Source organism: Actinospongiicola halichondriae (genome assembly GCF_049103745.1).
GTDB lineage: Bacteria > Actinomycetota > Acidimicrobiia > Acidimicrobiales > Salinilacustritrichaceae > Salinilacustrithrix > Salinilacustrithrix halichondriae.
Window position 1 is genome coordinate 446,600 of sequence record NZ_CP171622.1, and the last position, 54,754, is coordinate 501,353.

General features: G+C 68.5%; 61 protein-coding genes, 1 tRNA gene and 1 pseudogene (2 of these 63 cut by a window edge). 43 read left to right on the forward strand and 20 right to left on the reverse strand.

Going from position 1 to position 54,754, the window contains the following annotated elements; genetic code table 11:
* The 4 genes from AB8619_RS02320 to AB8619_RS02335 all read right to left on the reverse strand — a co-directional run.
* On the reverse strand, window positions 1–70 hold the 5' end (the start) of the coding sequence (locus AB8619_RS02320; protein ID WP_436794847.1) for a patatin-like phospholipase family protein. 2,834 nt of this gene lie to the left of the window's left edge; 70 of the gene's 2,904 nt are visible here — the first part of the coding sequence; its start codon is at window positions 68–70; its stop codon lies beyond the left edge, outside the window.
* Window positions 71–178: 108 nt separating this feature from the next.
* Window positions 179–538, reverse strand: a complete 360-nt coding sequence (locus AB8619_RS02325) for a universal stress protein (RefSeq protein ID WP_436794848.1) — start codon at window positions 536–538, stop codon at window positions 179–181.
* A gap of 59 nt (window positions 539–597) precedes the next feature.
* The gene (locus AB8619_RS02330; protein ID WP_436794849.1) at window positions 598–2,781 is read right to left on the reverse strand and encodes a cation:proton antiporter domain-containing protein; all 2,184 of its coding nucleotides are present in this window, start codon (window positions 2,779–2,781) and stop codon (window positions 598–600) included.
* Window positions 2,778–3,425, reverse strand: a complete 648-nt coding sequence (locus AB8619_RS02335; RefSeq protein ID WP_436794850.1) for a hypothetical protein — start codon at window positions 3,423–3,425, stop codon at window positions 2,778–2,780. The genes AB8619_RS02330 and AB8619_RS02335 overlap by 4 nt, the downstream gene beginning before the upstream one ends.
* 199 nt (window positions 3,426–3,624) lie before the next feature.
* Here AB8619_RS02335 and AB8619_RS02340 point away from each other — a divergent pair, with 199 nt between their 5' ends.
* The 11 genes from AB8619_RS02340 to mnhG all read left to right on the forward strand — a co-directional run bounded on the left by AB8619_RS02340 (window position 3,625) and on the right by mnhG (window position 12,872).
* Window positions 3,625–4,341 (forward strand): response regulator, encoded by a 717-nt coding sequence (locus AB8619_RS02340; RefSeq protein WP_436794851.1) that lies wholly within the window; start codon window positions 3,625–3,627, stop codon window positions 4,339–4,341.
* A gap of 76 nt (window positions 4,342–4,417) precedes the next feature.
* Complete coding sequence (locus tag AB8619_RS02345; protein ID WP_436794852.1) at window positions 4,418–5,746, forward strand: ATP-binding protein; 1,329 nt, start codon at window positions 4,418–4,420, stop codon at window positions 5,744–5,746.
* A complete protein-coding gene (locus tag AB8619_RS02350) occupies window positions 5,743–6,333 on the forward strand; it encodes a GerMN domain-containing protein (RefSeq protein ID WP_436794853.1) in 591 nt (196 codons plus the stop codon). The genes AB8619_RS02345 and AB8619_RS02350 overlap by 4 nt, the downstream gene beginning before the upstream one ends.
* Before the next feature lie 115 nt (window positions 6,334–6,448).
* Entirely contained in the window at window positions 6,449–7,147 is a 699-nt protein-coding gene (locus AB8619_RS02355) for a hypothetical protein (protein WP_436794854.1), read from the forward strand.
* Entirely contained in the window at window positions 7,147–9,471 is a 2,325-nt protein-coding gene (mbhE, locus tag AB8619_RS02360) for a hydrogen gas-evolving membrane-bound hydrogenase subunit E (RefSeq protein WP_436794855.1), read from the forward strand. The genes AB8619_RS02355 and mbhE overlap by 1 nt, the downstream gene beginning before the upstream one ends.
* Complete coding sequence (locus AB8619_RS02365) at window positions 9,468–9,917, forward strand: MnhB domain-containing protein (RefSeq protein WP_436794856.1); 450 nt, start codon at window positions 9,468–9,470, stop codon at window positions 9,915–9,917. The genes mbhE and AB8619_RS02365 overlap by 4 nt, the downstream gene beginning before the upstream one ends.
* Window positions 9,914–10,324, forward strand: a complete 411-nt coding sequence (locus AB8619_RS02370) for a sodium:proton antiporter (RefSeq protein WP_436794857.1) — start codon at window positions 9,914–9,916, stop codon at window positions 10,322–10,324. Before AB8619_RS02365 ends, AB8619_RS02370 begins: the two co-directional genes overlap by 4 nt.
* Window positions 10,321–11,799, forward strand: a complete 1,479-nt coding sequence (locus tag AB8619_RS02375) for a Na+/H+ antiporter subunit D (RefSeq protein ID WP_436794858.1) — start codon at window positions 10,321–10,323, stop codon at window positions 11,797–11,799. The genes AB8619_RS02370 and AB8619_RS02375 overlap by 4 nt, the downstream gene beginning before the upstream one ends.
* Complete coding sequence (locus AB8619_RS02380; protein WP_436794859.1) at window positions 11,796–12,293, forward strand: Na+/H+ antiporter subunit E; 498 nt, start codon at window positions 11,796–11,798, stop codon at window positions 12,291–12,293. The genes AB8619_RS02375 and AB8619_RS02380 overlap by 4 nt, the downstream gene beginning before the upstream one ends.
* A complete protein-coding gene (locus AB8619_RS02385) occupies window positions 12,290–12,541 on the forward strand; it encodes a monovalent cation/H+ antiporter complex subunit F (protein WP_436794860.1) in 252 nt (83 codons plus the stop codon). The genes AB8619_RS02380 and AB8619_RS02385 overlap by 4 nt, the downstream gene beginning before the upstream one ends.
* A gap of 1 nt (window position 12,542) precedes the next feature.
* A complete protein-coding gene (mnhG, locus tag AB8619_RS02390; RefSeq protein ID WP_436794861.1) occupies window positions 12,543–12,872 on the forward strand; it encodes a monovalent cation/H(+) antiporter subunit G in 330 nt (109 codons plus the stop codon).
* A gap of 42 nt (window positions 12,873–12,914) precedes the next feature.
* On the opposite strand, the gene AB8619_RS02395 is transcribed toward mnhG, so the two are convergent.
* Entirely contained in the window at window positions 12,915–13,130 is a 216-nt protein-coding gene (locus AB8619_RS02395; RefSeq protein WP_436794862.1) for a type II toxin-antitoxin system PemK/MazF family toxin, read from the reverse strand.
* Between the two features lie 262 nt (window positions 13,131–13,392).
* Between AB8619_RS02395 and AB8619_RS02400 the strand changes: the two genes are divergently transcribed.
* Entirely contained in the window at window positions 13,393–13,713 is a 321-nt protein-coding gene (locus tag AB8619_RS02400) for a DMT family transporter (protein ID WP_436794863.1), read from the forward strand.
* Window positions 13,714–13,797: 84 nt separating this feature from the next.
* Here the strand turns inward: AB8619_RS02400 and AB8619_RS02405 are convergent.
* Together AB8619_RS02405 and AB8619_RS02410 are read right to left on the reverse strand one after the other, a co-directional pair.
* Window positions 13,798–13,874, reverse strand: a tRNA-Thr gene (locus AB8619_RS02405).
* A gap of 31 nt (window positions 13,875–13,905) precedes the next feature.
* Window positions 13,906–15,510, reverse strand: coding sequence for an FAD-dependent oxidoreductase (locus AB8619_RS02410; protein WP_436794864.1), 1,605 nt, complete (start codon window positions 15,508–15,510; stop codon window positions 13,906–13,908).
* Between the two features lie 66 nt (window positions 15,511–15,576).
* Between AB8619_RS02410 and AB8619_RS02415 the strand changes: the two genes are divergently transcribed.
* From AB8619_RS02415 to AB8619_RS02425, 3 genes are read left to right on the forward strand one after another with little or no spacing between them, the layout of a single operon-like run.
* Window positions 15,577–16,164, forward strand: coding sequence for a helix-turn-helix domain-containing protein (locus AB8619_RS02415; protein WP_436794865.1), 588 nt, complete (start codon window positions 15,577–15,579; stop codon window positions 16,162–16,164).
* Window positions 16,165–16,206: 42 nt separating this feature from the next.
* A complete protein-coding gene (locus AB8619_RS02420) occupies window positions 16,207–16,704 on the forward strand; it encodes a 2,4'-dihydroxyacetophenone dioxygenase family protein (protein WP_436794866.1) in 498 nt (165 codons plus the stop codon).
* Between the two features lie 4 nt (window positions 16,705–16,708).
* Entirely contained in the window at window positions 16,709–17,542 is an 834-nt protein-coding gene (locus tag AB8619_RS02425) for a phytanoyl-CoA dioxygenase family protein (protein WP_436794867.1), read from the forward strand.
* 3 nt (window positions 17,543–17,545) lie between these two features.
* On the opposite strand, the gene AB8619_RS02430 is transcribed toward AB8619_RS02425, so the two are convergent.
* Genes AB8619_RS02430 through AB8619_RS02445 form a run of 4 tightly spaced genes read right to left on the reverse strand, consistent with a single transcriptional unit; the run spans window position 17,546 to window position 21,101 of the window.
* Window positions 17,546–18,811 (reverse strand): lactate racemase domain-containing protein, encoded by a 1,266-nt coding sequence (locus AB8619_RS02430; protein WP_436794868.1) that lies wholly within the window; start codon window positions 18,809–18,811, stop codon window positions 17,546–17,548.
* 39 nt (window positions 18,812–18,850) lie between these two features.
* On the reverse strand, window positions 18,851–19,423 hold the full coding sequence (locus AB8619_RS02435) for a hypothetical protein (RefSeq protein ID WP_436794869.1): 573 nt from the start codon (window positions 19,421–19,423) through the stop codon (window positions 18,851–18,853).
* A gap of 29 nt (window positions 19,424–19,452) precedes the next feature.
* Window positions 19,453–20,604 (reverse strand): glycine-rich protein, encoded by a 1,152-nt coding sequence (locus tag AB8619_RS02440; RefSeq protein ID WP_436794870.1) that lies wholly within the window; start codon window positions 20,602–20,604, stop codon window positions 19,453–19,455.
* Window positions 20,605–20,615: 11 nt separating this feature from the next.
* A complete protein-coding gene (locus AB8619_RS02445; RefSeq protein ID WP_436794871.1) occupies window positions 20,616–21,101 on the reverse strand; it encodes a quercetin 2,3-dioxygenase in 486 nt (161 codons plus the stop codon).
* 133 nt (window positions 21,102–21,234) lie between these two features.
* On the opposite strand from AB8619_RS02445, the gene AB8619_RS02450 reads away from it, so the two are divergent.
* Genes AB8619_RS02450 through AB8619_RS02460 form a run of 3 tightly spaced genes read left to right on the forward strand, consistent with a single transcriptional unit; the run spans window position 21,235 to window position 23,147 of the window.
* Window positions 21,235–22,299, forward strand: coding sequence for a helix-turn-helix transcriptional regulator (locus tag AB8619_RS02450; protein WP_436794872.1), 1,065 nt, complete (start codon window positions 21,235–21,237; stop codon window positions 22,297–22,299).
* A gap of 48 nt (window positions 22,300–22,347) precedes the next feature.
* A complete protein-coding gene (locus AB8619_RS02455) occupies window positions 22,348–22,605 on the forward strand; it encodes a DUF3263 domain-containing protein (RefSeq protein ID WP_436794873.1) in 258 nt (85 codons plus the stop codon).
* Window positions 22,602–23,147 carry a LytR C-terminal domain-containing protein gene (locus tag AB8619_RS02460; protein WP_436794874.1) on the forward strand — a complete coding sequence of 182 codons (546 nt, stop codon included), beginning with the start codon at window positions 22,602–22,604 and terminating at the stop codon, window positions 23,145–23,147. Before AB8619_RS02455 ends, AB8619_RS02460 begins: the two co-directional genes overlap by 4 nt.
* A 6-nt stretch (window positions 23,148–23,153) precedes the next feature.
* Here AB8619_RS02460 and AB8619_RS02465 read toward each other — a convergent pair whose 3' ends face one another.
* Complete coding sequence (locus AB8619_RS02465) at window positions 23,154–23,951, reverse strand: hypothetical protein (protein ID WP_436794875.1); 798 nt, start codon at window positions 23,949–23,951, stop codon at window positions 23,154–23,156.
* Window positions 23,952–24,033: 82 nt separating this feature from the next.
* On the opposite strand from AB8619_RS02465, the gene otsB reads away from it, so the two are divergent.
* Window positions 24,034–24,783, forward strand: coding sequence for a trehalose-phosphatase (gene otsB, locus AB8619_RS02470; protein ID WP_436794876.1), 750 nt, complete (start codon window positions 24,034–24,036; stop codon window positions 24,781–24,783).
* Window positions 24,784–24,824: 41 nt separating this feature from the next.
* The gene (locus AB8619_RS02475; RefSeq protein ID WP_436794877.1) at window positions 24,825–25,847 is read left to right on the forward strand and encodes a glycerate kinase family protein; all 1,023 of its coding nucleotides are present in this window, start codon (window positions 24,825–24,827) and stop codon (window positions 25,845–25,847) included.
* Here AB8619_RS02475 and AB8619_RS02480 read toward each other — a convergent pair.
* Complete coding sequence (locus AB8619_RS02480) at window positions 25,830–26,015, reverse strand: hypothetical protein (RefSeq protein WP_436794878.1); 186 nt, start codon at window positions 26,013–26,015, stop codon at window positions 25,830–25,832. The genes AB8619_RS02475 and AB8619_RS02480 overlap by 18 nt on opposite strands.
* 56 nt (window positions 26,016–26,071) lie before the next feature.
* On the opposite strand from AB8619_RS02480, the gene AB8619_RS02485 reads away from it, so the two are divergent.
* The gene (locus tag AB8619_RS02485; protein ID WP_436794879.1) at window positions 26,072–27,433 is read left to right on the forward strand and encodes an AI-2E family transporter; all 1,362 of its coding nucleotides are present in this window, start codon (window positions 26,072–26,074) and stop codon (window positions 27,431–27,433) included.
* A 6-nt stretch (window positions 27,434–27,439) separates the two neighbouring features.
* Here the strand turns inward: AB8619_RS02485 and AB8619_RS02490 are convergent, their stop codons facing one another.
* Entirely contained in the window at window positions 27,440–28,330 is an 891-nt protein-coding gene (locus AB8619_RS02490; RefSeq protein WP_436794880.1) for a glucosyl-3-phosphoglycerate synthase, read from the reverse strand.
* 131 nt (window positions 28,331–28,461) lie between these two features.
* Here AB8619_RS02490 and AB8619_RS02495 point away from each other — a divergent pair, with 131 nt between their 5' ends.
* The 3 genes from AB8619_RS02495 (at window position 28,462) to AB8619_RS02505 (ending at window position 31,363) form a co-directional block, all read left to right on the forward strand.
* On the forward strand, window positions 28,462–28,737 hold the full coding sequence (locus AB8619_RS02495) for a ubiquitin-like small modifier protein 1 (protein ID WP_436794881.1): 276 nt from the start codon (window positions 28,462–28,464) through the stop codon (window positions 28,735–28,737).
* A gap of 269 nt (window positions 28,738–29,006) precedes the next feature.
* On the forward strand, window positions 29,007–30,626 hold the full coding sequence (gene groL, locus AB8619_RS02500; protein WP_436794882.1) for a chaperonin GroEL: 1,620 nt from the start codon (window positions 29,007–29,009) through the stop codon (window positions 30,624–30,626).
* 80 nt (window positions 30,627–30,706) lie between these two features.
* Complete coding sequence (locus AB8619_RS02505) at window positions 30,707–31,363, forward strand: histidine phosphatase family protein (protein ID WP_436794883.1); 657 nt, start codon at window positions 30,707–30,709, stop codon at window positions 31,361–31,363.
* Window positions 31,364–31,389: 26 nt separating this feature from the next.
* Here the strand turns inward: AB8619_RS02505 and AB8619_RS02510 are convergent, their stop codons facing one another.
* Both AB8619_RS02510 and AB8619_RS02515 read right to left on the reverse strand, forming a co-directional pair.
* On the reverse strand, window positions 31,390–31,731 hold the full coding sequence (locus tag AB8619_RS02510; RefSeq protein ID WP_436794884.1) for a DUF983 domain-containing protein: 342 nt from the start codon (window positions 31,729–31,731) through the stop codon (window positions 31,390–31,392).
* Window positions 31,732–31,793: 62 nt separating this feature from the next.
* A pseudogene (locus tag AB8619_RS02515) lies at window positions 31,794–32,727 on the reverse strand (SpoIID/LytB domain-containing protein).
* A 27-nt stretch (window positions 32,728–32,754) separates the two neighbouring features.
* Here AB8619_RS02515 and AB8619_RS02520 point away from each other — a divergent pair.
* The 10 genes from AB8619_RS02520 (at window position 32,755) to AB8619_RS02565 (ending at window position 43,050) form a co-directional block, all read left to right on the forward strand.
* A complete protein-coding gene (locus AB8619_RS02520; protein ID WP_436796426.1) occupies window positions 32,755–33,480 on the forward strand; it encodes a hypothetical protein in 726 nt (241 codons plus the stop codon).
* Between the two features lie 161 nt (window positions 33,481–33,641).
* Window positions 33,642–34,448: a formate dehydrogenase accessory sulfurtransferase FdhD gene (locus AB8619_RS02525; protein ID WP_436794885.1), complete on the forward strand. Its 807-nt coding sequence runs from the start codon at window positions 33,642–33,644 to the stop codon at window positions 34,446–34,448.
* Complete coding sequence (locus tag AB8619_RS02530; RefSeq protein WP_436794886.1) at window positions 34,445–36,676, forward strand: molybdopterin-dependent oxidoreductase; 2,232 nt, start codon at window positions 34,445–34,447, stop codon at window positions 36,674–36,676. Before AB8619_RS02525 ends, AB8619_RS02530 begins: the two co-directional genes overlap by 4 nt.
* Window positions 36,677–36,717: 41 nt before the next feature.
* On the forward strand, window positions 36,718–37,710 hold the full coding sequence (locus AB8619_RS02535; protein ID WP_436794887.1) for an LLM class F420-dependent oxidoreductase: 993 nt from the start codon (window positions 36,718–36,720) through the stop codon (window positions 37,708–37,710).
* Complete coding sequence (locus AB8619_RS02540) at window positions 37,707–38,186, forward strand: thiol-disulfide oxidoreductase DCC family protein (protein WP_436794888.1); 480 nt, start codon at window positions 37,707–37,709, stop codon at window positions 38,184–38,186. The genes AB8619_RS02535 and AB8619_RS02540 overlap by 4 nt, the downstream gene beginning before the upstream one ends.
* Window positions 38,187–38,220: 34 nt before the next feature.
* A complete protein-coding gene (locus AB8619_RS02545; protein ID WP_436794889.1) occupies window positions 38,221–38,907 on the forward strand; it encodes a chlorite dismutase family protein in 687 nt (228 codons plus the stop codon).
* A gap of 116 nt (window positions 38,908–39,023) precedes the next feature.
* On the forward strand, window positions 39,024–40,367 hold the full coding sequence (locus AB8619_RS02550; RefSeq protein WP_436794890.1) for an ABC transporter permease subunit: 1,344 nt from the start codon (window positions 39,024–39,026) through the stop codon (window positions 40,365–40,367).
* 19 nt (window positions 40,368–40,386) lie between these two features.
* Entirely contained in the window at window positions 40,387–41,379 is a 993-nt protein-coding gene (locus AB8619_RS02555; RefSeq protein WP_436794891.1) for a branched-chain amino acid ABC transporter permease, read from the forward strand.
* On the forward strand, window positions 41,369–42,331 hold the full coding sequence (locus AB8619_RS02560) for an ABC transporter ATP-binding protein (RefSeq protein ID WP_436794892.1): 963 nt from the start codon (window positions 41,369–41,371) through the stop codon (window positions 42,329–42,331). The genes AB8619_RS02555 and AB8619_RS02560 overlap by 11 nt, the downstream gene beginning before the upstream one ends.
* A complete protein-coding gene (locus AB8619_RS02565; protein ID WP_436794893.1) occupies window positions 42,328–43,050 on the forward strand; it encodes an ABC transporter ATP-binding protein in 723 nt (240 codons plus the stop codon). Before AB8619_RS02560 ends, AB8619_RS02565 begins: the two co-directional genes overlap by 4 nt.
* A gap of 169 nt (window positions 43,051–43,219) precedes the next feature.
* Here the strand turns inward: AB8619_RS02565 and AB8619_RS02570 are convergent, their stop codons facing one another.
* On the reverse strand, window positions 43,220–44,563 hold the full coding sequence (locus AB8619_RS02570; RefSeq protein WP_436794894.1) for an ABC transporter substrate-binding protein: 1,344 nt from the start codon (window positions 44,561–44,563) through the stop codon (window positions 43,220–43,222).
* 162 nt (window positions 44,564–44,725) lie between these two features.
* On the opposite strand from AB8619_RS02570, the gene larE reads away from it, so the two are divergent.
* On the forward strand, window positions 44,726–45,505 hold the full coding sequence (larE, locus tag AB8619_RS02575; protein ID WP_436794895.1) for an ATP-dependent sacrificial sulfur transferase LarE: 780 nt from the start codon (window positions 44,726–44,728) through the stop codon (window positions 45,503–45,505).
* Between the two features lie 54 nt (window positions 45,506–45,559).
* A complete protein-coding gene (locus AB8619_RS02580) occupies window positions 45,560–47,119 on the forward strand; it encodes an AMP-binding protein (RefSeq protein ID WP_436794896.1) in 1,560 nt (519 codons plus the stop codon).
* Between the two features lie 9 nt (window positions 47,120–47,128).
* Here AB8619_RS02580 and AB8619_RS02585 read toward each other — a convergent pair whose 3' ends face one another.
* Together AB8619_RS02585 and AB8619_RS02590 are read right to left on the reverse strand one after the other, a co-directional pair.
* Entirely contained in the window at window positions 47,129–47,419 is a 291-nt protein-coding gene (locus AB8619_RS02585; RefSeq protein WP_436794897.1) for a hypothetical protein, read from the reverse strand.
* Complete coding sequence (locus tag AB8619_RS02590; RefSeq protein WP_436794898.1) at window positions 47,416–47,910, reverse strand: DUF427 domain-containing protein; 495 nt, start codon at window positions 47,908–47,910, stop codon at window positions 47,416–47,418. The genes AB8619_RS02585 and AB8619_RS02590 overlap by 4 nt, the downstream gene beginning before the upstream one ends.
* An 18-nt stretch (window positions 47,911–47,928) precedes the next feature.
* On the opposite strand from AB8619_RS02590, the gene AB8619_RS02595 reads away from it, so the two are divergent.
* A complete protein-coding gene (locus AB8619_RS02595; protein WP_436794899.1) occupies window positions 47,929–48,444 on the forward strand; it encodes a hypothetical protein in 516 nt (171 codons plus the stop codon).
* Entirely contained in the window at window positions 48,441–48,743 is a 303-nt protein-coding gene (locus AB8619_RS02600; RefSeq protein ID WP_436794900.1) for a hypothetical protein, read from the forward strand. Before AB8619_RS02595 ends, AB8619_RS02600 begins: the two co-directional genes overlap by 4 nt.
* A 1-nt stretch (window position 48,744) precedes the next feature.
* On the opposite strand, the gene AB8619_RS02605 is transcribed toward AB8619_RS02600, so the two are convergent.
* Entirely contained in the window at window positions 48,745–48,930 is a 186-nt protein-coding gene (locus AB8619_RS02605; protein WP_436794901.1) for a hypothetical protein, read from the reverse strand.
* 55 nt (window positions 48,931–48,985) lie between these two features.
* On the opposite strand from AB8619_RS02605, the gene AB8619_RS02610 reads away from it, so the two are divergent.
* The 5 genes from AB8619_RS02610 to AB8619_RS02630 all read left to right on the forward strand — a co-directional run.
* Complete coding sequence (locus tag AB8619_RS02610) at window positions 48,986–50,341, forward strand: FAD-dependent oxidoreductase (protein WP_436794902.1); 1,356 nt, start codon at window positions 48,986–48,988, stop codon at window positions 50,339–50,341.
* The gene (locus tag AB8619_RS02615) at window positions 50,338–50,676 is read left to right on the forward strand and encodes a P-II family nitrogen regulator (RefSeq protein WP_436794903.1); all 339 of its coding nucleotides are present in this window, start codon (window positions 50,338–50,340) and stop codon (window positions 50,674–50,676) included. Before AB8619_RS02610 ends, AB8619_RS02615 begins: the two co-directional genes overlap by 4 nt.
* Before the next feature lie 62 nt (window positions 50,677–50,738).
* On the forward strand, window positions 50,739–51,662 hold the full coding sequence (locus AB8619_RS02620) for an acyl-ACP desaturase (protein WP_436794904.1): 924 nt from the start codon (window positions 50,739–50,741) through the stop codon (window positions 51,660–51,662).
* 122 nt (window positions 51,663–51,784) lie between these two features.
* Complete coding sequence (locus tag AB8619_RS02625) at window positions 51,785–53,038, forward strand: ammonium transporter (protein WP_436794905.1); 1,254 nt, start codon at window positions 51,785–51,787, stop codon at window positions 53,036–53,038.
* 18 nt (window positions 53,039–53,056) lie between these two features.
* Window positions 53,057–54,754: the 5' portion of a [protein-PII] uridylyltransferase gene (locus tag AB8619_RS02630; protein WP_436794906.1), read on the forward strand. It continues 570 nt past the right edge of the window; the window shows 1,698 of its 2,268 coding nt (coding positions 1–1,698); its start codon is at window positions 53,057–53,059; its stop codon lies off the right edge, out of view.

The following is a 54,754-nucleotide window of genomic DNA, read 5'->3' on the forward strand; positions in this document are numbered from 1 at the left end:
GGTCCGAGTCGACGGGAGCCGCGACGAGCGGTTCGCGCCGCCGACCGAGCGTCCCCGATCCAGATCCCATCGCGTGCGCCCGCCTTCCGCCAACACTGTCCGAATAGCGGCAATGTACGCGATGCGCCTGATTCGTGCCCGCGGCACGCGTGGGCCCGTCGCGCCGGAGCGAGGATGGTCAGGTCGCCTCGGTGGCGACCATCACGACGGGGCATGGGGCACCCCGCAGCACTCGGAACGCCGGTGAGGGAGCGGTCCTGTCGCCGGAGCCGACGTCGACACCGACGACGACCGCTGCGGCGGCGTATCGACGGGCTGTCTCACAGACGGCCCGTGCGGCGTCCCCGGAGACGACGAGTGACTCGGTGAGGTCGGGTGCGGACCGAGCGATGGAGCGCACGAGTCTCTCGGCGGCGGAGCGTTCGTCTCGGTGTCGGTGGACGCCGATGACGACGTAGCGGTGATCCGGCCCGAACAGGTTGACGGCATGGTCGAGTGCGTGAGTGCCGCAGCGTTCGTTGTCTGCGGTGATCAACACGACCGGACGGGATTGCTCGATCGGAGGATCTGGCGTGGAGTGGTGCGGTGTCGGACGTCTCATGATCGACGCGGGGTGTCGGGGGTGACGACCACGATGGTGGTGGCGTCACAGTTGCCGAGGACTCGTTCGACGGTCCGACCGAGGTAGAGGTGGCCTTCGACGGCTCGGCGTGTGGCGCCGACGACGACGAGGTCGGTCTCGTGGTGTTCAGCGAGTGCGAGGATCCCGTCGCCGGTGCTGGCGGCGCGGATGACGGCCATGGTCGATCGAGCACCGAGTTCTCGAGCCCGCTCAGCGGCACTGTCGAGGATCTGTTGTTCGGCTTCGAGCGCGCCGGTCTCCCGCCGCGCAACGCCGACGGCGGAGCGTCGGATCCGGTTGCCGAGGGGCTCGGCGTCTGCGTCGTCGCCTGACTCGTCGGCATCGAGGACGTGGGCGAGCACCGCTCGGGTTCCGATGCTCGCGCTGATGTTGAGTCCGAGTTCCTGTGCCGCCCTCGATGATTGCGTCCCGGCGACCGGGAGGAGCACCCGACCGTAGGCCGGGGGCTGTCGTCCGTTGACGGACAGCCCGCGCCGAACGATCACGACGGGGACCGGGCTGCGCTTGGCCAGGTCTGCGACGAAGTCGGGCAGGATCTGGGCGGGATCCGCCGGCGCGCTGCATCCCACGACGACAGCACCGAACCCGAGCCGGAGCTCGGTGATGATGGCGTCGACGTCGTAGCGGGCAGGGAGTGTCCGATCCTCGACCGGATGCTCATGGAGCACCGAGTGCAGGACGCCGAGGTCCACGCGGCGGCCGTTCTCCGTGACGGTCGCGAGCGTGACCGGTACCTCTTCCGGCCATGCCATGGCGACGATCTGGGCGGCCATCACCGAGTTGCTGGCCCCGCGTGTCGGTACGAGAACCGGGTCGGCGCGGACGAGGAGATTCGATCGCAGTGCCTCCTCGCGATCGAGACGCTTCCGCTCCTCGGGTGTGCCGTCCCAGCCGGCGAGCACTCTGCGCAGCAACGGCGGGGCGGCCATGGACGTGGCGATCGCCATGAGCACGATCACGGTGTACGAGGCCTGGTTCAGCACCCCGAGGGAGATCCCGACGGTCGCGATGACGATCTCGAGTGCGCCGCGGGCGTTGAGCCCGACGCCGAGGGCGGCGCCTTCCCGTACCGAGAGACCGGTGAGTCGTGCACCGATCATCGACCCGCCGAACTTGGCGATGCTCGCGACGGCGAGGACGACGACCGCCCACACCAGGACCTCGGGATCGCCGAGGAGCCCGAGGTCGACTCGGAGTCCGGCGGTCGCGAAGAACACCGGCGCGAACAGGTTGGTGGTGGCGACTTCGATCGGCTCGATCATGCGGTGGTCGCGGAGGCGGCTGCGGCCGACGAGTACGCCGGCGACGAACGCGCCGAGCACAGCTTCGACACCGAGCCACTGCGTGACTGCTCCGGCAGTCAGCGCGGTGAGGATGAGGACGCCGGTCGCTGCACCGGGCGAGGAGTCGCGGAGACGGAGCCGGGTGAGCGCCCAGTCGAGCACTCGTTGGCCAACGGTGAAGGCGAGCAGGAAGAACACTCCGAGACCGAACACCGTCGACGCGATGGCTCCCACGTCGATGGCCCCGGCCTGGGCGAGACCGGCGACCACACCGAGGATCACCCATCCGATGACGTCGTTGGCCATGCCGGCGGCAAGGGTGAGCTGTCCGAAGTCTCGGCGCATGAAGCCCATGTCGCCGAGGATCTTGGCGATGACCGGCAGCGAGGAGATCGACAACGCGGCGGCCAGGAACAAGGCGAACACGGTGCGGTCGCCGCCTTCGCCGATGAAGACCGTGGGCATCGCCAGGCCGACGCCGAACCCGAGGACGAGTGGAACGACGAGACTGCCCGTCGAGACGATTCCCGCGGCTCGTCCGAGGCGTCGGATGAGGCCGAGATCGGTCTCGTCGCCGGTGACGACGAGCAGGAACACGACGCCGATCCAGCCGACGGTGAAGATCATCGCGGTCTGCACGTCATCCGGGGGGAACAGCCACTCGAACACGTCGGGGGCGACTCGTCCGAGGATCGACGGTCCGAGGACCACACCTGCGGCCAACTCGCCCACGACGGCTGGTTGACCGAGACGCTTGGCAACGGACCCGAGACCGCGGGCGACGACGACGATCGTCAACAGGGCGACCCAGAAGACCAACAACTGGTGTTCTTCGGGTGGATGGAGATCGGTCATGGACTCAGACTCAGCTCTCGTGTCGCGGCGGGGGTCGGGGAGCGGTTCCAGGGTGTGATGAGCACGGGGACGTCGTGCGCTGCGCTCAACTCGAGGCTCCGTTCGAACGCGCGACGCGTCGGGATGCGACCGGGCCGAGTTCCGAGGACGACGATGTCGGGTACTCCGACCTCGTCGAAGACCGCGGCCAACTGTCGCGGACCCTCGGTCGTGACGATGCGGTTGTCCGTGATCGAACACGGGCGGATGAGTGACCTCATGGAAGCAGCGGCGTGCGCTCGTTCGCCCGTCTCGACGGCGTGGCTGAACGCCTCGTACCCCACGGTCCCGACGACGGTCACCAGATCCGTGCGCCGACCGACCGGCGTCGGGATGGCATCGACCGCGCCCTCCAGCCGATCGATCGGAGCGACGGCGACGACGTGCATGACGCTGGATGGCGATGGGGAACGCTCGACGAGGTCCAACGCGACGGGCACCCGATGTGCCCAGATCGTGGCGATCACCGCAGGCAAGGTGACCATGGCCCCGAGGAGCGCGGCGGCGACCCACCACATCATCGGACTGTGACCGTGGTCGATCAGCGCACGTGCCACGAGGAACCCGGTCACGTACCAACCGATGACGACGAAGATCGAACTCATTGCCCCTCCTCGGAAGTGCAGTCCGATGGAACAACTCCCACAGTCCCGTGTGTCTGTGACGATCGGACGCGTGATCTGCGCGAATTCGCTGCGCGTCCTGTGTCCTCGGGACGATGCGGGTCGAGTCCCACGTCGTCGACAGATCTGCGACACTTCGTCATCAGTGCGCCACGCTCCGAGATGACAGGACCGAACCCGGATGAGCAGTGCTCCAACGCCCGTCAACGCGAAACTCCTGATCGTCGAGGACGACGATCGGATCCGTGCGTCGCTGCGGCTCGCGTTGCGAGAAGAGGGCTATGCAGTCGAGGTCGCCGCCGACGCGGCGGAGGCGCTGTCTCGTTTCAGCGCAGAGGAGCCGGACCTGGTCCTTCTCGACGTGTTGCTCCCGGGCATGGACGGCCTGGAGTTCTGCCGGACCATCCGTCGGACCAGTGCGGTGCCGGTCGTGATGCTGACGGCCCGCGACGACTCGCATGATGTCGTCGCTGGTCTCGAAGCGGGCGCTGACGACTACGTGACCAAGCCCTACAACGTCAAGGAGGTCGCGGCTCGGATCCGCGCACTGCTCCGGAGGACGCAGGGTCTGTTGCCAGCCGCGGGCGCGGCTCGGCGGTTCGGCCGGCTCGAGGTCCGTGTCGATGAAGGAGCCGTGGCTGTCGACGGCGAGCCCGTCGAGTTGACGCGAACGGAGTTCCGTCTGCTCAGCGAGCTGATCCAGCACGAACGGAAGGTGCTCTCACGCGATCAGCTTCTCGAGCTCGTCTGGGGCTATGACTACTACGGCGACGTTCGGGTGGTCGACGCCCATGTCCGGAGGCTGCGGGCGAAGATCGAGCGAGATCCTTCCGAACCCGAGTTCGTGACCACGGTGCGCGGCCTGGGCTACAAGTTCGACCCGCAACCCGCCGGCTGATCCGATCGAACAGGAGGCCGGACCGATGGCCATGAGGTCACGCCGAACCCGTCTACGCAATCGCATCGTGGTGCGTGTGGGGGGCCTGGTCGCCATGGTGTCGCTGCTGGTTGGCGTTTCCACCTACTACGTGGTCCGAGACGTGCTCATCGAGGAGCGAGACCAGAGCACTGTCGACCAGTTCACCATCAACGCCGCGCTCGTGGCTGCGGCCCTCCGAACCGAGGACATCGACGAAGTCGCGCTGCTCTCCTCGCTTCGCCCTGAGGTACGCGCCCGCGAGTTGCTGTTCGCAGACGGCCAGTGGTTCACGTCGTCGCTCCAGGTCCAGCCCGATGATCTACCCCGGACGCTCGTCCGGACGATCGACACCGGAAGCGCCGCACGCCAACGGTTCCGGCTCGACGATCGGTTGTTCATCGCCATCGGAGCCCCGCTGGACGGCGGCGACCAGTACTTCGAGGTGTTCTCGCTCAGTGATGTGCAATCGACGTTGGCCACGCTGCGGAACACCCTGATCGGGGTCGGGGGGCTCGCCACCGTTGCGGGCATGGCGATCGCCGGCCTGATCGGTCGGCGGATCGCCGAGCCGCTCGAGTCGGTGAGCCGCGCCGCGGAGGGCATCGCAGACGGCGACCTGAGCACGCGACTCGACGACCATGCCGACGAGGAGGTCGCTCGAATCGCTGCGTCGTTCAACCGCATGGCTGACGCACTGGAGGAACGCATCGATCGAGAGTCCCGCTTCGCCGCCGACGTGAGTCACGAGCTCCGGTCGCCGCTCACCACGCTGGTGAACACGGTCTCGGTGCTCGAGAATCGTCGAGGCGAACTCTCCGACGAAGCGAACGAGGCGCTCACGTTGCTCGCCGGAGACGTGAAACGGTTCGAGCGGATGGTCGCCGACCTCATCGAGATCTCCAAGCACGACGCAGGCTCGGCGCGCGTCGATCTCGAGGAGGTGGTCCCCGCCCAGATCGTGACGAACACCTTGCGTCGCCTCCGACACGAATCGGTCCCGATCGAGGTCGCCGACCCTGCCGTCGACGCACTCGTCCGTGTCGACGTCCAGCGCTTCACCGTCGTGCTCCGGAACGTGCTCGAGAATGCTGTCGCCTACGGCCTGGGGCCGACCATGGTGACGATCGACGCGACCGAATCCGAAGTGCGCGTCATGATCGACGACAACGGCCCAGGCGTCGACCGCCACGAACGTGATCGCGTGTTCGAACGATTCGCTCGTGGTGCCCACGGCGAACGGCGAAGCACGGCGGACGGATCCGGGCTCGGCCTGTCACTCGCCCGAGAGAACATGACAGGGATGCACGGGTCGATCCACGTCGAAAACGTTCCCGACGGACGGGGTGCCCGGTTCGTGCTGACGCTCCCGAGGACTGCGCGATGACCTGGCTCCGACGAGCCCCCCTCGCGGTGGTCGCTGTGATGATCGTGACCGCGTGCAGCCTCGGGCCGCAGGAAGAGCCCCGCTTGGTGGACCTGCCCGCACGTGAGCGTGAACTCCCGGTCGGCACCGAGGCCGGGCCGGAAGCCGTCGACACCGTCGAGTTCACGGCCACCCTCTATCTGATCGCAGACAACGACCGCCTCGTACCCGTCGCCCGCGAGGTCACCAGCGACGGCAGCCGCGATGGGCAGATCACCGCGATCTTCCGTGCGCTGGTCGACGGTCCCAGCGACGAGGAGGCCGACATCGGTCTGCGTTCCGCGGTCCCGCCGGCAACCGTGGTGCTCGAATCGTCCGCCACCGGCACCTCGGTGACCCTCGATCTGTCTGCAGCGTTCGCGTCGATCGGCGGGAAGGCAGAGCTGCTCGCCGTCGGACAGTTGGTGGTGACCGCCACCACGTTTCCCGGGGTGCAGTCGTTGAACCTGCGTCTCGACGGGACGCCGATCGACGTGCCGCTGCCCACCGGCGCGCTGACCGACCAAGCGGTCACGCTGCGACAGTTCAGCGCGCTGCTCGACCCGTAGGAATCGCAGCGCCGTCACGGAGTGCGCGCCGTCTGCGCATCCGTTCGTCAAGAAGTGCCGCCAGGGTGCCCTGGGTGGCCACCGAAACCTCGCTGATCGCGCCTGCCAGGTCGCAGTGACTGCGTTGGTTCTGCGCGACCCGGTGCCGGGCGACCGTCCGATCCTGGCCGAGGTGGGCTTGGCGGGTCAGCCGGCCTGGATCGCGGTCATCACGTGTGCATGGGTAGGGATCGGCGTGCTCATCGCAGTCGGTCAGTCACGTCGGGGCCATGCGCTGCGTCCGCTCGTGGTGCTGGGAGTCGCCATGGGCCCCTTCCTCTACGGGTATGCCCGAACCGCAATGCGGGACTACGAGGACGAGACCTCGCCTGTCGTCGTCCGCAAGGCGACGGACCATGGAGGCAGCCTCCGCCTCCTGGTCACCGTCACCGGCGAGCCCAGCGGGATCGTCGACGCGCTCCCGGTCATTCGACTGTTCGCGCCGGACACCGCGAAGGTCGAGATCGCTCGCCTGGTCACCTTCGATGTCGCCCGAACGTCCGCCGACCCCGATCTCGACGTCGACGTCGCCGTGCGTGACCTCGAGTCGTCAGGGGTGTTTCTCCACGATCTCGAACCGGGCCTCGTGCTCGTCCCCGGTCGCGGTCTCGATGTGCTGCACCGCTACGCGGTCTCGCGGTCCGTCGATGTGGTCATCGTGGTCGGTGACGAGGCCGCTCCGCGCGATCTCGACGACCGAGCGGGCGGGCGCACAGCACCCGTGGCCCTCGTGATGATGGGCGGCAAGCCCCACGAGTTCGGCTTCCCGATCTGATGCTGCTGCTTCTCTTGGCCGCGCACTGGGCGGTCGGTGTCGCCGTTCTGGCGGCAGCGAGTCGGCTCCGGACGTGGGCGTTCGCGGTCGCCGCACTGCCGATGGTCGCCACCGTCGCCGTCGTCGGTTCCCGATGGTCCACGATCCGGGACGGCCGAGCGGTCCAGGAGTCGGTGACCTGGATCGGTGGTCTCGATCTCGTTGCCGATGTCCGACTCGACGGCTTCGCCCTCTTGATGGTGTTGTTGGTCTCGGGCATGGGCATCGTGGTGCTCGGGTTCGCCGCGTCGTACTTCGATCGCAGCGCGACCTCCGCTCGAATCGCTGGATTGCTGGTGCTGTTCGCCGGGTCGATGCTCGGCCTCGTTCTCGCCGATCACCTCATCTGGTTGTACGTGTCGTGGGAACTGACGTCGGTGACCTCCTACCTGTTGATCGGACGCGAGCAGAAGACGGCGGGGCAACGGTCCGCCGCGCTCCAGGCACTGCTGGTCACGGGCGCCGGTGGACTCGCCATGCTCGCCGGGTTCGTGGTCCTCGCACAGGCCGCAGGCACCTGGTCCATGGCCGAACTGTTGGCGGACCCTCCCGCCGGAGGGGCGGTCGGTGTCGGCCTCGGTCTCGTGCTGCTCGGCGTGTTCACGAAGTCGGCTCAGTACCCGTTCCACTTCTGGCTGCCCGGCGCGATGGTCGCTCCCACACCGATCAGTGCGTATCTGCACTCGGCCACCATGGTGAAGGCCGGGATCTACCTGGTCGCCCGTTTCTCGCCCGCATTCGCGGAGGTCGGGATCTGGCGGCCGGTCGTGATCGGCGTCGGGATCACCACGATGATCGCCGGGGCGTTGCGGGCGTTGCGGCAAGACGACCTCAAACTGCTCCTTGCGTTCGGCACGGTGAGCCAACTCGGGTTCATGTTGGTCCTCGCGGGAAGCGGGCAACCGGAAGCGACCAAGGCCGTGTGCGTCCTGCTCGTTGCGCATGCCCTGTTCAAAGGAGCGCTGTTCCTCGTCGTCGGCATCGTCGACCACCAGACCGGGACCCGCGACCGACGCGAACTCGCCATCCTCGACCGAGGATGGACTGCAGTTCGTGTCGTGGCGATCCTGTCGGCGGCGTCGATGGCGGGACTCCCGCCGCTCGCAGGATTCATCGCCAAGGAGTCGGCGTATGAGGCGTTCCTGCACGATGGCCGCTTCGGGGCGATGGCCACGCTCGCCGGTCTCTTCGTCGGTTCGATCTTGACGTTCGCGTACAGCGCCCGGTTCGTCGCCCCGTTCCTGGTCGGCCAGAAGCCGTCGTCGGACCGCATCTCGCCGGCGCCGACCCGCCGCTTCGTGGGTCCGGCGGTGGTCCTCGCGGTCGGATCGGTCGTCGCTGGAGCTGCGGTCTCACCGGTGCTGGGGCCCTTGGTCGACTCGGCCGCGAACTCGCTCGACGGCAGCGTCGGGGACCCGAAGCTGGCGTTGTGGCATGGCGTCAACGCGGCACTGGGGTTGTCGGTGTTGACGTATGTGTTGGGTGGGGTCGTGGTCGGTGGCGGCATGTGGGTCGCGCGGGCCCAGGCCCGGTTGGCGCCGCCGATCCGGGGCGACGAAGTGTTCGGTGAGTTGGTGCGGCTGATGAACGTGTTCGCTCGCCGTGTCACGGCCATCGTGCAGCCGGGATCGTTGCCGCTGTCGATCGGCGTGATCATGGTCGTGGTCATCGGTACACCGGTCGTTGCGTTGGCTGCCGCCGGGAACCGGCCGGAATGGGGCCCGTTCTCCGAACTCGCGGCTCACCCGGTACTCGCTGCGGCGCTGGTGTTGCCTGCTGGCGCGGTCGCGATCGTCCGCCGTCGATTCGCTGCGGTGTTGTTGCTGGGTGCGGTCGGCTACACGATGGCGTTGATCTTCGCCCTGCAGGGCGCACCGGACCTGGCGTTGACCCAGTTCGCGGTCGAGACCCTGTCGATCGTGGTGTTCATGCTCGTGATCCGGCACCTGCCGGAACGGTTCCGGCCGGACCAGTTCCGGGCAGCGACGGCGCTGCGGATCGGCGTCGCCACCTTCGTCGCCGTCGGCGTGTTCTCGCTCGCGATGATGACCGCGTCGGGCACCGGCGATCGGGCGGTGTCCGACGAGATCGTCGCTCGAGCCGAACCCGACGGCGGCGGCAAGAACGTCGTCAACGTGATCCTCGTCGACGTCCGTGGCCTCGACACGCTCGGCGAGATCACGGTCCTCGCGGTCGCAGCGGTCGGGGTCGTCGCCCTCGCCCGCGTCGGTCGCCGGCCCGGCCGAGCGTCGGACCCTGCGCCGACCCACGAGGTGCCGACATGAGGCGTTCGTTGGTCCTCGACGTCGGGACACGTGTGATCACCGGCTCGGCGATCGTGCTGTCGGTGTATCTCCTCGCGGCAGGGCACAACCAGCCCGGCGGCGGGTTCATCGGTGGCCTTGTCGGTGGTGCCGCGATCGCGATCGCCTACGTCGGCGGCGGGCTCGACCAGGTCCGCCAGTTCACGCGCGTCCGGCCGTGGACCATCCTCGGAGGCGGACTCATGATCGCCGCGATGGCGGCGATCGTTCCCCTGATCCTCGGCGGCGACGTTCTCGAACAAGGCTTTGCGACCCTGCATCCGCCCGTGCTCGGGGACGTGAAGGTCACCAGCGCGTTGATCTTCGACAGCGGCGTCTACGCCGTCGTCGTCGGAACCGTCTTCATGGCGTTCGAGGCGCTCGGCGAAGAGGGCACACCCGACGACGACTCGGGGACGGTCTCATGACCGTCGTTCTCGCCGCCGCAGCGTCCGTGCTGTTCGGATGCGGCACCTATCTCCTGCTCCAACGTGAGCTCACGCGGATCATTCTCGGTCTCGCGCTCCTCGCTCATGGAGCGAACCTGTTCATCCTCCTCGGTGCTGGACCGCCCGGGCGCCCGGCATTCATCTCCGCCGATGGCGGCCCGTACCTCGATCCGTTGCCGCAGGCGTTCGTGCTCACCGCGATCGTGATCACGTTCGGCGTGACCACGTTCCTTCTCGGGCTGGCGTACCGCAGTTGGGCGCTCACCAACGACGACGAAGTCCAAGACGACGTCGAGGACCGGCGGGTTGCAGCCCGGACCCGCCCGACCGAGGAGGAAGTCGACTTCGCCGCGGTCGAGGCCGAGCGAATTGGCGAGAACCCATGACCGACCTCCTGGTCCCTGCGCCGATTCTGCTCCCGATCGCCGGAGCTGCGCTCTCGATCGTCCTCGGCCGCTCGCGCGTCCTGCAACGCGTCCTCGGTGTCGTCGTGCTCTCCACGACGCTGGCGTGTTCTGCGACACTCGCCGTCATCGTCGATCGGGACGGCCCCGCGGTCGCTCAGGCCGGGGGATGGCCGGCTCCTGTCGGCATCACCTTGGTGGTGGATCGATTCGCCGCGATCATGCTCGTCCTTGCCTCGCTGATGTTGCTCGGCGTGCTGGTGTACGCCATCGGTCAAGGAGGTGCCGAGGACCGTCACGTCGGCTTCCATCCGATCTATCTCGTGTTGTCCGCCGGGGTCGCCGGCGCATTCGTCACCGGCGACCTGTTCAACCTGTTCGTCTCGTTCGAGGTCATGCTCACCGCCAGCTACGTGCTGTTGACCCTCGGCGGGACACGAGCGCAGGTACGGGCGGGCATGACCTACGTCGTCATCAGCCTCGTTGCCTCCGCCCTGTTCCTGACCAGCATCGGGTTCATCTACGCCAGCACCGGCACCGTGAACCTCGCGCAGTTGTCCACGTCGATGACCGAACTCCCCGACGGCCTGCGCCAGGCACTGCCGCTGCTGCTCCTCGGCGTGTTCGGCATCAAGGCCGCGGTGTTCCCGTTGTTCTTCTGGCTACCGGACAGCTACCCCACGGCACCGACAGCCGTGACCGCGGTGTTCGCCGGTCTGCTCACCAAGGTCGGGGTCTACGCCATCATCCGCACGCAGACGCTCCTCGTCGATCCGGGTGACCGGCCCATCGGGCTCCTGCTGTTGATCGCGGCGTTGACGATGACGGTCGGCGTGCTCGGGGCCATCGCGCAGAGCGACATCAAGCGGATCCTGTCGTTCCACATCGTGAGTCAGATCGGCTACATGATCTTCGGTCTGGCGCTGTTCACCGTCGCAGGCCTGGCCGGCGCGATCCTCTACATCATCCACCACATCGTCGTGAAGACGACCCTGTTCCTCGTCGGTGGCCTCGTCGAACACCGGGCCGGCTCGTCGAACCTCGACCGGGTCGGTGGTCTGCTCCGCACGACGCCGGTTCTCGCCGTGACCTTCCTCGTCACCGCGCTCAGCCTCGCGGGCATCCCTCCGCTGTCCGGCTTCGGTGCGAAGTTCGCGCTCATCGATGCCGGCCTCGCAGCCGACGCCTGGATCGTCGTCGCCGTCAGCCTCGTTGTCAGCGTCTTGACCCTCTTCTCGATGACCAAGATCTGGGCCGGGGCGTTCGGTGGCGAGATCGAACCCGATGTGAAGCGACAGCGCGACATGCCGTTGCTCATGGTCGTCCCGACCGTGACGCTCGCCGCAGTTGCTGTGGTCATCGCCGTCGCCGCGGGGCCGCTGTACGACCTCACCGAACGAGCAGCCACAGACCTGCTCGACCCATCGAGCTACCGAACCGGGGTGTTGGAGCCGTGAACCGGGTCATCACCGTCTCCGCACTCACGCTGCTCTGGATCGTGCTGTGGCGCGACGCTTCGATCGCCAACGTCCTGTCTGGCCTCGTGGTGGCCGTCGTCGTCTCGCTCATCCCGGCACGACCGGCGTCCCACCACAAGATCCGGCCGCTCGCGCTCGCACGCTTCGTCGTGTACTTCGCCGGGAAGCTGCTCGAAGCGAACGTCGTGCTCGCGCGAGAGGTCGTCACGCCCCAGAACTCGATCCACACCGGAATCATCGCCGTCCCGCTCCCCGGCTACGACGACTTCGTCCTCAGCGTGGTTGCCAACGCCGTCAGCCTCACGCCGGGCACGCTCACGCTCGAGGTCACCAAGACCCCTGACCCCGTCGTGTTCGTGCACGTCCTCCACCTCCGCGACCTCGACGATGCCCGCCGTGAGGTACTCGCCATGGCCGAACGGGCCGCGGCAGCTTTCCCGACCTCGCCCGACACCGCCGTGGTGACGCCATGATCCTCGCTGCGTTCGTCCTGCTCGCTGTCGCCGCCGTCGGCTTCCTGTACCGGCTGATCGTCGGTCCGTCGCTCGCCGATCGCATCATCGCCGTCGACGGCGCACTCCTCATCGTGATCAGTGTCCTCGCCGTGGAGTCCGCCCGAACGGGCGATGCCGTGTTCGTCGACGGAATCGTGATCGTCGGCCTCCTCGGATTCGTCGGTACCTCCGTCGCAGCACGTTTCGTCGAACGCAGAGGGGGCTGACATGGCAACCGTCGGAGAGATCTTCCTGGTCGTCGGCGCAGCATGGTCCGTGCTCGCTGCCATCGGGATCAACCGGTTCGGCGACGTGTACGCCCGAATGCACGCTGCGACCAAGACCACGACGCTCGGCGTACTCCTCGTCCTGATCGGTGCCGCGCTCCACCTGGACGTCGCCGAAGCCGTCAAGTTGCTGCTGGCCGGGTTCTTGCTGTTCCTGACCGCGCCGATCGGTGCGCACCTCGTCGGCCGGTCCGTACACCGCAACACTGGTGCGGCCGCGATGACCATCGACTCCGTCGACGAACTCCGGGGTTCGCCACCCGACGAGTGAGCGACGAGGCGGCCCAGCGTCAGTCGAGGCCGAGCACTGTGGTCAAAGCCTCGTCCACGCCCCACTGGTCCTGGGGGTCCATCCAGGTCGACCTCTGGTCGGAACGATGCCGCCCGGGCGTGTCGATGTGGGTGCGACGACGACGACCGAGCGTGGAAGTAGTTCGTTCGCTTGGACGACGATGCCGTAGCGATCGCCGTGCTGTTCGTGCCCGACGCCCTGGGAGAGCCTGAATCGGTACACGTCCCCCCGGAGCACGAAGCGACTCCATGAGCCGTGCGACGGCGAGCCTCTCTTGGCGATCGTCGTCGTCGGCGTCGAGGGCGGCGACCTCGGCTGCGAGAGCGGAGCGTTCGCGGAGCCGGCGTGCGGATGCGATCAAGGAGGTTCGAATGGCATCGGATCGAGACATACCAGACTTTCAGATCGCTAGGATCGAGCCTCGAGAACCGCGATGTGGGGTTCTCCCGACGAGGGGCGCACCGTACCGGCCGGAACGACGGGCGCAGGAGCCCCCGTCATGGCCTGGTTCATCCTCATCGTCGCTGGAGCATTCGAGGTCGCATGGGCGAGTCTGCTCGACGAGACCAAGGGATTCAGCCGTCGCCTTCCCACTCTCGGCTTCGTGGTCACGCTCGGGATCAGCATGTACCTCCTGAGTGCCGCGACCAGGACGATCCCGATCGGGACCGGCTATGCAGTGTGGGTTGGCATCGGCGCGGTCGGCACCTTTCTGGTCGGGGTCCTCGTGAAAGGCGATGCCACGAACATCCGTCAGATCATCGCCATCAGCGCGCTCATCGCATCGATCGTCGCAGTCAAAGCCACCGCGCCGGCTTGAGCATTCTGCCCCGTCGACCCTGATCGGATCCGTGCGAAGAGAGCAGAAGCCAGCAGACCATTCCCGCGTTGTGGCCGAGGCTGGTGGAGCCCGAGACCGGATTCGAACCGGTGACCTGCTGTTTACAAGACAGCTGCTCTAGCCAACTGAGCTACTCGGGCGGGATCGACGCACGAGGGTAGTGCGCCGACCTCACGACGGAGCCCCCGATCGCGTGCCGGTCCGCCGGGCTCGGAGCACGACGTCGTCGACGTGATGTGAGGATGCGGCACCGGCCGGGCGCGGCCGCTTCTCGTGGACCTCGATGGTCCAGTCCGCAGCGTCGGTGACTTCGGCGGCGATGTCCTCGACCCGCAGGTAGGCGTCGGCGTCGAAGATCCGGCTGTGGGTCGCGGTGTCGACGGGGACGCGCATCGGCTCGATGTCGTGGCTGACCACCACGAGGGTCCCGCCGGGCGCGACGGCATCGAGCAGGTTGCGGACTCCGCGGCCGTCGGGCGTGCGGGGGATCGATGCGTAGGCCGCGTTCACGAGGTCGAAGGCCCCGATCTCGAACGCGTCGCGGGCGTTGGCGTCGGTGTGGTGGCACGTGAGGTCCAGCCCACGACCGCGTGCCTCGGCGTCGATGCGGTCGAGCGCTCGCTGGGAGATGTCGCTCGCGGTCACCGTCCAGCCGCGCTCGGCGAGCCAGATGGCGTCACCGCCCTCGCCGGCGCCGACATCGAGCGCGCTCCCCGGCTCGAGGTCGCTCGCCTCGGTGACGAGCGATCCGTTGGGGTTTCCGCTCCAGACCTTGTCGCTGCCGTAGCGGTGGTCCCAGTCGGCTTCGTTGGCCGACGGCCGCGCCGCGTCGCGCAGGTCGTCGTCGGCGAGGGCGAAGCTGATCATGGCGCCGACGCGACTGCCGTCGGCGGCAGCGTGCAACACCTGTTGGCTCGGGTCGGTCACGTTGCCGGCGGCATACACGCCGGGAACCGATGTCGCTCCGGTTGCGTCGGTCTCGATGATGTCGCCCACCCCGCTCGGATGGGGCACGGGCTCGAGGCCGAGCGAGACGAACGGCTCGGCTCGAGCGCGGAATCGTGGTCCGACCACCACCGCGTCGGCGGCCAGCGGGTCGTGGCCGACGAGCTCGACCGCTTCGATGCCGCCGTCGGCGCCGGTCACGAGGCGGTGGACCTGCGCATCGATGACCTGTACGCCGCCAGCGCGGAGAGTGCTGAGCTCGTCCTCCTCGATGCCGGTCGGGTCGTGGACGACCACCGTGAGGTCGTCAGTCAGCTGTCGGAACAATGACGCGGGGTGCAGACCCATCGGGTGGGTGATGACCTGGACGACCCGTCGGTCTCGCACCTCGTAGCCGTGGCAGAACGGACAGTGGATGACGTCGCTGCCCCAGTGGTCGGCGACCCCGTCGATGGCTGGCAGGTCATCGACCAGCCCCGTGGCTGCGAGCACCTTCCGGGCGACGATTGCGTGCCCTCCGACGAGTTCGGCTCGGAAGCGACCGTCATCGGTCCGTGCAACGCTCACGACGCGTCCGTCGACGACCTCGCCGCCGTAGCTGCGGACCTCGTCACGTCCGGCGGCGGTGAGCGCCGAGGGCGGTGTTCCGTCGCGGCCGAGGAATCCGTGCATGTGGGCCGCAGGGGCGTTGCGTGGTTCGCCGGCATCGACGACGATCACCGAGCGACGCTGACGCACGAGCTGGAGTGCGGCGGCGAGGCCGGCGGCCGATCCGCCGACGATGAGGACGTCGGTGTGTCGTCCGACGGTCTGAGGGGAGTGGTTCTTCATGCGATCGACGATACGGTCTGTCCCCATGCCAGCAACACGACTTGCAGTATTCGCAAGGCGGCCTCGATGACCGGATCGAACGAGATCGACCGTGCCGTACGGACGCGGCTGCGGAGCCTGCGCAACACGCTGGGCCTGTCCCTCGACGACCTCGCCGAGCGCACGAACCTGAGCGCGTCGACCATCAGCCGGGTGGAGACCGGCAAGCGGACGATCAGCCTCGACGTGCTGTTGCCGCTGGCCACCGCGCTCCAGGTCGACCTCAACTCGCTCCTCGACGTGACGAGCGACGACGACGTGGTCATCCGCCCGACGCCGAGCGGGTCGGGCGAGCGCACCACGTGGACGTTGAGTCGGCCGACCGGCTCCACGATCGCCGTGAAGCTCCGACTGCAGCCGAGCCCGCACGTGGCGACGCAGCGGGTGCACCCCGGCCACGACTGGTTCTTCGTCCTCGAAGGCCGGGTCCGACTCTCACTCGGCGAACGCGAGATCATCGTCGAGACGGGCGAAGCCGCGGAGTTCGCGACCATGACGCCGCATGCCGTCAGCGCGGTCGACGCGCCGGCAGAACTCATCATGATCTTCGACCGAGACGGGCAACGGGCCCACGTCCATCACGAACTCGCCACCGACACCGCCCCATCGGCTTGACTCGGGTTCGCCGGCAACCGGGCCAGTGAAGAGGGGAACACCGTGAGCGTCATCGAGAGTGCACCACCGACCATCCACCGGGGCGAAGGCGATCTGCCCTTCGTCGACATCGGGGAGGGATCGACGTTGCAGTTGCTGCAGGTCGACCTGGCGATGGGCGTGTGGGTCGTCCGCAATCGTTTCGAGCCCGACTCGACAATCCAGACCCACAAGCACACCGGGCACGTCTATGCGTTCACGCAGTCCGGGAGTTGGCACTACCTCGAGAGCCCCGAGGCCGTGAACACCGCCGGGTCGTATCTCTACGAGCCCGCGGGATCGACGCACACGCTGCATGTGCCGGCGGCCAACGACGAGGTCACCGACGTGTCGTTCATCATCCACGGTGCGAATCTCAACCTGGGCGACGACGGGCAGGTCGAGATGGTCATCGACGCCCATGCGATCCTCGCGTTCTACCGGGCGTTGTGCGCCGACCAGCACGGCCTCGACGACCCGCCGGTCGTCATCGTGCAGTCGAGCCCCGACGTCCTCGCCTGATCCGATGGCACTGGCCGAACCGCAACGGCATCCGCTGAACACGTCGTTCGAGTGGCCGACGCCGACCGGTCCCTTCACGACGCTCACCGACGAGCAGGCCGCGACCTTCGACCGCGCCGGCTTCCTGGTGATCGACGACGTCTTCTCCGCCGACGAGGTCGCCGCGGTCACCGCAGTCCTCGACCAGCGCGACGCCGACGTCGAGGCGTTTCTCGCCGGTATGGAGAACCAGCGGTTCAGCATCGCCGAGGCCGGCGCGATCACCTTCGCTCCCAACCTCGCCCATCGTGACGAGGTCCTGCGGTCGTTCGCGACGCACCCGGGTCTGCTCGGGCTGTGCGGTGATCTCGTCGGACCCGACATCGACCTCTACTGGGACCAGGCGGTCTACAAGAAGCCGCAGAAGCCCCGACGGTTCCCGTGGCACCAGGACAACGGATACACGCTCGTCGACCCGCAGTACTACCTGACCTGTTGGGTGGCGCTCACCGACGCCACCGTCGACAACGGGTGCCCGCAGGTCGCGCCGGGTCTCCATCGTATGGGCACCTTGCAGCACCACTACGTCGACCCGCTCGGGTGGCAGATCTTCGACGAGGCGTCCGAGGTGGAGGTGGCGCCGGTTCGTGCCGGCGGCGTGGTGGTCTTCTCGTCGCTGACCCCACACCTCACGGGCCCGAACACGACCGACGCGGTCCGCAAGGCCTACATCCTCCAGTACTCACCCGCCGGCGCCGAGATCGTGTCGACTGACGGCGGAGCGACCGTCGACCGCCATCCGGTGGCCGATGGCCCGCACGTGTTCCCCGTGTTGCGCGACGGCAACGCCGTCCACTGACCGCTAGGGGATCGGGAGCGAGTCGGGGAGGTTCCCCATTGCGTCGAGCGGCATGGCCGTCGGCTTGCTCAACACGGTGAGGTCGGGTCGTTCCCGCGCCTCGTCGAGATACGCGACCGAGCAGGCCACGACGCCGAGGTCGAGCGTGTTGCGGATCCAACACAGGCGGGCGTTCGGGAGCCCTCGCAGCCCGGTCCGGGTCTCGCAGGCGTCGAGCAGTTCGCGGTCCGTGTCGTAGTGGATCGGAATCATCCCCGCGGGCAGGTCGCTGGCGGTGATGGCGTTCAGCCACGTCTTCGAGCGGTCCATCTCGTCGACGACTCGGGTGCGGCACAGTTCGGCGAAACCGATGCCCAGGGCGTTGCCATGAGTCGCCTCCGTCAACGCCCGCACGACGATGGCCCGAACCCGGACGGGCTGCGCCCGGTCCGGCTCGTGGAGCGAGTCCTTGCGACCGACGACGTTGGGGTCGAACCCGCCACCGCTGATGTTCTTGCCGATCTCGTCGATCAGGAGGATGTCGAGATCGGCGAACGGCAGCCGGGGCATGAGCTCCTTGGCCTGGGCGAGCAGGGCCGGCTCGTCGGAGACGATCGACTCGCCGGCGATGGCCTCGATGCGTGCGGTCTCGTCGTCGGAGTTCTCGACGATCGCGATCCCGGCGAGCACGCTGACCTTCGACAGGATGGCCGGGCTCACCGTCGACACGATGGTCGGCCACTCATGGTCGAGGATCGCTCGGTGGTAGGTCTCGGCACCGGGCTGTTTGCCCAAGCCGATGAGCAGCATCTTGGCGAGGCCGCTCTCGACGTCGCCGGTGAACATCGTGTGGGGCTTGATGCGGTTGACGATGACGACATGGTCGGCGCCGGCTGCGAGTCGGTCGAAGTGGATGGGGAACCCGAGCGCCGTGGTCCCGAGCTCGATGGTCTCCATCTGGGCCCGGATCGGGCAGCCCATGGCGTCCTCGGTGACGCCGTACCCGTCGAGCACGGCCGTCTGGCCGGGCACGTCGCCGCCACCGTGGCTCCCCATCGCGGGGACGATGAATGGTTCGAGGCCGAGTCCCGTCAGGTGGTCGATGGTCGCTCGCACGATCGTCGACAGATTGGCGATCCCGCGGCTGCCGACGCCGACGGCGACGGACTGCCCTGGTCGGACACGGTCGCCGAGTGACAGGGACGCGAGCGCGTCAGCGGTCCGACGGGCGGGGTCGTCGACCCTCGGCCCGTCGAACCGTTGCTGCAGCCAGAACAGATCGGGATACATCGGTCGCATGCTTGCAGCCCGACGCACCCGCGGGCACGACTACTCCACGAGCAGCTCGGCGAACATGCCCTGGGTGATGTGCGGGGGACCGCCGTCGACCTCGGGCGGCCCACCCTCGGATGCCGCTGCGGCATCGAGGTACTCGACCGGGTCGGCGCCGGTCGGGATCACGCAGATCACGCCGTACCGGCCCGGTTCGGAGAGCGTCCCGTCGCCGACGGCGGGGATCTGGTCACCGCCGGGTGGGGCGAGGAGCACGGTCGCCGGCTCGGGACCGATGAGGCCGAGTAGTTCCTCGGGCGGAAGCGTCACCAACTCGTCGATCGAGCGGGTCTCGTCGTCGGGGATGCGGAAGGCCACGAGCTCGTGGATCTCTGTATCCGACGCGTTGGCGAGCGTCAGACGGGTGCCGGCCTCGATCGTGTCGGGGAGGCCCTCGTAGGCGTAGTCGACCGCCGTGACGTCGACGGTGGCGGCCGTGTCGTCGGGAGCTGCGGTCGTCGTGGTGGTCGGTGCGTTGGCGTTGTCGTCGTCATCGCCACAGGCGGCGACGGCGCCGACGAGCGCGAGCACGGCGAGCGCCTGTCGGATCTTGCTGGTGTTGCTGGACATGGTTGTTCCTCTCGAGGAGTGGGCTGGGTTCAGCCGGTGAAGGTGGGGGTCTCGACCGCGGCGACGGCGGTGGGTGTCTCGGGCAGTGGTGCCTCGACGGCGTCGGGCGAGACGGCATCGGGCTGATCGGGGGTGGGAGGCGTGGCCTCGCCCGAGATGTTGAGGAGGCCGTCGCCTTCCTGCACGCCAGCGGTGGTGTCGGTCACCGGGTGACTCGAGCCGCCGCCCCCGCTCGAGTTCGTCATGCTCGCGCCGCCGGGATACCAGCCGCCGCCGGCGCCACCGCCGGCGAGGACGAGCACGTGTCGGGTCCCGCCGTTCATCGCCACCTCGCCCTGCTGGGCGATGCTCGGGTCGTCGCTCGGATCGAGTGCGCCGGAGTAGCCATGATCCGTCTGCGTGCCGCCGCCGGTCGGCGGCGAGACCTCGGAGTAGCTCTCGCCGTCGCCGCCGTTCTCGCCACCGCCGACCCCACCGTCGGTCGTGGCCGTCGTCTTCTGGAGCGTGCCATCGGGGGTGTTGCGGATTGCTGCTGCACCGGCCCCGCCGCCGCCTCCGGCAGCGACGAGCACCTCGGTGCCGCGTTTCACGGTGGTGGCGCCGCCGCCTCCGCCGCTGGCGGCCGCGACCGCCGCGATCTCGGCCACTTCGGGATGGGCGTCGGACGCCGACGGCGTTCCGTCGCACAGGGCGCTGTCGAAGTCGGCGCCGTCGCTCTGCGTCGACGTCGCCGCGGTGCCGACGGCGCCGCACCCGCCACCGTTGAAACCGGCGGCTCCCGGGGTGCCGGTCGCGAGGATCACGGCGGGTGCCGCATCGTCGCCGTCGACGACCGATGCGCTGCCGTCCCCGCCTCGGCCGCCGACCGCGAGCGAGAGCGTCTCGCCCGGCGTGACCGCGATCGTCGCCGTGGTCACGCCGCCGAGGCCGCCCGTCCCGGCCTCGACGCTCTCGATCCCGCTGTCGTCGTCGAAACCCGCAACTGCGCTGGTGCCGCCCTGGGCGCCGAACGCCTCGACGGTGATCTCGGTGACGCCCTCGGGGACGGTCCACTCGACGGCCGATCCGGTGAAGGAGAAGGACTCCTCGAAAGGGGCGGCACCGGCTGCGGTCGGGGCGAGCACGGTGGTGGCCGACAGTGCGAGCGCGCCGACCGAGAACATGGTGGTGATGCGGTTCATGTACGCGCTCCTCAGGCCACGGGCGCCGGCGGCGGCCCGAGCACCTCGATGTTGAACTGGGCGCAGATCTCGGCGACGTGGCCGGGATCGATCTCCTCAGGCTCGGGCATCGTGGCGTCGTCGGTCGGCCTGCCGAGGGTGGCGACGAAGCGTTCGAACTGCGCCGGCGTGGTCACCTGGAGGACCTTGGCGGTCTCGGAGCGGACCTGGAAGGTGTGCGGGCGGCCCCGGGGCAGCCACACGACGGCGCCGTCGGTGTGCACGGCCTCGGCGTCGCCGCACGAGAACCACACCTCGCCCTCGATGATGTAGAAGAGCTCGTCCTCGACGTCGTGGCGGTGGAGGGGCGGCCCGAAGTTCTTCGGTGCGAGGAACTCCATGACGGTCATCTGACCGTTGGTGTCCTCGCCGGTGAGCTTCGCGGTGAAGAGGTTGTTCAGGAAGTGGAAGTGATCCCCTTCCCCTCTGGCGATCAAGGTCGGGCTCTGGAGTGTCATGGTTCGGACGGTACGAATCACGCCACGGAAGCAACATCCCGACCTTGAGTGGAGGGCGTTCCCAGTTGGGGGGTGGCGACCCCCCAGGTGAGGGATGGGTGCGGTTGCTGCCGTGGTCGTACCGTTGAGACCCATGGGGATCACGTCCTTCACCACCGCCCGAGACCAACTCGTGGCCGCAGCTGACGAACGCTTGACCGGCGAGGAGGCGTGTGCGGTGATCGTGCGTGCCTTCGCCCTGGTGGCCCCGGCCGACGCGGTCGCGGTGATGACGACCGATCCGGAGACGAACCTCCCCGCCGGTGGGGTCGTGCTCGGCTTCGAGCCCTCACACTGTGTCCCGTTCTGGGACAACGAGTTGCTCGATCCGGACTTCAACAAGTTCAACGACCTGGCGCGGAGCATCGATCCGGTCGCCACGCTGGCCGAGGTGACCGACGGCGACCTCGGGCGCAGTCCCCGGTTCAACAACCTCTATGCGGCAAGCGGCGCGAGCGACGAACTGCGCGTCGTGTTCACGGCGGGTTCGACGTGCTTGGCCATCGGCGCCTTCGTCCGGTGCGACGGCGACGTCTACTCCCCGACCGAGGTCAGCGACGTGCGGAACCTCCTCGTCCCGGCGACCAACGTCCTGCGCAGTGCGTTGGCCCATGTCACCGAGCCGTTGACGTCGAGAGGCCCGGTCGTCGTCCTGCTCGACGCTGACGGGAAGGTCGTGAGCCAGTCGGCCGACGCCGACGAGGTACTGGACGATCTGCGGATCGAGGTCGACGGTGTGTTGCCGGGAACGATCCTGGTCGCAGCCTCCCGTGCCCGTTCGAGCCGTTCGACGACGCGGCTCACCACTCGACTCCGGGGAACGAGCGGCCGGTGGGTCCGTCTGCACGTCACGCCGATGGAGGGTGACGACGGCATCGTCTCGGTCACCATCGACGCCGCCGGCCCGGGCGACCTCGTCCCGATCCTCCTCGACTCGTACGGTCTCACCGAACGCGAGAGCGACATCGTGTTGCTCGTGTGTCGCGGGACCGGCACCAAGGAGATCGCATCGGAACTGGCCATCTCGGTCCACACCGTGCGCGACCACCTGAAGTCGATCTTCGAGAAGTCGAACGTGACGAGCCGGGGCGAGCTCGTCGCACGGCTGTTCTCCAACCACGTGCTCGAGCTCTTCGAGGACAACGTCAGCCACCTCTGACGACCGAGGGTCCTTGATACGCACCGGTGCCCGGAGCACCATTGTGTCGTGCCGTTGTCCTCGTCCGACCGTGAGATCCTCGACTTCGAGGGTTCCTGGTGGCTCAACCCGGGAGCGAAGAGCGTGGCGATCCGTCGCGACCTCGACATGGCGGCGTCGACCTATTACAAGCGCTTGTCGACCATCATCGACGACCCCGAGGCCATGACCGCCGACCCGCTGCTGGTGCGTCGGTTGCGGCGCGATCGGGCCGATCGGCGCAGAACGCGCCACACTGGCCCCCGATGGAAGCGGAGCCACCCGTGAGTGAAGAGACCGAACGCCCTCGTCGGCGCCGTCGCCAACCGCCAGCCCCGCCCGAGCCGCAGGGCTCGCCGGTCAAGGGTGCGATCCTGGTCGCCGTCGCCGTGGTGATCGGCCTGGTCCTCCTGCGCGACGACAGTGCGAGCACGGCCCAGGTGACCGTCGGAGCCGCGGACAACCCCGCCGAGTCGCCCGATCCGGACACCACGTCGTCGACGACGACCACCACCGCTCCGCTCCGCGCCCCGGCCGACGTCAAGGTGCTCGTCGCCAACGGTTCCGGGGTCAACGGTGCCGCGGGCACGAAGACCACCGATCTCGAAGCCCTCGGCTACGTCACCGCGAACCCCACCGATGCCGAACGGGTCACCGCGACCGTCGTGTACTTCACCGACGGCTACCAGGCCGAAGCCGAAGCACTGGCCACGGCCATCGGCGCCGATGTCGCTGCCGTGACGCTGCTCCCGACCCCGGCACCGGTGGACGACACGCAGCTGTCGAACCTGATCGTGGTCCTCGGACCGGATCTCGCCACCTCCGGCTAGGAGCGGTCAGCCCTCCGTGGGCACGCGCACGGTGCCGATGTCGATCCGATAGATGATGGTGCCCCGCACCGGATCGGCGACGATGCCGGTGGGTGGAGCCACCTTCACGGCGACGTCGCCGTGGATCTCGGTGTCGTCGCCGCGGGCGACGCCCTCGGCGAGGTCGTACGTCGTCCGCGAGGTGCTCCACTGGGTGCCTCGCACGGTCACCACGCCATCGGCCGTGTCGATGGTGGTGCGGATCGGGACGGTCAGTTCGACGATGACGACGGCGACGTCGTGCCCGTCGACCACTCCGAGCGAGTCGACACGGCCTCGACCGCGCACCATCACGGGTTCGTCCCGTCCGTCGACGGCGAAGGGCCGGGCGATCTCCCACGTGGTGCCCGGCTCGAGCGGTCCATCCGGGGGGCTGGCGACGTCACCGGGGAGGTCGGTGGCGAGGTCGAGGCCGAGCGCCTCGGCCGGGACGCCCTCGACCAGGTCGATGGCGGTCAGCCGGTCGCCGCGGTCGAAGCGGACCTCGTAGGTGCGTTGGGTGGATGCGTCGCGTTCGAGGGTGACTTCGAGGGTGATCTCGTCGTCGTCGATGCTGACGACCCGCTCGGTGGCATCGAGCACCGACTCGCTGTCCTCGGCGGTGGTCTCGCCGTCGATCGTGCGCTCGATGCGCGTCGTGATGTCGGAGCGGAATCGGTACCCGTCGCCCACGGTCGGGTCGAAGCGGATCGCCACGGTGTGGGGATCGCACGCAGCGACGACGAACACCAGGGCGGCGACGGCGAGCGCACGACGGACGGTCATCGGACGCAGTGTGGCAGAGGCGACGCTCGCCCTCGCGGGTCGGGTGCACGCTTCTCGGAGGCGCCGACCTACATTCGCAGGCGTGACGCCCGACGCCATCCGCGCCATCGTCGGCGCGGACCCCCGGTCGACGGCCTTGCTGTTCGACTTCGACGGGACGCTCGCCCCGATCGTCGAGGATCCCGAGCGCGCCGCGCCGGAATCCGGTGCGCTCGAACTGTTGGCCCGCCTGGCCGTGCTCTACCGACGGGTCGCGGTCGTGAGTGGCCGTCCCCGGTCATTCCTCGCGCCACTCGTCCCCGAGTCGGTCGATCTCTCGGCGCTGTACGGACTCGAGTCGCGCGTCGGTGGCACGAGCTCCGATCACCCCGATGCCCAGAGCTGGCATGCGGTCATCGACCGGGTCGCGGCCGACGCCGAACTCCCATCGGGGGTCTTGATCGAGCCGAAGCGGTTCTCGCTCACCGCCCACTTCCGTCGAGCGCCGGAGGCCGAGGCCGCCGTCGAGGCATGGGCGGCGCGGGTCGCCACCGAGACCGGCCTCGAAGCCCGGACGGCGAAGGCCTCGATCGAGTTGCACCCGCCCCTCGGCGTGGACAAGGGGACCGCCGTGCGATCGCTGGCGAAAGGATGCCGCACGGTTGTCTACGTCGGCGACGACGTGGGCGATCTGCCGGCGTTCGCCATGCTCGACGAGTTGCAGGCAGAAGGCGTCGCGACCGTCAAGATCGCCAGCGCCGGTGCCGGCCTCCCCGAGGAGATGGCGCAGGCAGCCGACCTCGTCGTTCCCGATCCTGCTGCCGTCGTCGCTCTGTTCGCACCGCTGGTCTGACCGCGGTTCGGCACCCGCTGGTCGGGTGCCAGCATGGGTGGGTGCGAGTCGTCGCTGCCCCCGACAAGTTCCGCGGAACCGCGTCAGCCGCTGCCGTGGCGGCCGCCATCGCTCGCGCCGCGGTGTCGGTGGGGTGGTCCTGCGACCAGGTACCGGTCGCCGATGGCGGGGAGGGGACGATCGACGCGCTCGGCGGACCGAACCGGACGACGGTCGTGCGTGGACCGTTGGGCGAACCGGTCGAGGCAGCGTGGCGACTCGACCGCGACACCGCCATCATCGAGATGGCGTCGGCGTCCGGGCTCCTGCTCGCCGGTGGCGCGGAGAACAACGACCCCATCGCTGCCGACACCCACGGGACGGGGGAGTTGATCCGGTTGGCGGTCGAGTCGGGCGCTCGGAGGGTCATCGTCGGCCTCGGGGGGTCGGCGACGACGGATGGCGGGTTGGGGGCGCTCCGTGCGATGCATCCGCTGCAGCGATACCGGGCTGTGGAGTTGCGTGTCGCGTGCGACGTCCGCACGACGTTCGTCGACGCCGCCCGGACGTTCGGACCGCAGAAGGGGGCGACCGCCGCGCAGGTCCGTCTGCTCGAGAATCGCCTCGTCCGACTGGCCGACGTGTACGAGCAGGACCACGGGGTCGACGTGCGTTCGCTCGCTCGATCCGGCGCCGCTGGTGGACTCGCCGGCGGCCTGGCGGCGATCGGCGCCCAACTCGAGGACGGGTTCGCTCTGGTCTCCGACGAGGTCGCGCTCGACGAGGTCATCGCCGGCGCCGACCTCGTGGTCACCGGCGAGGGTTTCCTGGACGACGAGTCGTTCGACGGGAAGGTCGTCGGTGGGGTCGTCGAGTTGGCCGACTCGCTCGGGGTGCCCGTGGTCGCGATCGTGGGTCAGGTGATCGAAGGTGCCGGGCACGGCCGGTCGTCCGGGCCCGAGCCGCTCGAGGTGGTCTCGCTCGTGGACCGCTTCGGCGAGGACGCGTCGATGCACGACACCGTCACGTGCGTCGAGTCCGCCGTCCGGGCGGTGCTCGAGGAGCGGTCAGCGATCGGATCGTGACGCGACGATCGCCCAGATGATCGCGACGGCCACGCCGACCACGAAGAGGAGCCTCAGCAGGGACAGCACCGCTCCGATGACCCACCCGACCACGGCCAGAGCGACCAGCACGCCGACGATCATCAGCACCAGGCTCGGCAGGATTCGTGGCGGCCGCTCGACGTCCATGGGACCACGATACGAGCGCCGCAGCGGATCGTCGGGGTTCCGGTACCGTTCAGTCGATGTTCGATCGTTTCGCGGTGGCAGGGCGAGCAGCGTGGGCGCTGCTCGGCGTCGGCGCGGCACTCGCCGTGGTGCTGTGGATCGGATGGCAGTTCCGGGTCGTGTTCCCGCCGCTGGTGCTGGCCGGAGCGATCGTGTTCATCCTCAACCCGGTGGTCACCGCCCTGGCGAAACGGCACGTCCCGCGGGCTGCAGGCACGGGTATCACCTACGTCGGGTTCGTGGCGCTGCTGGTGATGGTCGGTTTCCTGATCGCCCCGCTGGTCCAGACCCAGGGCGAGGAGTTGGCCGATCAGTGGCCCGAGATCCGCGCCGACGGCGAGAAGTGGCTCAACGACCTCTCCGACCGTTCGAAGGAGGACGGCTGGCTCATCGAGGTCCCCAACGTCGACGAGTTGAAGGATCAGTTCGGTGGCACCGACTCGGCCCAGAACGAGGAGTTCGACCGGGTCGTCGAATCGGCCTCCGATGTCCTGAACGATGCCGACGAAGCCCGCCTCGCCGCCGACCTCGACCGGGTGGCCGCTGATGCCCGGGCCCAGTTCCCGGGCGAGACGGGGATCGCCGAACAGCTGAACACCGTTCGCGAGGTCGGCACCCGGGTCTTCGAGATCGGGCTGATCTTCATCCTCGCCCCGATCATCGCGTTCTACCTTCTCGTCGACCTGCCCCACATCGGGGTCGTCGCCCGCCGTCTCATCCCGGAGCGGGCGAAGCCGCAGGTGCTCCACGTCGCCCACCGGCTCAACCACACGATCGGCGGGTACTTCCGTGGGCAGCTCGCGGTGGCCATCATCGTCGGAGCGATGGTGAGCGTCGGCCTCGCGATCCTCGGTCTCCCGTTCTGGCTGATCGTCGGCATGATCGCCGGCGTCTTCAACATGATCCCGCTGATCGGTCCGTGGGTCGGTGCCGTTCCCGGGGTGGCGATCGCACTCACGACCCGTGACGCCGGCACCGCACTGTGGGTCATCGCGATCATGACGATCGCCCAGCAGATCGACAATCACTTCATCTCGCCGCTGGTCATGCAGCGCACCACGAGCCTGCACCCGGCCGTCGTGATGCTGACGCTGCTCGCCGGCGGCTCGCTCGGCGGATTCTTCGGGCTGTTGTTGGCGGTCCCGCTGGCCGCGACCGTCAAGGTCCTCGTCGGCCATCTGTGGGCCGTGTACGTGCTCGAGACACCGATCGACGAGGTCCTCGAGGCCGAGGCCGATCTCCCACCGCCGGACAACACCGGCATCCTCGAGCCGCTGGAGCACTACGTCGACGGCGACCTGGGTGACCACTCGTCGGCCGACGACGACAGGGGGTCCGGCGAGTCGGCCGGAGCGACGTCCGGCGCCACCGACCGCTAGTCGGGTCTACGCGCTCCGGCGCCGATAGCTGGGCAGCTCGACGAGCGGCGGCAGCTCGTGCTGCGAGAGCAGCAACGGCTCGTGAGTGGGTCGTTTGAGGACGACGGGATGGTCCGCACGGGTGTCGAGCCCGGCGCGGTTCAGCGCAGCCCGCATCACGGCGGTGGCCTGCGGGCCGAGTTCGTCGAGGGTGCGATTGCGGTGGCGTCGCTCGCCCAGGTCGACCTCGGCGATGCCGTCGATGCCCACGGCTCGGGCGGCGTCGACGAGCAGCGCGATGTCGACGCCGTAGCCGTCGACGAAGGGGAGTCGTTCCAGCAGCCGGCGTCGTCCGCCGTACTCGCCGGCCAGCGGCTGGCCGATCGACGCCAGCTCGGGGAAGAGATTGGCGAGCAGCGGCCGGGCCACGAGTTCGGTGACCCGTCCACCGCCGTCGCCGCCGACCAGGGGCCGAGCGTAGGTGCCCTTGACGAACGAGACCTCGGGATGCAGCAGCAGGGGGCCGAGGAGCCCGGTCACGAAGTGGGAGCCGAAGTGGTCGATGTCGGCGTCGCACCACAGCACCAGGTCGCCGGTGCTCTCGTGGAGCGACTTCCACAGCGCCTGGCCCTTGCCGGGTCCGGTGTAGTCGGGGAGGGTGCTCTGTGCGTCGACGACGTCGGCGCCGGCGGCGCGTGCGGCGGCGGCCGTGTCGTCGGTCGAGTGGTCGTCCACGACGATGATCTCGTCGACCAGGGCGATCTCTTCCATGAGCTCGGTCCGGATCGTCTCCACGATGGTCCCGACCGTGGTGCCCTCGTCCCGCGCCGGCAGACACACCGAGACGGTGTGGTCCCCCTTGTGGGCGAGGAGTTCGGCGGCATCGTGGTCGTGATGCATGGCGCGGTGGAGCGGCACGCAGGAAGTGTCGCCGGATCGCATCGCTGTCGGCAACCTGTGCCCCGCGTCGGTGGTCCGACGCGTCGATCCCGTTAGCATCTCCGGCGTGCCCGAGACCGTGGCGCGTCACCCCGAGCAGAGGTTCATCCATGAGCGTCACCATCCGCATCCCCACCACCCTGCGTCCGCTGGCCGGCGGTTCGTCCGAGGTCGAGGTCGAGGGCGCCACCGTCGGCGACGCGCTGAAGGCGCTCGACTCGGCCCACCCCGGCTTCACCGACCGTCTCCTCGACGACGAGGGCGGCCTGCGCAAGTTCGTGAACATCTTCGTGGCCGACGACGACGTCCGTTTCCTCGACGGCCTCGCCACGCCGGTGCCCGACGGCGAGACGATCGCCATCATCCCCGCCGTCGCCGGCGGCTGACCCGAGCCGGTCACCCGATGTCCGCAACGTGCCGATCGGCACGTTGCGCGTCGTTTTCGTAGCGGTATGTACCGATGGGTACGTACCGCCCGTTGCAGGCCGCCCGTTGCAGGCCGCCCGTTGGAGCCCGCCCGGTGCGGGCCGAGTGGACGCGTGAGGAATCAGCAGTCTCGGGTTGCGAGTGCCAGCGGTAGGTGATTGGCTGTTGGCAGTCTCACTTGGAGACTGCTAATCCCCGAAACAGTTCCGCCTGTACCAGGAGTCAACCGATGGCCAAGATGATCGCCTTCGACAGCGAAGCACGCCGTTCGCTCGAAGCGGGCATGAACAAGCTCGCCGACGCGGTGCGCGTCACCCTCGGCCCCAAGGGCCGCAACGTCGTTCTCGACAAGAAGTGGGGCGCCCCCACGATCACCAACGACGGCGTCTCGATCGCCAAGGAGATCGAGCTCGAGGACCCGTTCGAGCAGATCGGTGCGGCCCTCGTCAAGGAGGTCGCAAAGAAGACCGACGACGTCGCCGGTGACGGAACCACCACCGCCACGGTGCTCGCCTGGTCGATGGTCCGCGAAGGCCTGCGCAACGTCGCAGCCGGCGCCAACCCCATGTCGCTCAAGAAGGGCATCGAGGCCGCGGTCGCCGCAGCCGTCGATTCGATCCGTGACCTCGCCGTCGAGGTCGACGGCAAGGAGCAGATCGCCCAGGTCGCCGGCATCTCGTCGGCCGATGCCGAGATCGGCACCATGATCTCCGAGGCCATCGACAAGGTCGGCAAGGACGGTGTCATCACCGTCGAGGAGAGCCAGACCTTCGGCATGGAGATGGACCTCGTCGAGGGCATGCGCTTCGACAAGGGCTACATCTCCCCGTACTTCGTCACCGACACCGACCGCATGGAAGCGGTTCTCGACGACGCCTACGTGCTCCTCGTGAGCTCGAAGATCACCGCCGTGCGCGACCTCGTGCCGGTCCTCGAGAAGGTCATGCAGTCGGGCAAGCCGCTCGCGATCATCGCCGAGGACATCGAGGGTGAGGCGCTCGCCACGCTCGTGGTCAACCGCATCCGCGGCACCATCAAGGCCGCCGCCATCAAGGCGCCGGGCTTCGGTGACCGCCGCAAGGCGATGCTGCAGGACATGGCAGTGCTCACGGGGGGCCAGGTGATCTCCGAGGAGATCGGCCTGAAGCTCGAGAACACCACGCTCGACCTGCTCGGCACCGCAGCAAAGGTCGTCATCACCAAGGACGAGACCACCATCGTCGACGGTGGCGGCTCGGACGACGACCTCCAGGGTCGCATCGCGCAGATCAAGAACGAGATCGAGAACACCGACTCGGACTACGACCGCGAGAAGCTCCAGGAGCGTCTGGCCAAGCTCAGCGGCGGCGTCGCCGTCCTCAAGGTCGGCGCAGCCACCGAGGTCGAGCTCAAGGAGAAGAAGCACCGCATCGAGGACGCCGTCAGCACCACCAAGGCGGCCATCGAGGAGGGCGTCGTCGCCGGTGGCGGCACGACCCTGCTCCGGAGCCGGGCCAGCGTCGAGAAGGTCGCCAAGAAGCTCAAGGGCGACGAGTCGACGGGTGCCCGCATCGTGGCGCACACGCTCGCCGAGCCGCTCAAGCAGATCGCCCGCAACGCCGGCCTCGAAGGCGGCGTCGTGGTCGACCGGGTGCTCTCGCTCGACTCCGCCACCGAGGGCCTGAACGCGGCCACCGGCGTGTACGAGGACCTCACCAAGGCCGGAATCATCGATGCTGCCAAGGTGACCCGGTCGGCGCTGCAGAACGCAGCATCGATCGCGGCGCTCTTCCTCACGACCGAAGCCGTCATCGCCGACAAGCCCGAGGGCGGCGGCGGCGAAGGCATGGGTGGGATGGACGACTTCTAGTCGCCCACCGCACGCAGCAATTCGCAGAACGGGCGCCCCACGGGGCGCTCGTTCCGCGTCCGACCGTAGGATTCCCACCGATGTCCCTGACCCGATTGATCCTCGTCCGCCACGGGGAATCGGCTGCGCAAGCCGGCGGTTTCCTCGCCGGCCACGAGGCCTGTTCCGGCCTGTCCGACCTCGGTCGATCGCAGGCAGCGGCGCTCGCCGACCGCCTGTCGTCGGGTGAGTTGGGACCCGTCGCGGCCCTCTACGCCTCGGAGATGGAGCGGGCGATCGAGACGGCGTCGATCATCGGTCCGGCGATCGGACACGCCGAACCGCGCATCGACTGTGGGGTGTGTGAGCTGCATCCCGGCGACGCCGACGGGCTCACCTGGGCCGAGATCGAGGAGCGTTGGCCGACACGATTCGGTACCGGCTGGGACCCGAACTGGCATCAGATCGCCAACGCCGAATCCTGGGGCGGGATGCGCGACCGGGTCAGTGGCTCACTGGCACGCATCGCCGCAGCGCACGCAGGCGAGACCGTGGTCGTGGCCTGCCACGGCGGCGTCATCGCGCACGCCATGCAGCACCACCTCGGCATCGCCACCGACGCCGACGTGGCGTGGTTGGTGGCCACCAACACCTCGATGACCGAGTTCGTTCTCGACGAGACCCTGGCCGACTGGCGTCAGGGCCGCTGGGGCATCGCTCGCTTCAACGACGCAGCACACGTCACCACGCTGCGCTGAGCTCGGGTCCCCGCTGCGCTGACTCGTCAGTCGCCCTGACGGCCGGTCGGTGGGAGGAAGCGTGGATCGATGTCGTCGTCCGGTTCCGGCGGGCGCATGGCGAGGTCGATGCTCGACCACAGCGACTTCGAGATCGGATAGAACGCGATCGGGAGGACGAAGGCGACGCCGACGGTGATGATCATCAGCACCGGGATCGGCGGGTCCGGGTAGGTGACCGTGAAGCCGGCGGCGACCACGAACGCCAGCGTGGTGAAGGTCACCATGACATTGAGGCCGAAGGCGCCGATCCACTGGTCGTCGACGCGCGTCGTGGGGTAGTTGCACGTCGGACAGCGATCGCGTAGATGGAACCACCCGTCGAACATCCCACGATTTCCACACATCGGGCATCGCCGAGCGAGCCCGCGCATCACCGTGCGGCGAGGCGTCAGCGGCGAGGGTCGATCCATCTCGCCAGTCTGACCACCGGCGAGATGTGCACCCGAATCGCGGAGCGGGCGACGTTGCTCGTCACGTCGGCGACGAGTGTCCCCAGGGCGAAGAGGGGGTGGAGGCGTCGTTGCGAGCCCACATGCGCGGTCGCGGTGGACGCGGTCAGAACGATGAGCGCCAGGGCCACTGCGACCAGCGGCGCCGGCACGGGAATCGGACCGGTCGAGTCGTCGGTCAGCGGGGTGAGCGCCTGCTCGACCATCCGCTGGTCGATCTGCGTCGGGCTGATCGCGCGTACCGCGTCGAGGTCGACCGCGTCGACCGTCGTCCCGACCACGCCGGGGTCGTCGGTCGCCTCGGGCGGAGGTGGCGGCGCCTCGGCTTCGGACGTCGCGACCTCGAACAGCGTCGATCGGAGCCCGAGTCGGCGGCGGAAGTCCTGTGGGTCGACGCCCATCTCGCCGGCGTCGCCGACGATGGTCATGCGCAGTGCTCGTCCCGAGGGTCCGGTCTCGTCGACACGGATGTCCTCGATGGTCCCGGCGTACCCGAGGCGGCCGGCGACGTCGGTGAGGGCGATGTCGAGGGAGTACGGGTCCGGATGCACGGTCGGATACGCCTTCGCCGGCAGGTACGCCACGTCGCCAGACGAGCCGAATCCCTCGGCGGTGGTGGCGCTGATGCCGCCACCGGACGCGCTGTAGAAGGTCGCGGCGAACGCACCGTTGTAGAGCGCCACCGTGCCGGCAGTGGCGTCGACCGCGGCGATCTGGCCGGCCGACTCGTGGGCGATGCCGGCGTACACCTGGCACGACTCGCTGTCGCAGATCTCGCCGCTTGCGGCCATCGCGGCGCAACGCGAACGTGCGAGCGGCGATCGCCTGGGCCTGCACGGCTGCTGCCGGCCAGCTCCCGGGGACCTCGCCCATGCCCTTGAGGTAGCTCTCGATGTCGACGTGGTTCCGCAGTCGGGCCCCGCCCGGAGCGCCGGTGAACTCGAACAGCCCGCGGTAGGTGCGGCCACGGCCGATCGAGGTCAACGTGCCGCCGTCGGCGGGGACGGCCCAGACCGGGGTGGACGAGACGGGGTCGGCCGGTGCGGTCGTCGACGTGGACGGGTCGGCGCCGCCGCCGCCGCCACCGGCCGGAGGCTGGCCGCCGCCACCGCCGCCGCCACCGGGGTCCGTCGTGGGCGGTGTCGTGGTGGTGGGGGACTCGCCGTCGTCGTCCTCGGGCGGGCAGAAGATCAGGATGCAGTCCTGTTGGCGGGCCTGGTACGCCGTCGCTCCGGTGCTCAGCGCGGCGACCGAACCACCCACGACGCGGAATCCGGAGCCGTCACGCTGCAGTTCGACGGTCTCACCGGGGCCGACTCGCACCGGGAAACCCGGTTGCTGGTCGCCGCTGCGAGACGACCGGACCTCACCGCCGTTCGGGAACTGCACCTGCACCCGGTCGCGGCGCTCGAGGGGGACGACGACCTCGCCGCCGGCGTTGCCGAGCTGGGTGCCGGGATAGAAGGTGGAGATGATGTCGGCCGCCGAGGCGCCCTGCGTGGCGAGCGTGTAGGCGCCCCACTGCGACATGCCGACGCCGTGGCCGTGGCCGCGGCCCTCGATGTGGACCACGGGGACGTTGATCGATGTCTGGTCGGCGGCAACGGTCGGTGCCCCGACGACTGATGCCGCCAACAGGACGATCGCTGCGACCGCGGTCGACGCGATGCGTGCACTGCCTTGCATTCCTCACCCCTTCTGGGTGTTCCCTCCGGCGTTCCTGGATGGTTCGTGATCCGTCTGCCCGAGTCCTGCCGCCATCGTGCGTCATTAGGCTGCGAGATCCGATGAGCCGTGGTCGCACCAATCGCATCCTCACCACCGAGATCGACCGATCCGGCTCGACGCGCGGGCCCGACGACGTGGCCGTCGAGGAGCCGCTGGAGATCCGCCTCGACGGAAACCTGGTCGGGACGACCATGCGGACACCCGGCCATGACTTCGAGTTGGCGGCGGGGTTCTGCCTCGCCGACGACCTCCTCGGTGGTGCCACCATCCGGTCGGTCAAGTACTGCCGGGGCGACGGTCCCGGTGCCGTCGTCGAGTCCGAGTTCAACGTCGTCACCGTCGGCACGGGCGGCCTCGCGCCCGTTCCCGAGCCCCGCCTCGGCGTGACCTCGTCGGCGTGTGGCATGTGCGGGACGACTGCGGTCGACGAACTGCGGACCCGCCTGCACCCCCTGCCGGCCGGAGCGCCGTTCCCCCGGTCGTTGGTGCTCGACGCGCCCGAACGACTGCTCGGCGACGCGCCGATCTTCGCGGCCACCGGCGCGGTGCACGTCGCTGCGCTGTTCGACCGTTCGGGCGACACCGTCGTCCTTCGTGAGGACGTCGGACGTCACAACGCGGTCGACAAGGTCATCGGCGAGCGCCTGCTCGCCGGCGCCGTTCCCGCTCCGGACCTCGGTCTGGCCGTCAGTGGACGGGTGGGATTCGAGATCGTCCAGAAGGCGTGGGCCGCCGGGGTGACGCTGGTCGTGGCCAAGGGAGCACCAACGTCGTTGGCCGTCGAGGCTGCCCGGATCGCCCGCATCACGTTGGTCGGGTGGGCGAGCGACGGGCGGGCCCGCGTCTACGAGGGAGCCGTCGCATGAGTCTCGACGAACAGTTCCGGGGCTGGAACCGAGAGCACTGGGTGTCGGTCACCCACATCAACGGGATCGGGATGCAGAAGCCCCGTCACGAGAAGGAGATGGTGCGCACGGCCATCGCCAACCTCAACCACCCCAAGTACGCATGGGACGTGTTGACCAAGGGTGTGTGCGACGGCTGTGCGCTCGGCGTCGCCGGGCTCCACGACTGGACGATGGACGGCATTCACCTGTGCACGACGCGGCTGCGGTTGCTCGAGCTCAACACCGCCGACCCGATCGACCCGGTGCTGCTCAGCGACGTCGAACCGCTGCGCCGGAAGTCAGGCGAGGAGTTGCGGTCGATGGGGCGCCTCGGCGTGCCCATGCGCCGGCGACGTGGTGAGGCCGGCTTCCGCCCGATCGGTTGGGAGGAGGCGCTGGGAGCGCTGGCCAGCGGACTGCGCGAGGCCGGACGAGACCGCAGCGCGGTGTACCTGACGAGCCGTGGCCTGACGAACGAGGTGTACTACGCCGCCGCCAAGGCGGTCCGTGCGATCGGCACCAACAACATCGACTCGGCGGCGCGGGTCTGCCACGCCCCGTCGACCAGCGGCCTCAAGGCCACTTTGGGCGTGGCGGCGACGACCTGTTCGCTCGAGGACGTCCTCGAGTCCGATCTGCTGGTGCTGTGGGGGTCGAACCCGGCCAACAACCAGCCGGTGTTCATGAAGCACCTGTACCTGGCCCGCAAGAACGGCCTCCGCGTCGTGGTCGTCAACCCGTACCTCGAGCCTGGCCTCGACCGCTACTGGGTGCCGTCGACGGTCGAGTCGTTCCTCTTCGGCACGCAGATCTGCGATCTCCACGTGCCGGTGCGTCCCGGCGGGGACGTGGCGCTCGCCAATGCGGTGCTGCAGAAGCTCATCGAGTGGGGCGCGGTCGACGAGGCGTTCATCGCCGACCACACCGAGCACTGGGACGACGTCGTCGCGTCGCTGGCCGGGCAATCCCACGAGGACCTGTGCGCAGCCGCCGGCGTCGACACCGCGGTCGTCGAGGCGTTCGCCCGCGAGTACGCCGACGCGTCCTCGGCCATCCTCACCTGGTCGATGGGGATCACCCAGCACGCCGACGCGGTCTCCGGGGTCCAGGCCATCGTGAACCTCGCATTGAGCCGGGGGAACGTGGGTCGCGACGGTGCGGGGCTCATGCCGATCCGCGGACATTCGGGGGTGCAGGGGGGCGCGGAGATGGGGGCGTACGCGACGTCGTTCCCCGGCGGCCGGGCGGTCGACGCCGAGAATGCGGCCGAGATGGCCGAACTCTGGGGCTTCGAGGTCCCGGACTCGCCCGGCCTCACCGCGCCCGAGATGCTCGATGCCGCCGCACGGGGTGACATCGACGTCTTGTGGACCTCGGGCGGCAACTTCCGCGAGGTCCTGCCCGACCCCCAGCGGGTCGACGCGGCCATGGCGACGATCCCGCTCCGCGTCCACGCCGACATCGTGGTGTCGTCGCAGATGCTCGAACCCGGCGACGACGTCATCTTGTTGCCGGTGCTCACTCGCTACGAACAGGAAGGCGGCGGCACGTCGACCACGACCGAACGCCGCATCGCGTTCTCGCCGGAGATCCCGCGGCGTGTCGGCGAGGCCAGGAGTGAGTGGCGGCTCTTCGCCGATGTCGCGTCGCGGGCCCGACCCGAACTGCGGCCGCATTTCTCGTGGCCGAGCAATCGCGATCTCCGCGCCGAGATCGCGACCGTCGTGCCGGCCTACGAGGGCATCCAGGACCTGCGAGAGACCGGCGACCAGGTGCAGTACGGCGGACGCCACCTCTGCGCCGGCGGCGAGTTCCCCACGCCGTCGGGTCGGGCGCGGTTCACGCCGCTCGAGCCGTCGACGGCGGACCTGCCGGTCGGCACCTTCACGGTCGCCACCCGGCGGGGCAAGCAGTTCAACTCGATGGTCTACGCCGAGGTCGACCCGTTGACGGGCGCTGGTCGCGACGCCGTCTACATCGACCACGACGATGCCGCGGCGTTGGGCATGGCCGACGGTGCGCCGGTGCGGCTCACATCGGAGACCGGCACGTACGACGGTCACCTGCACTGCATCCGGCTCGCACGCGGCAGCCTCCAGGTCCACTGGCCCGAGGGGAACGTGCTCCTCCCGGCCGGGCCCGATCACCGGGAGCCGCTGTCGCAGGTCCCCGACTACAACGCGACCGTCACCGTCACTTCTCGCTGAACGTCGGCGCGTGCACCGTGGACGGCGTTACGGTCGGACCCATGACGCGCCTCGGCTACCAGATCCCCAACTTCAACTACCCCGACGGGGAGGGGACGGTCGCTCCGGACGGGATCTTCGACCTGGTCGTCCAGCAGGCAAAGGAGGCGGAGGAGTCGGGGTTCGACACCGTCATGGTGATGGATCACTTCTACCAACTGCCCATGCTCGGCCAGCCCGAGGACTACATGATCGAGTGCTACACGCTGCTCTCGGCGCTGGCGCAGCACACGTCGACCGTGCGTCTGTCCGCGCTCGTGACCGGCAACACCTATCGGAATCCCGCCGTGCTCGCGAAGACCGTCACCGCGCTCGACATCGTCAGCGGCGGCCGGGCGCAGCTCGGCATCGGTGCCGGTTGGTTCGAGCAGGAACACGATGCGTTCGGCATCGAGTTCGGCTCGTTCACCGACCGGTTCGAGAAGCTCGACGAGGCGCTGCAGATCATCCTGCCGATGCTGCGTGACGAGCGACCGACGCTCGACGGCGAGCGCTACGCGGTGAAGGGGGCGATCAACCAGCCGCCGCCGCTCGGCCGGATCCCGGTGATGATCGGCGGGTCGGGTGAGAAGAAGACGCTTCGCATGGTCGCCCAGTACGGCGACGACTCCAACATGACGGTTGGACCGGAGGAGATCCCTCGCAAGCTCGAGGCGTTGGCCGCGCACTGCGAGCGACTCGGCCGCGATCGCAGCGAGATCACCGTCACCATGCAGCGCAATGCCTGCATCGCCCCCACGCACGAACAGGCCGTGGCCGAGGTCGACGAGGCGCTGGGCCGACGTGGTCTCGACCTGTCGTCCATGTCGGTCGAGGACGCCGACGCCATGCGCTCGATGCTCGCCCACGGGACTCCCGACGAGCTGGGGGAGCAGTTCAGCGAATGGATGGCGCTCGGCATCGACGGCTTCACCGTCAACTCCATCGCCAACGGTCACCTCCCCGGTCGGGTGAGCCTCCTGGGCGAGACGCTGTCGGCGGTGGTCGCATCGTGAGCACGACGCAGCGCGACGAGAAGCCGGCGCCGAGCGACGGGGTCGGGGACGACCTCTCCGGCCTCCCCGACCACATCGTCCTCTACGACGGTGTCTGCGGACTCTGCCATCGCGGCGTTCGTTCGCTGATGGGGCTCGATCGCGACCGGATCCTCCACTTCGCTCCGCTACAGGGCGAAACGGCGGCGCGTCTGGGGATCGTGTGGGAGGACGACGGTCCAGCGAGTGCGGACACCTTCGTCTTCGTCGACAACACCGGACCCGAGCCCGTCCATCACGAGCGTATGGACGGCGTCGCCGCCGAGTTGCGAGCGATCGGCCGGTTGGCCCCGGTCGCCGCGATCATCCGCCACACGCCGAAGAGGATCGCCGACGGCGCCTACAAGGTGATCGCTGCCTCGCGCTACCGGCTGTTCGGCAAGTTCGACCAGTGCGAGCTCCCGACCCGCTCGCAGCGAGAGCGGTTCCTCCCCTAGCGGTTCCGCCCGCAACGCCTTCTAGGGTTGGGGAGTGACTTCTCCCTCGATCCCCACGGACGGCGAATCCGTCCTCCACCTCTTCTTCTCGGTCGGCCCGCTCGCCGACGCCGCCGAGATCCGAGCCGCCGTCTCGTCCGCCGAGGCCGACGGTTACCAGGTGGTCCCGGTGTCGGTGCTCGGACACAAGGCCGACCTCGGGTTCATGGTCCTGGGTGAGGACCAGTGGCGCCTCCGCCGGCTCCAGACCGAGCTGACCGCGGCAGGACTCGAACTCGTCGACAGCTACGTGTCGTTGACCGAGATCTCCGAGTACGCCAAGGGCGTCCCCGACGAGATGAAGCAGGCGCGCCTCCACCCCCAACTCCCGCCCGAGGGGAAGCCGGCGTTCTGCTTCTACCCGATGTCGAAGCGCCGCAACGTCGACCAGAACTGGTTCACGTTGCCCTACGACGAGCGGCACTCGCTGATGATGGAGCACGGGAAGTCGGGTCGAACCTTCGCCGGCCGGATCCTGCAGGTCATCACCGGGTCGACCGGCATCGACGACTTCGAGTGGGGCGTGACCCTGTTCGCGCAGCACCCAGACGACCTCAAGGAGGTCGTCTACACCATGCGCTACGACGAGGCCTCGGCCGTCTACGCCGAGTTCGGCGCGTTCATCACCGGGATGACCGGCACTCTCGACGAGGTCCTGGAGTCGCTGCAGCTGGGGGCGTGAGCCGCACGCGAAGCGGGACAAACTGCGCTCGGTCGTGGCCGAATTGTGAAAACAATTCGACAGGATGCCCTTCGACGCCGCGTGGCCGGTGTGCAGTTCTGTATGGTCCGACTCCCGTGACGTCTCGACTCCCGAAGACCATCGCCGTTGCCCTCCTCGGCGTCCTCGCCGTCACGTTCGTGCTGGCCTCGTTGGTGGTCCCTGCCGGGGCCCAGGAGACGGACGCTGCCGAGACCGGAGCCGCAGAGACGGGCACCGAAGCGCCAGAGTCGGTCGGCGGCACCCTCAAGGCCGACGGTGAGGTCGACGACGAGGTCATCCTCGTGGCCGGCGCCGTGATCTCGGTCGCCACCGCCGACGGTGAGGAGATCGACTCGGTCGAGACCGACGACGACGGCACCTGGTCGATCGGCCTGCCTGGCCCGGGCGACTACGTCGTGTCGATCGATCCCGACAGCCTCCCCGACGACATCGACCTCCGCAACGAGGACCGTGCCTCGCTGGCCGTCTCGGTGCGGCCGGGGCAGTCCCGTCCGATCCTGTTCGCCTTGGGTGAGGACACCCGCAACGTCGGCTCGAAGATCGATCAGTTCTTCCAGTTGACGGTCGAGGGCATCAAGTTCGGCCTGATCATCGCGATGACGTCGATCGGCCTGTCGCTGATCTTCGGGACCACGGGTCTCGTGAACTTCGCCCACGGCGAACTCGTGACGCTCGGCGCACTGATCGCCTACTTCTTCAACCAGACCCTCGGGATCCAGCTGATCCCGGCGGCGCTCCTGGCGATGGTCGCCACCGGCGCGCTCGGTGGAGCGAGCGACCTGGGCATCTGGCGACCCCTCCGACGTCGCAAGACCGGACTGATCGCGATGATGGTGGTCTCGATCGGCCTCAGCTTCATCCTGCGGTACCTGTTCCTCTACCAGTTCGGCGGCGGTACCCGGCCCTACGGCGACTACGCCCTCCAGCGAGCGATCGACATCGGACCGATCTCGATCACCGCCAAGGACATCTACAGCATCATCATCTCGGTCGTGGTCCTGGTCGGCGTGGGCCTGGCACTCCAGCTGACCCGCATCGGCAAGGCCATGCGTGCCGTGGCCGACAACCCGGATCTGGCCGAGTCGTCGGGCATCGACGTCGACCGCGTCATCCTGTTCGTGTGGGTCAGCGGAAGCGCGCTGGCCTGCCTCGGTGGCGTGCTGTTCGGCCTCGGCGAACAGGTCAGCTTCCAGTTCGGGTTCCAATTGCTGTTGCTGATGTTCGCCGGCGTCACCCTCGGTGGCCTGGGCACGGCGTACGGCGCCCTGCTCGGCTCGTTCATCATCGGGCTGTTCGTCCAGGTGTCGACGATCTGGGTCTCGACCGAGCTGAAGAACGTCGGCGCCTTCGCCATCTTGATCGTGATCCTGCTGGTCCGCCCGCAGGGGATCCTGGGCAGAGCGGAGCGAGTCGGATGACGACGAGAAGGGAGCCCACATGGACTGGGGCCTGATCTTCGAGACCACCATCCGCGCGGCGTTCACCAAGGACGCCATCGTGTTCGCGCTCGCGGGCATCGGTCTCAACATCCACTTCGGCTACACGGGTCTGCTCAACTTCGGTCAGGCGGCCTTCGTCGCCCTGGGCGCCTACGGCGTGGGTGTGACCGTCGAGTACTTCGACCAGTCGATGTGGCTCGGTGTGCTCGCCGGCCTGATCGCCGCTGCCGTGTTCGCGCTGATCCTCGGTGTGCCCACGCTCCGGCTGCGCGCGGACTACCTGGCGATCGTCACGATCGCTGCGGCCGAGTCACTGCGCCTCATCCTGCGATCGGTGACGTTCTCCGACTACTTCGGCGGTTCGTCGGGCATCAACAACTTCGCCGGCGAGTTCTACGACGTCAACCCGTACAACCCGGGTCGGTACGGGTTCGGGCCCCTCGAGTTCCGTCACACCGATCTCTGGCCGATGACCGTCGGCTGGGGTCTCGTCGTGATCGTGGCCGTGCTCGTGTACCTCCTCATGCGCAGCCCGTGGGGCCGTGTCCTGAAGTCGATCCGCGAGGACGAAGATGCGGCTCGCAGCCTGGGCAAGAACGTCTTCTCGTACAAGATGCAGGCGCTGGTCCTCGGCGGCATGATCGGTGCGCTCGGCGGGTTCATCAACGCCGTGGCCACGCAGTCCGTGCAACCGGACAACTTCGGCACGCCGCTGACCTTCTTCATCCTCACGTCGCTGCTCCTGGGCGGGGCGGCCCGGGTGATCGGCCCGATCGTGGGCGCGATGCTGTTCTGGATGGTGTTGGCCTTCACCGACACCTTCCTCCGCCAGGCCGACAACAACGACCTGATCCCCGACGCGATCATGACCGGAACGCAGGTCGGCGCCGTTCGGTTCATCCTCGTGGGTGTGCTCCTCGCCGGCCTGATCGTGTTCCGACCGCAGGGGATCTTCGGCGACCGCAGGGAGATCGAACTCGATGCCCGCTGACCTTCCCGCAGTGGCCGCCGACCCCTTCGCCGACGTCGCGCGCGAGCCTGGGGCCGCCAAGCCCGACCCGATCCTGAAGGTCGACGGTGTCCGCCGTCAGTTCGGCGGCCTCGTCGCCGTCGACGTCGACCACCTCGAGTTCCAGCGTGGCGTCATCACCGCCCTGATCGGCCCCAACGGCGCCGGCAAGACCACCTTCTTCAACCTCATCACCGGCTTCGACCAGCCCAACACGGGCGCGTGGGAGTTCAACGGCGAGTCGATGGGGAAGATGGCGCCGCACCAGGTCGCTCGCAAGGGCATGATCCGGACGTTCCAGCTGACCAAGGCGCTGGCCAAGATGACGGTCATCGAGAACATGAAGCTCGGTGCCACCGGCCAGCGGGGCGAGCGGATGCTCCCGTCGCTGCTCCCGTTCCTGTGGCGTCGCCAGGAGTCCGAGATCGAGGCCCAGGCCGACGAGCTGCTGGCCCGGTTCAAGCTCGACCACATGCGTGAGGAGTTCGCCGGCTCGCTCTCCGGCGGCCAGCGCAAGCTGCTCGAGATGGCGCGCTCGCTGATGGCCAAGCCCGAGCTCGTGATGCTCGACGAGCCGATGGCCGGCGTCAACCCTGCGCTCACCCAGTCGTTGCTCGGACACGTCAAGAACCTCCGCGAGGAGGGGATGAGCGTGATCTTCGTCGAGCACGACATGGACGTCGTCTTCGACATCTCGGACTGGGTCGTCGTCATGGCCGAGGGCCGGATCATTGCCGAGGGCCCGCCCGACGCGATCGGTTCGAACAAGGAAGTCATCGACGCATACCTCGGCGCCCACCACGACAGCGACCTCAGCGACTGGGAAGAGGAAGCCGTCATCGCCGAGGTGACCGGAGCACACGGTGACGTGATCGGCTCCGAGCTGCACCTGGGCGCCGACGATGGACCCGACCCGACCGGAGACGACGCATGAGCCTGCTCGAAGCCCGCGGCATCGTGGCCGGCTACGTGCCCGGCGTCGACATCCTCACCGGCTGCGAGCTCACGCTCGAGGACGGCGAGCTCATCGGCATCATCGGCCCCAACGGCGCCGGCAAGTCGACACTGCTCAAGGCGCTGTTCGGCCTCATCCCGGTCCGACAGGGGTCGGTCACGCTGGCCGGTGAGGACATCACCGGGCACAAGGCGTCCAAGCTGGTGTCGATGGGGGTGGGGTTCGTCCCCCAGACCAACAACGTCTTCCCGTCCCTCACCATCGAGGAGAACCTCGAGATGGGGACGTACCTCGAGCCGAAGCGGGTGAACGAGCGGTTCGAGTTCGTGTTCGACCTCTTTCCGCGCCTCTTCGAGCGCCGCAAGCAGCGGGCCGGCTCGCTGTCGGGTGGCGAACGGCAGATGGTCGCATCGGGGCGTGCCCTCATGGCCGATCCGTCGGTCCTCCTGCTCGACGAACCCTCCGCGGGCTTGTCGCCGCTCTTTCAGGACGAGGTCTTCGTCCGGTGCAAGCGGATCCAGGCCGCCGGCGTGTCGATCATCATGGTCGAGCAGAACGCCCGTCGTTGCCTCCAGATCTGCGATCGGGCCTACGTGCTCGACCAGGGCCAGAACGCCTACACGGGCACCGGCAAGGAACTCCTCGCCGACCCCAAGGTGATCGAGCTCTACCTGGGCACGCTCGCCCGGGTCCAGTAGCCGCCGCCACTTCGCCAGCGCGACGCTGACCACGTTCGACTCGCGTCGGGAGCGTTGTCGCGCCCGTCGGAGAACGTGGGTGTGCGCCAGAACGCGAAGAGGCCCCGGCGTGAGCCGGGGCCTCTTCGGAGTGCGGTCGCTCGTCAGTCAGTGCTGACGATGCGTGGGATCACTTTCCGGCGTCGAAGTTCTCGCCGAGGGCGTTGCCCATGTTGCCGTCCGAGCCGTAGACCGGCTTGTCGCGCGGGCCGATGCCCTGCTCGACCATGACGGTGAGGATGCGGCTCGACTCGTCGAAGCCGATGAGGAGGGTGCCCTCAGCATCGGCGGAGACGGCCTGGCCGACCTCGGCGTCGAACGTCTGCGCAGCCGGGTCGTAGATGACGGCGTCGATGACCTCGCCGCCGCCGGCTTCGAAGGCGGCCGTGAAGTCGTCGACGAGGCCTGTGCCGTAGTCGTCGTCCAGCGCCAGGATGAAGACGTTGGTGATGCCGTCACCGAGAACGATGTCGGCCAGCGTCGCACCCTGGAGGATGTCCGACGGGGCGTTGCGGAAGTACAGGCCCTTGTCGTCGTAGGTGCTGAACTTCTTCGACGTGTTCGCCGGCGAGAACATGGCGACACCAGCGGTGGTGATCTTGTCGATGACGGTGAGGCTCACCGACGACGAAGCGGCACCGACGATGAGGTCGACGTTCTCGGACAGCAGACGGTCCGTGGTGCTGTTGGCGATGTCCGTGGTGGTGTCACCGGAGTCGCCGTTGCTCAGCTCGGCCGGCTTGTCGAGGACGCCGCCGGCTTCGTTGATCTCGTTGATCGCGAGCTGTGCGCCGGCGAACTCGGGCGGGCCGAGGAACGCAAGCGAGCCCGTCTCCGGGAGGAGCGTGCCGACCTTGAAGACCCCGTCGCCCTCACGGGTGGCGGTGACGGGCTCCTGGGGCACGTCGGCCTCTTCCGGAGCGTTGGCGGTCACGAACTCGGTGGCGTCGTCGTCGATGCGGTTGTCGTCACCGAAGGTGAGGATGCCGTAGCTCGCGACCGTCGGCTCACCGTTGCCGGAGAAGTCGAGCGGGCCGGAGACGCCGTCGTAGTCGATGTCGGTTCCGGCTTCGATGAGGGCGAGGCACTCGGCGTAGCCGGTGCACTTCTCGCCGTCACGGGTGACGCCGTTGATCTCGTTGCCGTACTCGGCACCGTCGGTGCCGGCGACCTCGACCGCGAGGGCCGACACGATGATCGCGTCGTAGGTCTCCGGGCCGTAGTTGAAGTCGACGAGCTCGGGGTCGACCTCGAGGAGGCGGTCCTTGAAGGAATCGTCGAGCGGTGCGAGCGGCGTGGTGCCCCGCATCCCGGCGAGCGCGCCGTCGGCGCCGTCGCCGGAGCCTCCCGAGCCCTCGGTGGTTGTGCTCTCGTCGCCGGTGGCCGAGTCGTCATCGTCGCCGCATGCGGCTGCGACGAGCGAGAAGGCCATCAGCAACGCGATGAGCAGGCGGAGTTTGCCCGGCTTTCGCATGTGATCAGTTTCCTTTGTGTTCAACAACAGGGAACGATGAGAGTAACTCTCGGTGGCGGCCCCATGCGGCCGATCGTGAAGAAATGCAGAATCTCCCTCAATCGGGCTTCTGTCCCATTGACGCTGCTTCGTCGCCGGGTTCGGTGCGCAAGGATGGAATCGATGGGTGATCTCGCCGTGCTCCGCGACCGACTGCGCGAACTCGATCGGGTCGTCGTCGCCTTCTCCGGTGGCGCCGATTCGGCGTTCCTCGCGTGGGTCGCCCACGAGACCCTGGGTGATCGGGCCACGGCCGTGACCGCCGTGTCGCCGTCGCTCGCCGGTCTCGAGCACGACGACTGCCGCAGCCTCGCCGCCGAATGGGGCCTCGACTGGCGCGAGGTGCACACCGACGAGATGGACAACGCGGCGTACCGCCAGAACGACACCGACCGGTGCTTCTGGTGCAAGGACGCGCTGATGGACGCGATCGGGCCCCTGGTGGAGGAGACCTCGGCGACGGCGATGCTCGGCGTGAACCTCGACGACCTCGACGATCACCGCCCCGGGCAACGCGCGGCGGCCGAGCGCGGTGCGGTCTTTCCATTGGTCGAGGCCGGCTTCACCAAGGACGACGTCCGCCGGGTCTCACGTGAACTCGGTCTGCGGACGTGGGACAAGCCTGCGGCCCCGTGTCTTGCGTCCCGTCTTCCGTACGGCACGCCGGTGACCCTGGGCCGGCTGCGATCGGTCGAGGACGCAGAGGCAGCGCTGCGGGCGATGGGCTTCGACGAGCTCCGGGTCCGGCATCACGGTGAGCTCGCTCGCGTCGAGCTCCCTCTCGACCGCATCGACGAAGCGCTCGCTCGCCGAGTCGATGTCGTTGCCGTGGTGAAGGCGGCCGGATACCGGTGGGTGTCGGTCGACCTCGACGGGCTCCGTTCTGGGAACCTCAACCCGTAGCCCGCGGCTACGTTGCGGGCGGGGCCACCGTCCGGCCTCGCACGAGGGGGCACGATGGCCGACATCACCAAGAAGCACGCCGACGCGAACGGCGACTCGATCGCGCTGATCGACGATCTCCGCGAGGAGACGTGGTCCGAGCTCGACGACGCGACGAACCGCCTGGTCAACGGGTTCCGTGATGCCGGTCTGGTCGCCGGCGACACCATCTCGATCCTGTGTGGCAACCGGTGCGAGAACTTCGAGGTGCAGGCCGCAGGGGGCCACGCCGGGCTCTACATGGTCCCGGTGAACTGGCACTGGACCGGTGAGGAGCTGGCCTACGTGCTCGACGACTCCGACTCGAAGGCGCTCGTCGTCGACGGTCGGTTCCTCGACGTCGCGACCGACGCCATCGCCCGGCTCGACCACCGACTCCTGCTGCAGCTCGTGATCGACGCCGACCCGCCGGACGGCTTCACCGACTACGCGGACTTCCTCGCTGCGTCGTCGCCCGACGAGCCCGAGGACCAGACGCTGGGCGGCCCGATGTTCTACACGTCCGGGACCACCGGCTTCCCCAAGGGTGTTCGGACCTCGACCATCCAGCCGGGCATGCCGGCGAACCTCATGGAGTTGGTCGCCGCCGGAGCCGTTGCGAACCTCTCGATCCCCGACGGCGGAACCACCCTCCTGTGCGGTCCGCTCTACCACTCGGCGCAGTGGGCGTGGTCCCTGCTGCCGTTGCTGGCGGGCAGCCGCTGCGTCATGCAGCACAAGTTCGATCCGGCCGAGGTGCTGTCGCTCATCGACGAGCACGGCGTCACCAACGTCCACCTCGTGCCGACCCAGTTCATCCGGCTCCTGAAGCTGCCGGACGAGACGAAGGCCGCCTTCGACGGCGGCTCGCTCGTCTGTGTGTGGCACGGCGCAGCGCCCTGCTCACCGCAGGTGAAGCGCGACATGATCGACTGGCTCGGCCCGAAGGTGTGGGAGTACTACGGCGGGACCGAGGGCGGCATCATGTCGGTGATCTCGGCCGACGAGTGGCTGGAGCGTCCGGGGAGTGTCGGCCGACTCGGTGCCAGCTACGAGGTGCGCATCCTCGACGACGACGGCAACGAGATGCCCACGGGGGAGTCGGGACAGATCTGGTTCAAGAACCTGCTCGGCACCGACTTCGAGTACCACAACGCTCCCGAGAAGACAGCGGCGGCGCACCGCGAAGGCGGATTCGGGACCCTGGGAGACATCGGGTACCTCGACGACGAGGGCTACCTCTACCTCTCGGACCGCAAGATCGACATGATCATCAGCGGCGGCGTGAACATCTACCCGGCGGAGATCGAAGGGGTGCTGGTCACCCACCCCGCCGTGCGAGACGCTGCGGTGTTCGGGATCCCGCACGACGAGATGGGCGAAGAGGTCAAGGCCGCCGTCGAGTTGGCCGACGGGCATGCGCCGTCGGACGAACTGGCTCGTGACCTGATCCGGCATGTCCGCGACCATCTGGCGGGCTACAAGGCGCCGAAGTCGGTCGATTTCGAGGAGGAGTTCCCGCGGCACCCGACGGGCAAGCTCTACAAGCGGCTGCTTCGTGACCCTTACTGGGAGGGCGCGGGCCGCTCGCTGTAGTCCTGTTCGCTAGCGGCGTGTGATGTCGCCGGCGGTCCAGAGCGGGAACGCCAGGTGCTTCACGCCGAGGTGGTCGACGATCCGGTCGTCGTCCGCGAAATCGGCGAAGCACCGCCTCGCGACGTCGGTGCCGACCATGTAGACGAAGTCGGCCCAGGGCAGCAGCACCGGTCCGTCGTCGACGTCGCCGTCGCGCAGCACGGCCTCGACCTCGAGCGTGGGTCGTTCCGGATGGGACGGGTCGAGGCAGACCGAGTGGTAGACGATGCCCTCGAACACCGACATGGCCTTGATCTTCACCAGCCCTGCGTCCCCGGTCCACCCTTGAACGGGCCGACCACCTTCGACGTGATCCAACCGCCGTAGAACGCTCCCTCGTTGGCGTCGACGACCTCGCCGTCGACGGTGCACTCGTCCATCATCTGTGGGTAGAAGGCGTAGTGGTCGACGATCGGCGCGAACCGCTCGGTCGGTGCGGGGTAGGTCCAGGCGGCGTTCGGTGCGGCCTGTTCACCGACCTGCACGGTCCAGTAGACCGCGGCGCCCTTCCACTCGCAGAACGTGCGGTCGGTGCCCGGCACCAGGAGGTCGGTGCGGACGTCGGCGGCCGGGAGGTAGTAGGCGGGCGGCTGGCTGGTCTCCAGGATCCGGACCGAGCGGGTCGTCTCGGCAATCCGCACCCCGCCGAAGTCGACGGTGACGTGGTGGTCGCAGGGCTCGACGGCAGGAGGTCGGGGATAGTCCCAGACCGATTCCTGGCCGGGGCCGGGTTCGACGCGGCGAGGTCGCATGCCCGAAGCTTGACTCCGATGTCGCCGCCCGACAACCCACACGCCGCAACGAGTCAGGACGATCCCGCGGACGAGCAGCGGTTCCGCGAGATCTCCGCCGCTTTGGTCGCTGCGGTGGCCGAGGTCGTTCCCGCGTGGATCGAGCGCCTGGTCATCGAACGAGTCCGCTCCTGGTCCGGAGAGGTGAGCGCCGACGTGGAGCAGGCGGCGACGACTGCCGGCGTCGAAGCGGCTGCCGATGTGGTGCCGCGGATGCAGGCGCTGGTCGAGACCGACCTCGACCACCAGCGCACCAACCCGCTGTCGTTGTTGCGTGACACGACCCGCTTCGCGCACGAGGTCCTCGTCGACGTGGGTGTCCCCACGGTTGCTCGTGACCCGTTCGTGCAGCGGTCGTTCCCCGACGACGACTACGGGCTCGTCCCGGCTTCGTGGGACGAGGTCGACCCGTCGCTGCACGAGTTGGGGCTCACCTGGGGTGCGGCGAAGGCCTTCTTGTTCAAGGCCCGGCGTCGAGCGGAGGGGAAGACATGACGGCGTACGCGATCACGACCGACCTGATGGACGGTTCGAAGATCCGTTCCGGCATCGACGGCGTACGTGTCGTCCGTCCCGGTACCGACTTCGACGGTGCGACCGTGATCGTCGTCGACCTCGGCCTCGGCGGAGCGCTCGACGCCGCCCTCACGACCGGCGCTCGCGTCATCGCCTACGGCAGCCACGTCGACGACGAGGTCCTGTCGGATGCTGCCGCACGTGGTGCGGAAGCCATGCCTCGATCGCTGTTCTTCCGCCGGTTACGTGAGGGAACGATCCTCGACCGGGACGGTTGACTCAGTCCTCGGGACGGTCGAGGCGCTGCCAGCCGGTGTCGGTGATGGCACGGGGTTCGAAGAACAGACAGTCCTCGGGGCACGCGAACGGCATCTCCTCGGCGGCGCCCAGTCGACACCGCTGGAGCACGTCGCCCGCGGGCGTCGAACGGGTCGAGTAGTGCCGACAATCCTCGCGAACAGCCACGGCGCCCAGTGTCGCGGAGGATGGGCACCAGACCCGACCGGTAGGGTCCGCGCCCATGAGTGAGCGTCTCCTCGTCATCGGCGGTGATGCCGGCGGCATGGCCGCGGCATCGCAGGCCCGCCGTCGCCAGCCCTACATGGAGATCGTCGCGCTCGAGAAGGGCAATCGGACCAGTTACTCGGCCTGCGGGATCCCGTACCTCGTGGCCGGCGACGTCCAGAGTCCGGACGATCTCGTCGCCCGGACGCCGGAGGAGTTCCGCGACAAGCACCGCATCGACGTGCGGATGCACCACGAGGTCATGGGCATCGACCTCGATGCCCGCAAGGTCGAGGTGTACGACCATGCTCGGCAGCGGACCTTCCAGCTGGGGTTCGATCTGCTCCAGATCGGAACCGGCGCCCGGCCGATCCGTCCCGACATCCCCGGCATCGACCTGCCGCACGTGCTCGGCGTCCAGACGGTCGACGACGGCGTCGCGCTCCTCGAGCGCGCCAGGCAGTCGCAGTGCCGGAAGGTCGCGGTCATCGGCGGGGGCTACATCGGCATCGAGATGGCCGAGGCGTTCATCCGCTGGGGTGCCGAGGTCACGCTCATCGAGGGCAACGACCAGGTGATGCGTACGTTCGACCCCGACATGGCCGCACCGATCGCCCGTGCGATGCGATCGCACGGTGTCGACGTCCGGTTGGGCGTCCGAGCCCTCGGTTTCGACGAGAAGCACGTACTCACCGATGACGGACCGATCGCTGCCGACCTGGTCGTCCTGGGTCTCGGCGTGACGCCGAACTCCGAACTCGCAGGCGAGGCCGGTGTGACGCTCGGCGTCCGCAACGCCATCCGGGTGAACCGCCGTCAGCAGACCTCGAAGCCTGGGGTCTACGCCGCGGGGGACTGTGCCGAGTCGTTCCACCGGGTGAGCAAGCGACAGGTGCACGTGGCGCTCGGCACCGTGGCCAACAAGCAGGGCCGCGTCGCGGGGATCAACCTCGGCGGTGGGTATGCGACGTTCCCCGGTGTCGTCGGCACGGCGATCACCAAGGTCTGCGCCACCGAGATGGCGCGCACCGGGCTCAACGAGTCGGAGGCCGATCGCAACGGCTTCGTCTACGAGTCGGTCACCATCTCGTCGACGACCCGTGCCGGGTACTACCCGGACACGAAACCGATCTCCATCAAGCTCCTCGCCGAACGGGGCTCGCGCCGGGTCCTCGGCGCACAGATCGTGGGGGAGGAGGGCGCGGCCAAACGGATCGACGTCCTTGCCACGGCGATCACCGCAGAGATGACGGTCGACGACGTCGTCGACCTCGACCTGGCGTACGCACCACCGTTCTCGGGCGTGTGGGACGCTGTGCACATCGCAGCCCGGAAGGCTGCCCAAGCGCTCGACGCCACGGAGCAGACGTGAAGCAGATCACCGCCATCATCAAGCCGTTCAAGCTCGACGACGTGAAGGAAGCCCTGAAGGGCATCGGCATCCAGGGGATGACCGTGTCCGAGGTGCAGGGCTTCGGTCGGCAGTCGGGTCACACCGAGGTGTACCGGGGCGCCGAGTACACGGTGGAGTTCGTCCCCAAGGTGAAGGTCGAGGTCGTCGTCGACCACGGCCAGGAGATCGGTGTGGTCGACGCGATCGCCGAGGCGGCCCAGACCGGCACGATCGGCGACGGCAAGATCTGGGTCACGGACCTCGACGCCGTGATCCGCATCCGCACCGGTGAGCGTGACGCAGACGCCGTGTGATCGGCGTGCGCGGTGTGACAGGTGACCTCGCACCTCTACCGACCGGTCGGTAGGCTCGCGGCATGCCGTTGTCCGATGCCGCGCTCACCGAAGAACTCGCGCCCGTGGTCGCCGGGCTCGTCGACCGTCACCTGACGAACACCAAGGAATGGTTCCCCCACCGTCTGGTGCCGTGGAGCCGTGGTGAGGACATCGGTCCGGACTACGAGTGGGACCCGGCCGACACGGTGCTGTCCGACGAGGTCCAGTCGGCGATGATCGTCGACCTCCTCACCGAGGACAACCTGCCGTACTACTTCGAGACGATCTACAACCTCTTCGGCAAGCACGAGCCCTGGGGCGTGTGGGCCCGACGCTGGACCGCCGAGGAAGGCCGCCACGCGATCGTGATCCGCGACTACCTCCACGTGACGCGCGCTGTCGACCTCGACGAACTCGAGCGTGGACGCATGGCGCAGGTGTCGCTCGGCGAGGTGCCGCACCCCGAGTCGGTCCAGGACGGCCTCGCCTACGTGACGATGCAGGAGCTGGCGACCAAGATCAGCCATCGCAACACCGGGCGGCTCCTCGACGACAAGGTCGGCTACCAGGTGATGGCCCAGGTCGCCGGCGACGAGCAGCTCCACCACGTCTTCTACCGCGACGCCGCCACCGCCGCCCTCGAGGCCGACCCCGACGGCATGGTGATGGCCATCGACCGGCAGGTCCGCACGTTCGCCATGCCCGGCACCGGCATCCCCGGTTTCGCGCAGCATGCCAAGCGCATCGCCCGAGCGCAGATCTACGACATGCAGATCCATCTCGATCAGATCCTGCGCCCGATGGTGATCGACCACTGGAAGCTCCCCGAGCTCGAAGGGCTCTCGCCGGAGGCCGACGAGGCCCGCACGACGGTGCTCAAGTACCTCGAACGTGTCGACTCGGCGGCCAAGAAGATGGCGGCTCGGCGCGACCGGGAGATCGAGCGAGAGCTCACGTCGGCCTGACGAGGAACCCGTTCACAGAGCGGAAACAATCAGGACCCTCGCCCGTCACACGCTGACGCGAATGTGAACCGAACACCTGCGGCGATCTGCCGCGGGTCGTCCGCGAGTGTGGAGGAAATCCGTTGGAAGGCAACAACGCCTGGTTGCTCATCTCGTCAGCCCTGGTTCTGTTCATGATCCCGGGTCTGGCGTTGTTCTACGGCGGGATGGTGCGTTCGAAGAACGTGCTGAACATGCTGCTGATGAACGTGTACTGCGCCCTGGTGATCCCGGTGATCTGGGTCGTGGCCGGCTACTCGCTCGCCCTCAACGGAAACAGCGACTCGCAGTTCATCGGCAACACCGACCTCTTCGGTCTGTCCGGCGTCGACGACGGCGCCACGTTGCTCGGCATCGCGTTCCTGATGACGTTCGCCGCCATCACACCGGCGCTCATCTCCGGGGCGATCGCCGACCGCATGAAGTTCGCCGCCTGGGCCGTGTTCGTCCCGGTGTGGAGCATCCTCGTCTACTGCCCGGTGGTCTTCTGGATCTACGGCCTCGACGGTGACGGCGAACTCGTCGGCTGGCTCGGCGCTCGTGGCTCGCTCGACTTCGCGGGCGGGACCGCGATCCACATCAACGCCGGCGTGGCCGCGCTCGCCATGGTCCTCGTGCTCGGCAAGCGCAAGGGATGGCCCCGAGAGGCCATGCCGCCGCACAACCTGCCCCTCGTCATGCTCGGCACCGGCATCCTGTGGTTCGGCTGGTTCGGCTTCAACGCCGGCTCCGCCTTCGCCGCCGACGACATCGCCATCCAGGCGTTCATGAACACCTTCCTCGCCGCAGCGGCAGGCGGCCTCGCCTGGCTGGTGATCGAACGGATCAAGGACGGGCACTTCACGACCCTCGGCGCATGCTCGGGCATCGTGGCCGGTCTCGTGGCGATCACCCCTGCAGCCGGGTTCGTCGGTGGCATGGCCGGGATCGTCTTCGGCGTCGTGGCCGGCGTGGTGTGCTACCTCGCCATCCAGCTCAAGTACCGGTTCGGCTACGACGACAGTCTCGACGTCGTGGGCGTGCACATGGTCGGCGGCATCATCGGTGGGCTGCTCATCGGCTTCTTCGCCGACTCGAGCATCATCGGTCGGACCGCCGGGGACTTCCACGACGGGGTGTTCTTCGGCGGCGGCACCGAGCTGCTCATCGAGCAGGCGCTCTCGATCGTGGTGGTCCTCGTGTACTCGTTCGTCGTGACGTTCGCCCTCGCCAAGATCCTGTCGGCGGTCATGGGCATCCGCGTCGACGAGGTGGCCGAATCCGGTGGCCTCGACCAGTCCGAGCACGCCGAGTCGGGCTACTCGCTCGCCGACCTGGGCTCGATGCAGCGGGGCTAGCCCCGCCTCGCGACCCAGATGGACCTCACTCACGACGATCTCCGTGCCGACCGGACCCTGGTCGGGCGCGCCTTGTGCGAGGCGTACTCGGACCGTGCCGACGCCTACCTCCAGGGGCTGTTCGACGGTGCGGTCGATGTTCCGTCGGGCGTGGCGCTCGTCGCGCTCGGTGGATACGGGCGTCGCGAACTGAGCCTCCAGTCGGATCTCGACGTCCTGCTGTTGCACGACGGAAGCCGCGACATCGGGCCGGTGGCCGATGCGATCTGGTACCCGGTCTGGGACACGGGAGTGAAGCTCGGCCATGCCGTGCGTACGACCAAAGAAGCTCTGGCCCTCGCCGCCGACGATCTCGACTCGGCGACGGCACTGCTGCAAGCACGACACCTCGCTGGCGACGCGGCCCTCACCGCCGCGTTGATCGACAAGGCGAAGGAGCTGTGGCGCAAGCGGGCAAAGTCGTTCCTGCTCGAGCTCTCCGAGCGGGTGCGCGAGCGCCATGCCCGATCGGGTGAGGTCGCGTTCCTGCTCGAGCCCGATCTCAAGGAGGGTCGTGGCGGTCTCCGCGACGTGCAGTCGCTCCACTGGGCTGCCGAGGCACGAGAGCTGTTCTGGGAGGGCGACGCCGTGGCCCTCGACGAGGCGTACGACGTCCTGCTCGCCACGAGGGTCGAACTCCACCGGAGGACCGGGCGACGCGGTGATGTCCTCGTGCTCCAGGAGCAGGATGCCGTCGCCGAGGCGCTCGGCGACGCCAGTGCCGACGACCTCATGCACCGGGTCGCGACGGCGGCCCGGACGATCGCCTTCTGCTCTGACGACACCTGGCGTCGGGTCGAGGCATCGCTGCGTGGTCCGCTCGGGCGTCTGGGCCGACGCGAGCGCAGCGTGGCGCCGACCATCGTCGTCCGCGGCGGCGAGATCGTGTTGACGCCCGACGCCGACCTCGCCGACCCGAGCCTCGGACTGCAGGTGCTCGCGGTCGCCGCCACCGAGGACCTCCCGGTCCACCGATCGACACTCGACCGCCTGGTCGAGGTCCCCGCCATGCCGTCACCGTGGCCGGAAGCGGCACGGAAGGCGTTCGTCACCGCACTCGGTGCCGGCCGCCCGGCCATCGGGCACATCGAGTCGTTCGACCAGCACGGGTTGTTCACCAAGGTGCTCCCCGAGTGGGCGGCAGTCCGTTCGAAGCCGCAGCGGAACGCCTACCACCGGTTCACGGTCGATCGTCACCTGTGCGAGGCCGCGTCGAACGCCGCTGCCTTGACCGCTCGGGTCGACCGCGACGACCTGCTCCTGGTGGGCGCGCTCCTCCACGACATCGGCAAGGGATTCCCCGGAGACCACACCGAGGTCGGCATGGAACTCGTCGACACCATCGGGCGACGCATGGGGTTCTCGGACGCCGACGTCGCGACGTTGGTCGCCATGGTCGAGCACCACCTGTTGCTGCCCGACGTGGCCACGCGTCGAGACCTCGACGACGACGACGTGATCCACCGCGTCGCCGATCAGTTGCAGACCCAGGAACGGCTCGAACTGCTCCATGCGCTGACCGAAGCCGACTCGCTGGCCACTGGTCCGGCAGCGTGGAGTCCGTGGAAGGCCGAGTTGGTCGACAGCCTCGCCAGCCGTGTCGAGCACGTGCTCGCTGGAGGGTCGGCGCAAGAGGTCACCGTCGAATTCCCGACCCCGGGTCAACTCCACCGGTTG

Excerpts from the sequence above, each read along its gene's own strand:
- AB8619_RS02450 (WP_436794872.1), top strand. The coding sequence starts at position 21,235 with ATGGGGATCACGTCCTTCACCACCGCCCGAGACCAACTCGTGGCCGCA.
- AB8619_RS02600 (WP_436794900.1), top strand. The coding sequence starts at position 48,441 with ATGACGGCGTACGCGATCACGACCGACCTGATGGACGGTTCGAAGATC.
- AB8619_RS02620 (WP_436794904.1), top strand. The coding sequence starts at position 50,739 with ATGCCGTTGTCCGATGCCGCGCTCACCGAAGAACTCGCGCCCGTGGTC.
- AB8619_RS02335 (WP_436794850.1), bottom strand. The coding sequence starts at position 3,425 with ATGAGTTCGATCTTCGTCGTCATCGGTTGGTACGTGACCGGGTTCCTC.
- AB8619_RS02525 (WP_436794885.1), top strand. The coding sequence starts at position 33,642 with ATGAGCCGTGGTCGCACCAATCGCATCCTCACCACCGAGATCGACCGA.
- AB8619_RS02560 (WP_436794892.1), top strand. The coding sequence starts at position 41,369 with ATGCCCGCTGACCTTCCCGCAGTGGCCGCCGACCCCTTCGCCGACGTC.
- AB8619_RS02350 (WP_436794853.1), top strand. The coding sequence starts at position 5,743 with ATGACCTGGCTCCGACGAGCCCCCCTCGCGGTGGTCGCTGTGATGATC.
- AB8619_RS02385 (WP_436794860.1), top strand. The coding sequence starts at position 12,290 with ATGATCCTCGCTGCGTTCGTCCTGCTCGCTGTCGCCGCCGTCGGCTTC.
- AB8619_RS02495 (WP_436794881.1), top strand. The coding sequence starts at position 28,462 with ATGAGCGTCACCATCCGCATCCCCACCACCCTGCGTCCGCTGGCCGGC.
- AB8619_RS02535 (WP_436794887.1), top strand. The coding sequence starts at position 36,718 with ATGACGCGCCTCGGCTACCAGATCCCCAACTTCAACTACCCCGACGGG.
- AB8619_RS02330 (WP_436794849.1), bottom strand. The coding sequence starts at position 2,781 with ATGACCGATCTCCATCCACCCGAAGAACACCAGTTGTTGGTCTTCTGG.
- AB8619_RS02570 (WP_436794894.1), bottom strand. The coding sequence starts at position 44,563 with ATGCGAAAGCCGGGCAAACTCCGCCTGCTCATCGCGTTGCTGATGGCC.
- AB8619_RS02565 (WP_436794893.1), top strand. The coding sequence starts at position 42,328 with ATGAGCCTGCTCGAAGCCCGCGGCATCGTGGCCGGCTACGTGCCCGGC.
- AB8619_RS02425 (WP_436794867.1), top strand. The coding sequence starts at position 16,709 with ATGGCACTGGCCGAACCGCAACGGCATCCGCTGAACACGTCGTTCGAG.
- AB8619_RS02445 (WP_436794871.1), bottom strand. The coding sequence starts at position 21,101 with ATGACACTCCAGAGCCCGACCTTGATCGCCAGAGGGGAAGGGGATCAC.
- AB8619_RS02610 (WP_436794902.1), top strand. The coding sequence starts at position 48,986 with ATGAGTGAGCGTCTCCTCGTCATCGGCGGTGATGCCGGCGGCATGGCC.
- AB8619_RS02580 (WP_436794896.1), top strand. The coding sequence starts at position 45,560 with ATGGCCGACATCACCAAGAAGCACGCCGACGCGAACGGCGACTCGATC.
- AB8619_RS02505 (WP_436794883.1), top strand. The coding sequence starts at position 30,707 with ATGTCCCTGACCCGATTGATCCTCGTCCGCCACGGGGAATCGGCTGCG.
- AB8619_RS02440 (WP_436794870.1), bottom strand. The coding sequence starts at position 20,604 with ATGAACCGCATCACCACCATGTTCTCGGTCGGCGCGCTCGCACTGTCG.
- AB8619_RS02595 (WP_436794899.1), top strand. The coding sequence starts at position 47,929 with ATGTCGCCGCCCGACAACCCACACGCCGCAACGAGTCAGGACGATCCC.
- AB8619_RS02415 (WP_436794865.1), top strand. The coding sequence starts at position 15,577 with ATGACCGGATCGAACGAGATCGACCGTGCCGTACGGACGCGGCTGCGG.
- AB8619_RS02365 (WP_436794856.1), top strand. The coding sequence starts at position 9,468 with ATGAGGCGTTCGTTGGTCCTCGACGTCGGGACACGTGTGATCACCGGC.
- AB8619_RS02590 (WP_436794898.1), bottom strand. The coding sequence starts at position 47,910 with ATGCGACCTCGCCGCGTCGAACCCGGCCCCGGCCAGGAATCGGTCTGG.
- AB8619_RS02480 (WP_436794878.1), bottom strand. The coding sequence starts at position 26,015 with ATGGACGTCGAGCGGCCGCCACGAATCCTGCCGAGCCTGGTGCTGATG.
- AB8619_RS02410 (WP_436794864.1), bottom strand. The coding sequence starts at position 15,510 with ATGAAGAACCACTCCCCTCAGACCGTCGGACGACACACCGACGTCCTC.
- AB8619_RS02530 (WP_436794886.1), top strand. The coding sequence starts at position 34,445 with ATGAGTCTCGACGAACAGTTCCGGGGCTGGAACCGAGAGCACTGGGTG.
- AB8619_RS02555 (WP_436794891.1), top strand. The coding sequence starts at position 40,387 with ATGGACTGGGGCCTGATCTTCGAGACCACCATCCGCGCGGCGTTCACC.
- AB8619_RS02430 (WP_436794868.1), bottom strand. The coding sequence starts at position 18,811 with ATGTATCCCGATCTGTTCTGGCTGCAGCAACGGTTCGACGGGCCGAGG.
- AB8619_RS02485 (WP_436794879.1), top strand. The coding sequence starts at position 26,072 with ATGTTCGATCGTTTCGCGGTGGCAGGGCGAGCAGCGTGGGCGCTGCTC.
- mbhE (WP_436794855.1), top strand. The coding sequence starts at position 7,147 with ATGCTGCTGCTTCTCTTGGCCGCGCACTGGGCGGTCGGTGTCGCCGTT.
- mnhG (WP_436794861.1), top strand. The coding sequence starts at position 12,543 with ATGGCAACCGTCGGAGAGATCTTCCTGGTCGTCGGCGCAGCATGGTCC.
- larE (WP_436794895.1), top strand. The coding sequence starts at position 44,726 with ATGGGTGATCTCGCCGTGCTCCGCGACCGACTGCGCGAACTCGATCGG.
- AB8619_RS02400 (WP_436794863.1), top strand. The coding sequence starts at position 13,393 with ATGGCCTGGTTCATCCTCATCGTCGCTGGAGCATTCGAGGTCGCATGG.
- AB8619_RS02370 (WP_436794857.1), top strand. The coding sequence starts at position 9,914 with ATGACCGTCGTTCTCGCCGCCGCAGCGTCCGTGCTGTTCGGATGCGGC.
- AB8619_RS02465 (WP_436794875.1), bottom strand. The coding sequence starts at position 23,951 with ATGACCGTCCGTCGTGCGCTCGCCGTCGCCGCCCTGGTGTTCGTCGTC.
- AB8619_RS02375 (WP_436794858.1), top strand. The coding sequence starts at position 10,321 with ATGACCGACCTCCTGGTCCCTGCGCCGATTCTGCTCCCGATCGCCGGA.
- AB8619_RS02510 (WP_436794884.1), bottom strand. The coding sequence starts at position 31,731 with ATGTTCGACGGGTGGTTCCATCTACGCGATCGCTGTCCGACGTGCAAC.
- groL (WP_436794882.1), top strand. The coding sequence starts at position 29,007 with ATGGCCAAGATGATCGCCTTCGACAGCGAAGCACGCCGTTCGCTCGAA.
- AB8619_RS02435 (WP_436794869.1), bottom strand. The coding sequence starts at position 19,423 with ATGTCCAGCAACACCAGCAAGATCCGACAGGCGCTCGCCGTGCTCGCG.
- AB8619_RS02340 (WP_436794851.1), top strand. The coding sequence starts at position 3,625 with ATGAGCAGTGCTCCAACGCCCGTCAACGCGAAACTCCTGATCGTCGAG.